The organism is Krasilnikovia cinnamomea (assembly GCF_004217545.1).
Taxonomy (GTDB): Bacteria; Actinomycetota; Actinomycetes; order Mycobacteriales; family Micromonosporaceae; genus Actinoplanes; species Actinoplanes cinnamomeus.
This window is the reverse complement of the sequence record NZ_SHKY01000002.1, coordinates 1-55555: the sequence shown is the minus strand read 5'-3', so window position 1 is coordinate 55555 and position 55555 is coordinate 1. Positions and strand designations below refer to the sequence as shown.

General features: G+C 70.6%; 58 protein-coding genes and 1 pseudogene (1 of these 59 cut by a window edge). 22 read left to right on the top strand and 37 right to left on the bottom strand.

Annotated elements, in window-relative coordinates:
- Positions 1-1037 carry the 3' portion of a DegT/DnrJ/EryC1/StrS family aminotransferase gene (locus EV385_RS33045; RefSeq protein WP_130513769.1) on the top strand. Its footprint begins 82 nt before the window's first position, so 1037 of the gene's 1119 nt are visible here — the last part of the coding sequence; the start codon falls outside the window, past its left edge; it ends in the stop codon at positions 1035-1037.
- On the top strand, positions 1034-1498 hold the full coding sequence (locus EV385_RS33040) for an NUDIX hydrolase (protein WP_130513768.1): 465 nt from the start codon (positions 1034-1036) through the stop codon (positions 1496-1498). The genes EV385_RS33045 and EV385_RS33040 overlap by 4 nt, the downstream gene beginning before the upstream one ends.
- A gap of 104 nt (positions 1499-1602) precedes the next feature.
- Here EV385_RS33040 and EV385_RS33035 read toward each other — a convergent pair whose 3' ends face one another.
- The 5 genes from EV385_RS33035 to EV385_RS33015 all read right to left on the bottom strand — a co-directional run bounded on the left by EV385_RS33035 (position 1603) and on the right by EV385_RS33015 (position 7799).
- Positions 1603-2538 carry a hypothetical protein gene (locus EV385_RS33035; RefSeq protein ID WP_130513767.1) on the bottom strand — a complete coding sequence of 312 codons (936 nt, stop codon included), beginning with the start codon at positions 2536-2538 and terminating at the stop codon, positions 1603-1605.
- 126 nt (positions 2539-2664) lie between these two features.
- Complete coding sequence (locus EV385_RS33030; protein ID WP_207230182.1) at positions 2665-3165, bottom strand: restriction endonuclease; 501 nt, start codon at positions 3163-3165, stop codon at positions 2665-2667.
- Positions 3166-3396: 231 nt separating this feature from the next.
- The gene (gene lexA / locus EV385_RS33025) at positions 3397-4017 is read right to left on the bottom strand and encodes a transcriptional repressor LexA (RefSeq protein ID WP_130513766.1); all 621 of its coding nucleotides are present in this window, start codon (positions 4015-4017) and stop codon (positions 3397-3399) included.
- Between the two features lie 123 nt (positions 4018-4140).
- Positions 4141-7056 carry a DUF6884 domain-containing protein gene (locus tag EV385_RS33020; RefSeq protein WP_130513765.1) on the bottom strand — a complete coding sequence of 972 codons (2916 nt, stop codon included), beginning with the start codon at positions 7054-7056 and terminating at the stop codon, positions 4141-4143.
- Positions 7053-7799, bottom strand: coding sequence for a hypothetical protein (locus EV385_RS33015; protein ID WP_130513764.1), 747 nt, complete (start codon positions 7797-7799; stop codon positions 7053-7055). The genes EV385_RS33020 and EV385_RS33015 overlap by 4 nt, the downstream gene beginning before the upstream one ends.
- A 200-nt stretch (positions 7800-7999) precedes the next feature.
- Here EV385_RS33015 and EV385_RS33010 point away from each other — a divergent pair, with 200 nt between their 5' ends.
- Entirely contained in the window at positions 8000-8353 is a 354-nt protein-coding gene (locus EV385_RS33010) for a hypothetical protein (protein WP_130513763.1), read from the top strand.
- A gap of 724 nt (positions 8354-9077) precedes the next feature.
- Here the strand turns inward: EV385_RS33010 and EV385_RS33000 are convergent.
- On the bottom strand, positions 9078-10199 hold the full coding sequence (locus tag EV385_RS33000; RefSeq protein ID WP_130513762.1) for a hypothetical protein: 1122 nt from the start codon (positions 10197-10199) through the stop codon (positions 9078-9080).
- 117 nt (positions 10200-10316) lie between these two features.
- Positions 10317-11240: a hypothetical protein gene (locus EV385_RS32995; RefSeq protein ID WP_130513761.1), complete on the bottom strand. Its 924-nt coding sequence runs from the start codon at positions 11238-11240 to the stop codon at positions 10317-10319.
- A 381-nt stretch (positions 11241-11621) separates the two neighbouring features.
- Here EV385_RS32995 and EV385_RS34170 point away from each other — a divergent pair, with 381 nt between their 5' ends.
- The 4 genes from EV385_RS34170 (at position 11622) to EV385_RS32980 (ending at position 14489) form a co-directional block, all read left to right on the top strand.
- Positions 11622-12332 carry a hypothetical protein gene (locus tag EV385_RS34170; RefSeq protein ID WP_165449736.1) on the top strand — a complete coding sequence of 237 codons (711 nt, stop codon included), beginning with the start codon at positions 11622-11624 and terminating at the stop codon, positions 12330-12332.
- Positions 12316-12876 carry a bifunctional DNA primase/polymerase gene (locus EV385_RS32990; protein ID WP_165449735.1) on the top strand — a complete coding sequence of 187 codons (561 nt, stop codon included), beginning with the start codon at positions 12316-12318 and terminating at the stop codon, positions 12874-12876. The genes EV385_RS34170 and EV385_RS32990 overlap by 17 nt, the downstream gene beginning before the upstream one ends.
- A 205-nt stretch (positions 12877-13081) precedes the next feature.
- A complete protein-coding gene (locus EV385_RS32985) occupies positions 13082-14026 on the top strand; it encodes a DUF6301 family protein (protein ID WP_130513759.1) in 945 nt (314 codons plus the stop codon).
- Positions 14027-14102: 76 nt separating this feature from the next.
- Complete coding sequence (locus EV385_RS32980; RefSeq protein WP_130513758.1) at positions 14103-14489, top strand: hypothetical protein; 387 nt, start codon at positions 14103-14105, stop codon at positions 14487-14489.
- A gap of 14 nt (positions 14490-14503) precedes the next feature.
- Here EV385_RS32980 and EV385_RS34720 read toward each other — a convergent pair whose 3' ends face one another.
- Positions 14504-15070, bottom strand: coding sequence for a helix-turn-helix domain-containing protein (locus EV385_RS34720; RefSeq protein WP_207230181.1), 567 nt, complete (start codon positions 15068-15070; stop codon positions 14504-14506).
- A gap of 149 nt (positions 15071-15219) precedes the next feature.
- On the opposite strand from EV385_RS34720, the gene EV385_RS32970 reads away from it, so the two are divergent.
- Positions 15220-16131 (top strand): hypothetical protein, encoded by a 912-nt coding sequence (locus tag EV385_RS32970; protein ID WP_130513757.1) that lies wholly within the window; start codon positions 15220-15222, stop codon positions 16129-16131.
- Between the two features lie 68 nt (positions 16132-16199).
- Here EV385_RS32970 and EV385_RS32965 read toward each other — a convergent pair whose 3' ends face one another.
- From EV385_RS32965 to EV385_RS32955, 3 genes are all read right to left on the bottom strand, one after another.
- Positions 16200-16709 (bottom strand): hypothetical protein, encoded by a 510-nt coding sequence (locus EV385_RS32965; RefSeq protein ID WP_130513756.1) that lies wholly within the window; start codon positions 16707-16709, stop codon positions 16200-16202.
- A gap of 89 nt (positions 16710-16798) precedes the next feature.
- The gene (locus EV385_RS32960) at positions 16799-18778 is read right to left on the bottom strand and encodes an NACHT domain-containing protein (protein WP_130513755.1); all 1980 of its coding nucleotides are present in this window, start codon (positions 18776-18778) and stop codon (positions 16799-16801) included.
- 119 nt (positions 18779-18897) lie between these two features.
- Positions 18898-19296 carry a hypothetical protein gene (locus EV385_RS32955; protein ID WP_130513754.1) on the bottom strand — a complete coding sequence of 133 codons (399 nt, stop codon included), beginning with the start codon at positions 19294-19296 and terminating at the stop codon, positions 18898-18900.
- A gap of 237 nt (positions 19297-19533) precedes the next feature.
- Here EV385_RS32955 and EV385_RS32950 point away from each other — a divergent pair, with 237 nt between their 5' ends.
- The gene (locus EV385_RS32950; protein ID WP_130513753.1) at positions 19534-20325 is read left to right on the top strand and encodes a hypothetical protein; all 792 of its coding nucleotides are present in this window, start codon (positions 19534-19536) and stop codon (positions 20323-20325) included.
- 244 nt (positions 20326-20569) lie between these two features.
- On the opposite strand, the gene EV385_RS35560 is transcribed toward EV385_RS32950, so the two are convergent.
- From EV385_RS35560 to EV385_RS32880, 17 genes and pseudogenes are all read right to left on the bottom strand, one after another.
- Positions 20570-21025 (bottom strand): sigma factor-like helix-turn-helix DNA-binding protein, encoded by a 456-nt coding sequence (locus EV385_RS35560; protein WP_278045042.1) that lies wholly within the window; start codon positions 21023-21025, stop codon positions 20570-20572.
- A gap of 153 nt (positions 21026-21178) precedes the next feature.
- Positions 21179-21952, bottom strand: a pseudogene (locus EV385_RS35555) (sigma-70 family RNA polymerase sigma factor); the annotation flags it as partial.
- A 117-nt stretch (positions 21953-22069) separates the two neighbouring features.
- A complete protein-coding gene (locus EV385_RS34165) occupies positions 22070-22213 on the bottom strand; it encodes a hypothetical protein (protein WP_165449734.1) in 144 nt (47 codons plus the stop codon).
- 659 nt (positions 22214-22872) lie between these two features.
- A complete protein-coding gene (locus EV385_RS32940; protein WP_130513751.1) occupies positions 22873-23109 on the bottom strand; it encodes a hypothetical protein in 237 nt (78 codons plus the stop codon).
- Between the two features lie 3 nt (positions 23110-23112).
- Complete coding sequence (locus EV385_RS32935) at positions 23113-23415, bottom strand: hypothetical protein (RefSeq protein WP_242625395.1); 303 nt, start codon at positions 23413-23415, stop codon at positions 23113-23115.
- Positions 23416-23420: 5 nt separating this feature from the next.
- Positions 23421-23984: a Pycsar system effector family protein gene (locus EV385_RS32930; protein WP_242625394.1), complete on the bottom strand. Its 564-nt coding sequence runs from the start codon at positions 23982-23984 to the stop codon at positions 23421-23423.
- Between the two features lie 75 nt (positions 23985-24059).
- The gene (locus EV385_RS32925; protein WP_130513750.1) at positions 24060-26405 is read right to left on the bottom strand and encodes a DNA translocase FtsK; all 2346 of its coding nucleotides are present in this window, start codon (positions 26403-26405) and stop codon (positions 24060-24062) included.
- Positions 26406-26494: 89 nt separating this feature from the next.
- Positions 26495-28447 (bottom strand): ATP-binding protein, encoded by a 1953-nt coding sequence (locus tag EV385_RS32920; protein ID WP_130513749.1) that lies wholly within the window; start codon positions 28445-28447, stop codon positions 26495-26497.
- A gap of 79 nt (positions 28448-28526) precedes the next feature.
- Positions 28527-29759, bottom strand: coding sequence for a hypothetical protein (locus EV385_RS32915; RefSeq protein ID WP_130513748.1), 1233 nt, complete (start codon positions 29757-29759; stop codon positions 28527-28529).
- On the bottom strand, positions 29759-30178 hold the full coding sequence (locus EV385_RS32910; RefSeq protein ID WP_130513747.1) for a hypothetical protein: 420 nt from the start codon (positions 30176-30178) through the stop codon (positions 29759-29761). The genes EV385_RS32915 and EV385_RS32910 overlap by 1 nt, the downstream gene beginning before the upstream one ends.
- Positions 30179-30208: 30 nt before the next feature.
- Positions 30209-30592: a hypothetical protein gene (locus tag EV385_RS32905; RefSeq protein WP_242625393.1), complete on the bottom strand. Its 384-nt coding sequence runs from the start codon at positions 30590-30592 to the stop codon at positions 30209-30211.
- Between the two features lie 142 nt (positions 30593-30734).
- A complete protein-coding gene (locus tag EV385_RS34160) occupies positions 30735-30896 on the bottom strand; it encodes a hypothetical protein (protein WP_165449733.1) in 162 nt (53 codons plus the stop codon).
- Positions 30883-32070 carry a hypothetical protein gene (locus tag EV385_RS34715; protein ID WP_207230180.1) on the bottom strand — a complete coding sequence of 396 codons (1188 nt, stop codon included), beginning with the start codon at positions 32068-32070 and terminating at the stop codon, positions 30883-30885. The genes EV385_RS34160 and EV385_RS34715 overlap by 14 nt, the downstream gene beginning before the upstream one ends.
- A complete protein-coding gene (locus EV385_RS32895) occupies positions 32067-32327 on the bottom strand; it encodes a hypothetical protein (protein WP_130513746.1) in 261 nt (86 codons plus the stop codon). Before EV385_RS32895 ends, EV385_RS34715 begins: the two co-directional genes overlap by 4 nt.
- Positions 32324-32785: a hypothetical protein gene (locus tag EV385_RS32890; RefSeq protein WP_130513745.1), complete on the bottom strand. Its 462-nt coding sequence runs from the start codon at positions 32783-32785 to the stop codon at positions 32324-32326. The genes EV385_RS32895 and EV385_RS32890 overlap by 4 nt, the downstream gene beginning before the upstream one ends.
- On the bottom strand, positions 32782-33501 hold the full coding sequence (locus EV385_RS32885; RefSeq protein ID WP_242625392.1) for a GGDEF domain-containing protein: 720 nt from the start codon (positions 33499-33501) through the stop codon (positions 32782-32784). The genes EV385_RS32890 and EV385_RS32885 overlap by 4 nt, the downstream gene beginning before the upstream one ends.
- Positions 33498-33908, bottom strand: coding sequence for a WhiB family transcriptional regulator (locus EV385_RS32880; RefSeq protein WP_242625400.1), 411 nt, complete (start codon positions 33906-33908; stop codon positions 33498-33500). Before EV385_RS32880 ends, EV385_RS32885 begins: the two co-directional genes overlap by 4 nt.
- A gap of 365 nt (positions 33909-34273) precedes the next feature.
- On the opposite strand from EV385_RS32880, the gene EV385_RS32875 reads away from it, so the two are divergent.
- The 4 genes from EV385_RS32875 to EV385_RS32860 all read left to right on the top strand — a co-directional run bounded on the left by EV385_RS32875 (position 34274) and on the right by EV385_RS32860 (position 37655).
- Positions 34274-34501 (top strand): hypothetical protein, encoded by a 228-nt coding sequence (locus tag EV385_RS32875; protein WP_130513743.1) that lies wholly within the window; start codon positions 34274-34276, stop codon positions 34499-34501.
- A gap of 122 nt (positions 34502-34623) precedes the next feature.
- Positions 34624-35472, top strand: a complete 849-nt coding sequence (locus EV385_RS32870) for a Scr1 family TA system antitoxin-like transcriptional regulator (protein WP_130513742.1) — start codon at positions 34624-34626, stop codon at positions 35470-35472.
- Between the two features lie 13 nt (positions 35473-35485).
- Positions 35486-36058, top strand: a complete 573-nt coding sequence (locus EV385_RS32865; protein WP_130513741.1) for a DUF6879 family protein — start codon at positions 35486-35488, stop codon at positions 36056-36058.
- Between the two features lie 244 nt (positions 36059-36302).
- Positions 36303-37655, top strand: a complete 1353-nt coding sequence (locus EV385_RS32860; RefSeq protein WP_130513740.1) for an NsdA family TPR-like regulatory protein — start codon at positions 36303-36305, stop codon at positions 37653-37655.
- Positions 37656-37672: 17 nt separating this feature from the next.
- Here the strand turns inward: EV385_RS32860 and EV385_RS32855 are convergent, their stop codons facing one another.
- Positions 37673-38179, bottom strand: coding sequence for an NUDIX domain-containing protein (locus EV385_RS32855; RefSeq protein ID WP_130513739.1), 507 nt, complete (start codon positions 38177-38179; stop codon positions 37673-37675).
- A 159-nt stretch (positions 38180-38338) separates the two neighbouring features.
- Between EV385_RS32855 and EV385_RS32850 the strand changes: the two genes are divergently transcribed.
- The 9 genes from EV385_RS32850 (at position 38339) to EV385_RS32810 (ending at position 48806) form a co-directional block, all read left to right on the top strand.
- Positions 38339-38650: a hypothetical protein gene (locus EV385_RS32850; RefSeq protein WP_130513738.1), complete on the top strand. Its 312-nt coding sequence runs from the start codon at positions 38339-38341 to the stop codon at positions 38648-38650.
- Positions 38651-39458: 808 nt separating this feature from the next.
- Positions 39459-41876, top strand: a complete 2418-nt coding sequence (locus EV385_RS35550) for a hypothetical protein (protein ID WP_242625391.1) — start codon at positions 39459-39461, stop codon at positions 41874-41876.
- Positions 41877-42193: 317 nt separating this feature from the next.
- Positions 42194-44188, top strand: a complete 1995-nt coding sequence (locus EV385_RS32840) for a hypothetical protein (protein WP_130513737.1) — start codon at positions 42194-42196, stop codon at positions 44186-44188.
- A 328-nt stretch (positions 44189-44516) separates the two neighbouring features.
- Positions 44517-44948: a helix-turn-helix domain-containing protein gene (locus EV385_RS32835; RefSeq protein ID WP_165449732.1), complete on the top strand. Its 432-nt coding sequence runs from the start codon at positions 44517-44519 to the stop codon at positions 44946-44948.
- Between the two features lie 242 nt (positions 44949-45190).
- The gene (locus tag EV385_RS32830; RefSeq protein WP_207230179.1) at positions 45191-46543 is read left to right on the top strand and encodes a helix-turn-helix transcriptional regulator; all 1353 of its coding nucleotides are present in this window, start codon (positions 45191-45193) and stop codon (positions 46541-46543) included.
- Between the two features lie 149 nt (positions 46544-46692).
- A complete protein-coding gene (locus tag EV385_RS32825) occupies positions 46693-46962 on the top strand; it encodes a hypothetical protein (RefSeq protein ID WP_130513736.1) in 270 nt (89 codons plus the stop codon).
- A 24-nt stretch (positions 46963-46986) separates the two neighbouring features.
- On the top strand, positions 46987-47745 hold the full coding sequence (locus EV385_RS32820) for a hypothetical protein (protein WP_130513735.1): 759 nt from the start codon (positions 46987-46989) through the stop codon (positions 47743-47745).
- Positions 47742-47957, top strand: a complete 216-nt coding sequence (locus tag EV385_RS32815; RefSeq protein ID WP_130513734.1) for a hypothetical protein — start codon at positions 47742-47744, stop codon at positions 47955-47957. Before EV385_RS32820 ends, EV385_RS32815 begins: the two co-directional genes overlap by 4 nt.
- Before the next feature lie 213 nt (positions 47958-48170).
- Positions 48171-48806 carry a hypothetical protein gene (locus EV385_RS32810; RefSeq protein WP_130513733.1) on the top strand — a complete coding sequence of 212 codons (636 nt, stop codon included), beginning with the start codon at positions 48171-48173 and terminating at the stop codon, positions 48804-48806.
- 286 nt (positions 48807-49092) lie between these two features.
- On the opposite strand, the gene EV385_RS32805 is transcribed toward EV385_RS32810, so the two are convergent.
- The 8 genes from EV385_RS32805 to EV385_RS32770 all read right to left on the bottom strand — a co-directional run.
- Entirely contained in the window at positions 49093-50298 is a 1206-nt protein-coding gene (locus EV385_RS32805) for an IS256 family transposase (protein ID WP_242625399.1), read from the bottom strand.
- 13 nt (positions 50299-50311) lie between these two features.
- Positions 50312-51496 (bottom strand): tyrosine-type recombinase/integrase, encoded by a 1185-nt coding sequence (locus EV385_RS35885; protein ID WP_130513731.1) that lies wholly within the window; start codon positions 51494-51496, stop codon positions 50312-50314.
- Positions 51497-51734: 238 nt separating this feature from the next.
- Positions 51735-52031, bottom strand: coding sequence for a hypothetical protein (locus EV385_RS32795; protein WP_130513730.1), 297 nt, complete (start codon positions 52029-52031; stop codon positions 51735-51737).
- On the bottom strand, positions 52028-52600 hold the full coding sequence (locus EV385_RS32790) for a recombinase family protein (protein ID WP_130513729.1): 573 nt from the start codon (positions 52598-52600) through the stop codon (positions 52028-52030). Before EV385_RS32790 ends, EV385_RS32795 begins: the two co-directional genes overlap by 4 nt.
- Before the next feature lie 257 nt (positions 52601-52857).
- A complete protein-coding gene (locus tag EV385_RS32785) occupies positions 52858-53082 on the bottom strand; it encodes a hypothetical protein (protein ID WP_130513728.1) in 225 nt (74 codons plus the stop codon).
- Positions 53083-53173: 91 nt separating this feature from the next.
- A complete protein-coding gene (locus tag EV385_RS32780; protein WP_130513727.1) occupies positions 53174-54163 on the bottom strand; it encodes a sporulation protein in 990 nt (329 codons plus the stop codon).
- Between the two features lie 45 nt (positions 54164-54208).
- On the bottom strand, positions 54209-55288 hold the full coding sequence (locus tag EV385_RS32775) for a hemolysin family protein (RefSeq protein ID WP_130513726.1): 1080 nt from the start codon (positions 55286-55288) through the stop codon (positions 54209-54211).
- A partial coding sequence (locus EV385_RS32770) for a transporter associated domain-containing protein (RefSeq protein WP_278045041.1) occupies positions 55285-55555 on the bottom strand: 271 nt, incomplete at its 5' end. The genes EV385_RS32770 and EV385_RS32775, both read right to left, overlap by 4 nt.

Here is a 55555-nt window from a genome sequence, read left to right as displayed (position 1 = left end):
TCGCCGCGGTCCTGGCCGACGGGCGCCTGTCCGGCGGTAACCCGGTGCTCGGCGCCTACGAACGCGCGCTGGCGGACTGGTTCACCGCCCGGCGCGCCATCGCCGTCAACTCCGGCACCTCCGCCCTGCACGCCACCCTCATCGCGCTCGGTGTCCGTGCCGGCGACGAGGTGATCGTTCCCGCGACCGCGCCCCTGCCCACCGCGATGCCGATCCTGACCTGCGGCGCCATCCCGGTCATCGTCGACACCCGCCCGGGCGAGCTCGGCATGGACCCCGGCCAGGTTGCCGCCCGCCTCACCGCTCGGACCAAGGCCGCGATCAGCCTGCCCCTGTGGGGCTACCCGGCCGACGACGACCCGGCCGCCGCGGTACTGGCCGCCGCGGACGTCCCGCTGATCGAGGACGCCGCCCAGGCCCACGGCGCCGTGTTGCGCGGCCGCGCGGTGGGCACCCGCTACCGTGCCGGTTGCTTCTCCACCCACGACCGGAAACTGCTGTCCACCGGCGAAGGCGGGTTCGTCCTCGCCAGCGACGATGAGCTGGCCGACCGCATCGACTTCTACACTCACCTCGGGCACCTGCGCGGCGGGCACGGCGTCAACTACAAACTCGCCGCGCCGCTGGCCGCGATCGGCCTGCGCCGCCTGCCCGGCCTCGCCGCGCAGCTCACCGCCCGCCGGGCCATCGCCGCCGGGCTGCTCGCCGAACTTCCCGCCCAGGGCAGTGCACTGGCCGAACTGGTCCATGCCGGCCAGCCGAACTACTACAGCCTCGTGCTGACCGCCGCCGCCGACCCAGGCGCGGCGGCCGCCGCGCTCACCGCCGCCGGCCTGGCCCCGGACTCGGCCCGCTACGGCTACCGGCCGCTCTACCGGCAGCCGCTGTTCGCCGCGTACGCCAGCGACTGCCCGAACGCTGAAGCGTTGTGCCAAACAGCGCTGCAGTTCCCCGTCCACCCCGCCCTGCCCGAGACCGCCATACACTGGGCCGCCGGCCTTATCCGCGCCCTGGCCCGCGAGGAGACCCCCGCATGAGCAGTCCCGTCCGGCACTTCACCGCCACCGCGATCGTCATCGACGACACCGACCGGGTCCTTTTGGTTCACCACCGCAAGGCCGGCAAGTGGCTTCCGCCCGGCGGTCACGTCGACCCCAACGAGGCTCCGGCCGAGGCAGCTGTCCGTGAGGTCGCCGAGGAGACCGGCATCCACGCCCGGGTGCTGCATCCGCCGCTGTTCACTCACCCGGCCGTGACCAGCCATCCGACCCCGTGGGCCATCATTGAGATGGACGTGGAAGACCGGCGGCACGGCCCGCATCGGCACATCGACCTCGTCTACGTCTGCCGGGCCACCGGCGGGCAGCTCACCGCGCAGCTCGCTGAGGTCGGCGACGCCCGGTGGGTCGCCCTCGGCGACGTGCCTGCGCTGCCTATCCCCGGTGAACTGCCGGAGCTGATCGATGCGGCCCTGCGCTGGGCCAAGGAATACGCCTGACGTTGTGCACCTCGCCGCGCCTGCCTCGCCTGCCGGGGTGGGTGCGGCGCCGTCTGTAGAGGGTCATGGTGGTGCGGCCTGACGGGGGGCTGCACGGTCCGGTGTCACCGGTCGCGGCCCAGGCCGGGCAGTCCACCGCGCACGACCTGGGCGCGGGGCAGTCGCGCCGGAGCAGGTGGGCGGGCCGGCGGTTTTCGCTGTGGGGCTGGCTGGGCGCGGAGCGCGGACAGTGCCGCGTTGCGTACGGCCGCGCAATCCGGGCAGGCCGGATCCGCATTGGTCCGCCGCCGGTAGACCGGCGCCCCGTGTGGCAGGAGGTCACACATCACCCGGTCCGGCCGCTCCGGATGGCGCCGGTGCCACACGCCGCCGGGCTTGAGCTGCACCCACCCGTCGGGCACCTGCCAGGTGCCGGCCGTTCCGGTCGGCCCCGGGCCAAGCACCGGCAGCGCGATCAGGAGCCGCCGGATCCGGGCGGACACCGTCGGCGCGGCCGGCGGCTGGGGGCTCCGCCGGGCCGTGGCGCGCGCCGACCGGGTCGGCTGGCGGACCGGTGTTGGTGCGGGGGAGGGCCTGGTGGCCACGCTGGACTGGATTTCCTGCCGGTGCAGCTGGATCTCCTGCTGGCAGAACGGGCACGGTGGCCACGGCGCCGGTGGCCGGCGGTGGATGACCACGGTGACCGGCAGTTCCAGTGCGCACAGCACCCGGTCGGGCTGGCGGGGGTCGGGGCGGTGCAGCACGCGCTGGCCGCGCAGCTGTACCCAGCCGAGCCGGCGCCCGTCCACCCGCTGCGGCTGCCGTGGGGGCGCGGCCTCGGGGGTGGGGCTGCGCCGGGGGAGTGTGGGCGCTCGGTTCTGGCAGGTCGGGCATGTCGTGAAGTCGCGGTGCCGGGTCGGGTGGACCGGGGCGTGCGGGTCCAGTCGGCGCCCGCACAGCGCCCGGCCGTGCCGTTGCGGGTCCGTGTGGTGTGCCCGGGGACCTTTGACGTCTGGCAGCAGCGTCCAGCCCGCCACGTAGCCGTCCACCATCTCGTTCACCCCTGTCCGCTCACGGTCATGCCGGGCTGAAAGCCCGAGCCGGGTGTACGCGGTCAAGCTAGCGCCCAGATCGGACACTTTCGACGCCCGGCGCCGCACCGGTCGGCGTACGCGGTCAAGGACCGGTCAGCATTCGAAGACCTGCGTGCTGACCCACCGGGCCAGCTCCGGTCGGTCGACCAGCGTGATCCGGCACCGCCGCGCCACCTCGCGGGCCTGCGCCGTGGGCCGCCCGGTGGTGACCAGCAGCGCCACGTCAGCGCGGTGGATGTCGCGGGCCGTGCCCGCGAACCGCTGCACGTGCGGGCTGCCCAGATTCCCGGCGAACCGTTTGCACTGAACGACCAGCCGGCGCCCGTCCGGCGTCCGGGCGATCACGTCGGCACCCATATCCCCAGCACCACCAGACACGCTCACCCCGCGGTACCCGCTGACGCGCAGCAGCCGGGCCACGAACTGTTCGAACTCCGCACCGGACATGTGGTCGGTCACCGCCACGTCGCGCTCGTGCTCGGCCATCCGCCGCGCGGCTGCCCACCGCAGCCAGCCCCACACGCCCGCCCCGGCGAGCGCTGTCAGCGCAATCGATGCGGCGATGATCGGGTGGTGGCGGATTGCCTGTACCACGACGGAGATTGCGAGCAGGCCGCCACCGGCCGCGGCAAGGACTGCTCCATCATTGGCCTTGCGTCTGCGCCGTTTCCGGGCCACTCCACCCTCCCCAAGGTCAACGATGTGTGAGACACCGTGCACACAATGTAGGGGTCGGGTACGACACTCTCCGGTCGTCCATACCGGACGGATCTGCTGGGCGCCTGCTGTCCCTGGTGCAGACCACCCGGGGTGTGCCACGCAGGTTCAGAGACGCCGCAGGACGCAGACGACCTTCCCCAGAATCACGGCCTCATCACCCGCGATGACCTCGTACGCCGCGTTCTGCGGCACCAGCTCCACATGCCCGCCGCGGGCCCGGTAGGTCTTGACCGTGGCCTCGTCGTCGATCAACGCGGCAACGATGTCGCCGGTCTCCGCGGTGGGCTGCTGCCGGACGATCACGACATCGCCGTCGCAGATCGCCGCCCCGGTCATCGAATCCCCCCGCACGCGTACCGCGAAATGCGGGCCGGACCCGACGATCGCCGACGACAGGACGAGGTGATCCTCGACGTCCTCGTAGGCGAGGATCGGCGCTCCGGCGGCGATCGTGCCCAGCAGCGGCACGGCCGTACTCTGCGAAGCCGCTCGGCCGGCGCGGACGTCGACGGCGCGGGGCGCGCGGGCGTCGCGGCGCAGCAGGCCGAGCCGCTCGAGGGTGTCCAGGTGATGGGCCACGGAGGAGGGCGAGCCCAGCCCGACCGCGGCGGCGATCTCGCGGAAGGTCGGCGGGTATCCGCGTTCCTCGACGGACTGGCGGATCACCGTCAGGATGCTGCGCTGCCGTGCCGTCAGGACCGGTTCGGACTCCGCCGGGCTCGCCATGGCCCGACCCTACCGCGCTTTAGCTCATATGTTCGAAAGTGCTGGTGGCCTGGCGGCGACCCTGGCGGTGAACCAGGCCCGGTGAACGGTCCGCCAGCACGCTGCGCGCCGTGTTGCGGGTGATCAGACGTCAATCGAGGCCGGAGCAGGCAGCTCAAGCGGGCCCAGCCGGTCGGCCTCGGCGGCGATTTGGCGGATGCTGGTGGCGTTTTGGAAGGTCGCCTCGACATCGTCCTCGACGACGGCGTACTCGTCGACCAGGTCGCGGTTCGCGCGGGCCGCGGTCACCAGGTCTTGCCGGCTGCCGAGCACGCACAGCGCACAGCTGAGCCTCGACATTCCGATTTGGTAGGCGCCGTGCACGCGCAGCCCGGACGCCCGGATGGTCGCCCAGACCTGTGTCTCGGACCAGTCGAAGATCGGCAGCCATCGCGTCACGGTGCGGCGGGTGTTGGTCGCGCTGTCGGGGCCGAAGGGCTTCTTGAGCGCGCGGGCCGCGCTCTCGTCGGCTCGGATGCCCAGGGTGTTGAGGATGCGGACCGGCCGGTCGGTGTTGCCTGCCTCGCGCCAGAGCTTCGCCAGTGCGGTCATCAGCTTCTCGACCTCGCCGGTCTTCTGGCTTTTCGTGCAGTACCTGGCGGCGCTGGAAAACCACGCTGGCGCCGCGGCCTTCTTGTCGCTCTGGGCCTCCAGGTCGCGGGCTACGTCAAGATTGCCCGCGGCCAGGGCCGCCTCGGCTGCCTTGCGCAGCTCGCCGGCCTTGCGCACGAGGTTGCGCTTGCGCTGGCGAACTTGTTCGAGCAGGTCGACCTTGTTGGCGAGGCGCAGGAAACTCACGCCCATCGCGTGGGCGTGTTCCTCAGCCAGTTCGGCCGTGCCCGCCCACTCCACGCGGCCCAGGTCGCAGTGCACGGCGATGATGCGGCCCAGGTCGTAGTCCTGCGTGCGGGCCAGCTCGACGACCGCGACGAGCTGCGCCATGGAGTCCTTACCGGCGCTGATGTTGATGAGCACCACGTCGTAGTCGTGCAGGTTGACCGGGTCGACCAGGCCGGCGGCGCCGGTGAGCGTGTCGCCGTGCCGGACAAGACACAGGATGCGCGAGCGGAAGTCGCCGCCAGCGCTCTTGGCGCCGCAGTCGGCGGCCGCGGGCACCAGTTCGCGCTGCGGCACCGGCTGGTCCTCGGCCTCGCCCATCGGGGTTAGCGGCTGGGTGGTCGCGGCGGCGGCCAGCTCGGCGGCCGGGCCGGGCGCCTCGATGGCGGTCGGCCGCTCGAGTACCGCGATGTAGGAGTCGGCGCGCAGTGCGCCGTGCCGGACGGGGCCGGGGCCGCTAGGCCGGTTGACCCTGGTGCCGATGTCGTAGCTGCGCACCCCGGCGACCGTGTCGCAGTAGGTCGGGTCGGTGACCACGGTGATCGTGTCGGTGCGGTTCCACGGGCCGAACGCGCCCGGGGCGCAGACGTCGCCGGCGCGCAGCTCGGTGGCAGTCAGCAGCCGCGGCCAGCTCAGGGCGGGCCCGTGCAGGATCTCGGCGTCCTCGGCCGGCGGGTGAATCCAGTCGTTGCCGGAGCCGCTGTCGCGGCCGACGACCTCGACGCCGGCGTCGGCCCACACGATCACGTGTCGGCTGCGTCCGGCGAACGGCAGGGGCCGCACGATCAGGGAGACGCGCCGGCGGCCGTCGGGCTGGTCGACCGGGCGGGCCGATGCGATAACCAGTACCGGGTCGGCGTGCTGGGCATCGAACGTGCCCGGGGCCAAGACGTCGCCGCGCTCCAGGTCACCGGCTGCGGCGAGGGTGACATCGGCGGGGGCGACCAGCTCGGCGCCGAACAAGGCCGGCGCGGCGGTCGCGCCGACCGGGGCCGGCGGTGACCAGTCGCCGCGGGCGATGTGACCCATTCGGGCGCGCTGGTTGCCGTAGCTGGTGCAGCCGTCGAGCGCGCGGACCGCGTGTGGCCAGACGGCCGACACGACGTCGGCATACGCCTTGCCCGCGATCACGGTGACCAGGCTGTCGGTGATGCCCAGGCGAGCGGCCTGCTCGGCGATGCGGCCTGCGGTGACGCTGCCGACGTCGCCCATCGTGAGGTCGTAGTCGTCGACCAGGTCGTCGTCGTCGAGCAGCCCGTAGCGGGCCGACAGCGTGATGATTCGTGCGCCGGTGCGCTCGGCGACGGCCTCGCCGGCGAGGCGGGCCGACCGGGCGTACGGTCCGATGTACTTCTCCGCGGCGCGGACCCGGCCGGGGCGCTTGCGGGAACCACACGGGACGATCACGACCGGGGACGGTGCCGCGGTGGGCAGCTCGCCGGCCGGGGCGGCCGGGGCCGGGGCGTACCACTGCGGGCAGTCGCTGCCGTAGTGGGCGACTTGCTGGCCGGTCCGGGCGTCGTACAGCCGGTTCCCGTACTCGTTGACAGTGACCAGCAGCGGCTTGCCCGGGTCGATGTCACGGCCGAACCAGACCAGCGTCTCCGGGCGGCCCGCGGCCGCCCAAGTGGTGCGGGCCGGGACGGCCGGCACCGGCGCCGCGGCGAGCAGGTCGGCGGCCTGCCGGTATGACTCGGCAAGCTCGGCGGCGGCCGTGCGCTGGTCGGCGTCAAAGGCGGCCAGACGGGCCCGCAGGCGTTTGGCGAGCCGGGCCGCCTCCGCGCGTTCGGCGTCGATCCGGTCGTTATCGGCCAGGGCGACGGTGTGCTGCACGACGAGCGGGAACTCGCGTACGGGCAGGCACCGCAGGATCGAGCGGCACCGGCGACAGGTCGCCTGGGTCGCCGCCGCCACTTGGGCGTGCCCAGCGCGGAACGCCGGTCCCTGCGCGTCGACCGTCGTGGTGAACCACTGCGTGTCGTCGCCGCGCCCGGTGGGCGCGACGTCCACGACTTCGACGTCGCACAGCGCCGCCGCCGGCCGGTGCCAGCTCACCACGTGGAGGCTTCCGCGGGCGGTGCCCCGCAGGGGCTTGGCCAGGACGAACATCCAGTCGGTCAGCGCCACCCGCGTGTCCGGGCACTTCTTGCCGGTGGTGCTCATACGACGTCCAGGGGCAGCCCCTGCGCGCCGAGCCACGCCTGCACGCACTCGGCGACGTCGACGGCGGACAGCCGCCGGTGCTGTCGGCGCAGCTGCTCGAGCTCGGCGTGCAGCGCGAGGATGGCCTGCCCCTCGCGGGTCTGCGGGTCCGGGAACTGCGCCAGCGCCGCCGGCGCCTCGCCGCGGATGGCCAACTGCTGGTCACGTCGGTGGTGCTCGGCCGCCAGCTCGCTCAGCCGCGGCGCGATCACCCGCTGGAGCCGCTGGATGCTGTGTCGGGCGTTGGCGATCCGCGACGGGGCCAGGTGCCAGGCGTGGAAGCCGCGCAGCTCGTCGTGGTCGTCGCGGGCCAGCCAGTCGGTGACCAGGGCGCGCACGATGTCCGCGGTCCGGCGGCGGGTGCCGTCCGGGGCGGACCCGCCACCGGCCCGGCACATCGACAGCCACCGCCAGCTCGGCTCGTCCAGGTGCTGGACGCTGAACGTGGCGGCGCCGCCGAGCACGACGGTGCAGACGACCGGCGCGTCGGGAAGGTCCCGGTCGCGGTAGGGATCGGGGCCGTCGACCCGGCCGTAGCGCAGATGTACTCGCTGCCGGGTGTCGCCGGGGTCGTGGGCGTACACCTCGGGGTCAAGGGTGAACGCGCCCACCTTGGCCACCTCGTAGACGACCCGGCCGTACTCGTTCGCCGTTGCGGTGACCGTCAGCCGGCGCCCTGCTGCGGTCGTGATCAGCTGCTGCATCGAACGTGTTCCTCTTCCTGGTCGAGCCGAGATCATGCGGCCTCGGTCCTGAGCCGCGGACCGGGAACCGCAGCGCGGCACCCTGCCGCTCTATCGGACAGCATAATATGAGATGCGATAGCGGAAAGGGGTGTTGTCGGCTGTGGATGGGCCTGCGGTCGTGATGCACCGGTTGTCACTGCTCCGCTACGGTCTCCGTCATGGGCGGTACGGCTGACCAGCAGCGGCGAGACGCTGAGCGAGAAGCGGAACGAATCCGCAGCCTGCTGCGGCAACACGGCGGCCGCGACTACGACCCCAGCCGCGAAGAGGACCACTACGAAGGCGGCTTCGAGGTCTCAGTCGGGAAGAGTGGAGGCCCCCATTCCGTCGGCGGTTTCCACATCGACCCGCTCCGGGTGTGGCCGCCGAAGATGCGTCAGCACGCGGAAACGCTGACGGCACACGGGTACCAGGTTGAGGTCCGTGACTACTTCGACGGCGAGATCCTCGCGGTCACACCCCCGGCCCCGCGGCCGCGTGGGGCGTGGTTGCGGAAACTCTTCCGGGGATGAGATAACCCCCGATCGGCCCGGCGGGTAGGGGCTGCTGTCGTGGCCAGGCCCGGCTGAGCGTCCACATCGGCGCGTTATGAGGCGCGGGCAGTGTTGAGGCCGGCGCCACGGGGGAAGCGCCGGCCTCAACATCAAGTGTGCCGCCGCTGGTCAACGGCCGCTATCGACAATCGCTTTCGGGGGACACGGCTGCGCGCGGTGCAGCCAGAACCCGGGGCCGTGCTCGCACGGTGAGGGCGGCCGACCCGCCAGCCCGCGACACGCGCAAGCTGATGCCAGCTCCACGGCTCGCCGGCGGCCTGCCAGCCCTGTCCGGCGTCGGCCATCACAACCGGCTGCTCCGGGGTGACCTGCGCACCGAGGCCCGACCCGTACAGGCGCCCGGGTCGCAGGCGGACCAGGACCCGATCGCCGGGTGCGTCGAGCCGGCGGGGTGCCGCGGTCGGGACCGGGCAGGCCCGGCAATCGCCGGTGGCGACGCATGGGCCGTACCCGCCCCACCGCGCCCGGCGGGTGTCCTGCGACTCCACCAGCGTCGGATAGGAGAGCGGCCTCAGCGCGCACTGGCCACGGTCGGCGCCGATGTGGGCGTTGAGAGACAAGCGGTTCCAGCCGCGCCCGTCAGGGCCGCCGGGCCGGTGTGCGGGAGCGGGCAGATGGATGGGCACACGACCTCCAGGTGTGAAAAAGGGGGAGGCCCGGGCCGCGCGCCGTGACGGGCGGGTCAGCGGTTCCAGACGCGAACCTTTTCGATCTTGCGCAGCGGTTTGTCGCTGGGTCCGGCGAAGTACGGGTCGATCCAGCGGTGCTCGATCCGGGTCCGGCCGGGGCCGACGTGGTAGCGGCGCCAGTGCCCGGTGACCTCGGTCTGGTGGGACCACCGGTAGCTGTCGGGGGCGCGGCCGGGGCCGGTGCCGGTGCGCTGGCGCGGTCGCATCCGGATGATCTGCACCCCGTCAGTGCTGACCCGTGCGCGCCGCAGCTTGGGCTTGAGGGTGGGCGGCGCCGCCGCGGTGGTGGTCTGCGTGAACGGCTGCTGCATCAGCAGCCATGCCGCGCGTACCGTCAGCGCCCACGCGGCCGTCGTGTCGGGCGGGAACTCGATGCGGGGCAGCTCCCCGAACGGCCAGCCCGCCTCGTTGTCGGGCAGCAGCGGGTCCATGGCGGTCAGTCCCAGCTCGACGGCGGTCTGCCGGCACTCGCCGAGGTATCGCGCGTGCGGCTGCGCCGCCCAGAAGGTGAACCACACTCCGCCCGGGTGCCACGCGGCTGGCCGCGGGGTCGGGCCGTCCCACGGACCCCAGCTGACCGCGGCGATCTCGATCGACGTTCCCCACTGCGACGGAAAACGGGCCAGGGGCTCGGCGAAGACCACGAAGCCGCGCTCGGACGGAGCGTCGTACGGGTACAGCTCGTGGCGCGGCAGCTGCCGTCCCGCGTGGATGGCCAGCTGCGTCATCTCCGGGCTCACCCAGTACAGCGAGCCGTCGGCGACGCGGGCGTGCTCCTGGCTGGCCAGTGCGGCGACGTTGTCGGCCAGTGAGGCGCCGGGATTGACCCCTTGCGACTGACAGCCGGACTCGATCATCGCCCGGTAGAAGTTGCGGCCCTGGACCTTGAGCCAGTAGCTGATCATGCCCCGGATCGCCGGCACCCGCCGCGGATCGGGCGCCCGCCACGGCCCGGCCGCCAGCGGTGACGGCGGGCCGACCACGACGGCCGGGCCCGCGGACCCGACCGGATGCGTCAGGCCGAAAAGCCCAACGCCGTCCACCGGGACGTTGCCCAGGACCTCGTGCAGCAGCCTCGACAGCTCACGCCGCCCCACGCCCGGAATGTGGTCCATGGTCCTCGTCGCCTCCCCGATCAGTTCCTATCGTAAAGCATAATATGAACTACGATAGGAGGGAAGGGGATTGATCCGGCTCTTTCGCGGCGGCGGTGGTGGCGGTGCGAGAGCCCGTCAGACGCGGGCCTGTTGCGGCAGCCCTGGCGGGCCGTCCGCGTCTTCGCCCGGGCCTGCAGGTGGCGTGGTGGTCGCGAGCCCGCGTCGCGGTGGCTGCTCGAGCGCCGGCTGTCGTGGGTGGCCGGTCACCGGGCGGCGACGGTGGGCGGCGATCGCGGCCTGCGTGGCCATGACGACGGCGTGCGCGGCCCGTCGCGGCGCCTGGTCCAGCAGCCGGACGTCTTGGCCGGCGATCTCGTACGCGTTGTGGTGGCCCATCGTGGCCGGTGCGCTCTGCTGCGGCCCTGCGGTCAGCTCGCGGGGCCGGCCGAGCTGGCGTAGCTCCGCGGCGTACGCCGCGCCGGCGCTGGCGAGGTAGTCGCGCCGCCACCAGCGGCACATGCTGGCGTGCCAGGCCGGTTCGCTGTCGTCGCCCTCGCGCAGCCACGCCCGGTATCGGCGCGTCGCCGCCAGCGCGGCCGCGTCCAGTCGCTGCAGCACCCCGGGCAGGCTGGCCGTGAGGTGCTCGACCACGGGTCGCAGTCCGTAGAACGCCAGCCGGGTATCGCCGTCGCGGTGCCGCCAGTCCACCCGCGTCGTGTCGACGTCGTGCGCCCTGATGACGGCGATCGCGATCTCGGTGCGGATACGGCCCAGCCCTGCCGATCCCGGGATGTCCACGTGCCCCCAGCTGCGGGCGTCCTCGCTGCACGGATCGATGCGCGCCGGCTCGGGGGCCTCGGCGATGTCGGGATAGCGGCTCTCGAGGTCCTCCATCCGCTGGCGTGCCACGGCCTGCTCGGCCGGGTCGCCGAGGTGGGCGTCGGCGAAGGCCCGCAGCCTGGCGTACCGGGCGCGCAGCGCCGTCGGGGCGACGGGCTCCTGCGCGACCTGCTCGGCGCCGTGAGCGGCGGCGGTGTGGTGGTGCGCGTCGGCGGTCATCAACGTCCTCCTGGGAGTATGGCGCACCCTCTATCGAATAGCATATTATTTTCCACGATAGAGTGTGGTGGAGGTGGACCGCCCTCACGGAGCAGGGGCCGGCGGACGAAGATCCGCGCGGCAGGCGCGATGTCCAATGCGGGCTTTGCTGGCGACCTGGCCGGCTGAGCAGCGCGAACACCGCCTGCGTGGAAAAGTGTCGGACCCGGCCGTTAGCCTTCGTGATGGCGGTTGCGCCCGCCGCACTCCGAGCCTTCGGCACCTACGCTGCCGGGCGGCGATGAGGACAAGGTCCCCCGGATCGCGCCCTGATCTGTCATGCCTGACGTGACCTTCGCCGGGCGAGAGCGTGGGTCTTGCTCGTGCTGAGAGGACACCGTCATGGTCAGCGACAGCCCCCGCAAGAAGGCCATCAGAGCGCGGATGACCGAGACCGGGGAGAACTACACCACCGCGGCCCGGGCTCTGGACGCCGTGGCGGCCCGCCCGGCGGTCGCGGTGCTGGAGATCGATCCGCAGCTGCTCGTGCCGTATCCGGACGAGCTGATCCGACCGGAGGGCGCCAGCTCCCGCTGGACCCCGGTGGTCGCCGAGGAGTTGGGCTGGCGGGTCCTGCCCGCCGACGCCACCCCACAGCAGCGCGCCCAAGTTGAGGCCCACTGGCGGCCGGTCAGCCCGGCCCGCCCGTGCCGCTGCAGCGGCAAGTGCCTGCATGCTCTCCAGTGCGGCGAAGACGACGACGGCCCGGACCGGTGCCCCGGCCTGTACATCCACGTCGACCGGTACCCCGGCGGCATGTTCGCTGTCGCCGACTGGCAGGACGAGTACGAGTGCAACGTCTGCGGCGAGGCCCTGACCACGAGCGTGGAACTGCCCGCGATCCCGTGGGGCGAGGCCGGCCCCAACGGCACCATCGTCTACGACAACGTCCGGCACCCCAACTTCTCCGAGGGCGGGTATGACGACGGGTACGACCCGGGCTGTTTCGAGTGCGGCGCCAAGGCTGGCTACCGCTGCACCTGCGGCGACGAACCGGAACCGGAAGGCTGCGAGGAGTGCGGCGCGGGTGGGCCTTATGGCTGCAACTGCTGACCCGGATCCCGCGATCGCCCTGGCGGCCGGTCTGGCGGTGTTCGGCCTGCCGCCCGGCGAGAAGCGCCCCGAGCCGGGTTGGCAGCGTCGGTGCTCGAGCGACCCGGCCGTGGTGGCGGCCACGTGGCGCCCGGGCGACAACGTCGGCATCGGCTGCCGCGCCTCCCGACTGCTCGGCATCGACCTGGACCGGCACCCCGGCAAGCCGGACGGCATCGCCCAGTTCCAGGCGGTATGCGACCGCTACGGCCAGCCCTGGCCGGACACGTACACCGTGCGGACCCCGCGCGGCGGCCTGCACCTGTACCTGCGGGTGCCGGACGGGCGGATCATCGGCAGCACCTCCGGCGGCCGGTCCCCGCTGGGCCCGAGCATCGACACCCGCGGGCCCGGCCGGCACACCGGCGGGCACCTCGTCGGCCCCGGCTCGCGCATCGGCGGCGTGCCGTACGTCGTCATCCGCGACGTGTCGATCGCGCCGGTACCCGAGTGGATCGCCGACCTGCTCGCCCTGCCCACCGCGGCTCCGGCGGCGACCGCGTGATCCGGCTGCGCCTGGAAGCCGGCGACGTCGACGAGCTGCACGCCGCGGCGGCTGCGCTCGCCGAGGCGTTCACCATCACCCGCACCAGCCGCCCCTATCGGCGACGGTCGGGGGACGGCGTCTCGTTGTACCTCGACGCGGAACTACCGGCCGCCGCTTCGGGTGTCGACCGCGGCCATGGGCCGGGCCTAACGAACGGGTATCGGTGCCGCTGCCCGTCCTGGCTATCATCGCCGCCATGATCCAAGACGTTGCCGGGACGCTGGTCGGGCAAGATTTCGGGGCGTGGTCGCGTGCCGACATCGAGCGGATCGCCGGTGCCGCCGGCTGGTCCATCCGCGAGAATCAGCACAGCCTCATCATCGAGACCGGCGGCCCGGCCCGTGCACGATCCACGAAGGTCAGCTACGGCCAGGAGGATTACGGCTACGGCGAGCAGACCGATCTCCAGATCACCGAGACCTGCGCCGCCGACGAACTGGCGCCGCTGCACGCCGCCACGCTAGCGGCTGTGGTCGCCGTGCTCGGGCCACCGGCGATGGTCGGTGGCCCGCACGCATGGGCGTTCTGGCGCAACCCGCGCGTGCGGCTGGAACGCGACATCCGACGCCCGTCGGTGACCCTGCGGGTGGAGCCCGCCGAGCCGGCCGAGGCGCAGGAGTACAGCGACGCCGAGTGGAGTCCGGACTGGCAGCCCACCGACCTCTGGAACGCCGAGCCCGACGTGAACAGCGACGCCTGCAAGTCGCTGCTGGGCATGATGAGCTACGACGCCCGGATGGCCGACACCTGGGATGAGTTCGAGACGAGCCTGCGCGAGCTGTTCGCTTCGCTCTCCGCGGACCTGCCGCTTCTGCTCGACTACGTGCCGCACGTGGGCTGGGAGATCTCCGAGGCGGACGGCGATCACATGGTGGCGGGCTCGTTCAACTCCGACGGCGTCCACGTCCATTCGGTCGTCTACAACACGACCCAGTCGACCGATTACCCGAGCCTGCCGCTGGAACCCGACAGCGGCGCGCGTGTCGCCGAGATCGCTATCGACACCATCCGCGGCTGGGGCCACGCCTCACCGGTGCGACTGCGCCACCAATGCTTCGTCACAGGCCCGGTCCGACTGAGCGCGAAGTCAGGGTTCCGCCTCGCATAGCGTCGTGGGCCGCCGGTGGGCGCCCCACGAGGCGCTTCGGCGTGAATGTCTGACCGCCGGGCTATCGTGGCCGCCCATGAACACCGACGACATGCTGGCACTGGCCGAGGACCTGCTCACCCGTCCCTACCCGCCAGAGGGCTACCACGCCGTCGACCTGGAGATCAGCGACGACTTCTCCGACGACCCGACCGGCGATCGCGCCGCCCAGGCGTGGCAGGAGTTCGACGCCGAATGCGCGCGTCTGGCCGCTGCGCTCACCATCCGCTGGGGCACACCGCAACTGGTCACGCTCGACCAGCGTGTGCACCGGGGCACGCCGCTCGGCGCGTACCTCGCCGACTTCGTGGCCATCGTGCATATGTGGCACCGCGCCGGACGCACCGTCTGCCTGGGCGTTGGTCAAGGCGACAAGGAACTCCCGATCCAGTTCGTGCTCACGGTCGGTAACCTCACCGCCTGACCGGCCACGCCGGGCTACGCGTCGGCGCGGTCGGCCGGGGGACTCGGCTCGGATGGGGTCGGCAGTGCCAAGGCCAGCCGCTGCGGGGTCACCCTCAGCAGCTGCGCCAGCATGGGCGCGTGGCTGTCCGCCAGGCCGCTGCGGCCCTGCTCCACAAAGGCGTACGCGGCGCGGGTGATGCCCAGCGCCTGGGCGACCTCGGCCTGCGTCAGACCCCGCCGGGTCCGGAGCTCCTGCAGCGTGGGCGGGCCGGTCCTCGTCTCGGACTCGCCGGGCGGCTCAGCCTCGGCGTCGCCCTTCGCGGCCTTGCGGGCGACCTGCAGACCGGCGAGCTCGGCGACGTCGACCTCGAAGATGTCGGCGAGCATCCGCAGCACCCGCGCTGACGGCCGCCGGCCGGCCTCGTACTGACTCACCGAGACCGTCAGGGTGGCGATGCGCCGGGCCGCCTCGGTCAACGACGGCGTCTGCTCCCGATCCGCGGTCTCGGCCTCGAACAGCTTCTCGGCGATCCCGCGCTGCGTGAGGTCGCGTGCCACGCGGTACCGACGGAGCCGCCCGCCGAGGGTCTCGTCCGTCACGGCCCGCTCCTGTCGTCGATCGGGGCGACCCAGGGCGGTATCCCGCAGGTCGGTAAACGGGCCGATGCTATCACGGGACATAATATGCTTGGATGGCTGAAGGAGTTCGCCAACCGAAACTGTCGGATGAGCCCCTTATGGTGCCGGTCATGGATGCGTTGTCGCAGACGCGCGAGGACGATGCCCGGGAAGTCTGGGCCTACGGGATGAACGTCCACATCGACCGGGACCACGACGACCTGCCTGGGCCGCGCAGCCCGGAGCAGCGAGCCGCCCGGCAACGACGGGTGAACCTGTACGCCAAACTCGTCCTGGTCAAGCTCGACGCGGACGTAGCCCGGCTCACCGAAGCAGCCCGACTGTGCCGAGAAGCCGCCGCCCAAGCCGTCGAACAGGGCGATGACCCGCACGGTGACTACGCGGGGGGCTACAGGTGCGGCGCCGAGCTGGCCGACACGGCTATCGCCATGATCCGCCAGGCCCATGCCGACGTGCGCCCGGCGGCCCGGCAGCGGCTGCTACGCCGAATGCAGCGCGACACCGCCGGGGTCTCCGAGCCGGGCATGGCCACGCGGGCCCGGCGCTGGCTGCGCCTGTCCCTTCACAACATCCGCTGGCTGCGCAAGCGGCGCCGGCTGCGCTCGTCGTGGCGAAGCCGCCGCGGCGAGCTGGCCGGGGTGCAGATCCGGTACCGGGAGCCTGCCACGGTGGCCGACTACGGGCAGGTGGAGGCGTACCTGGGCGACACGATGATCGGTCGCGCCGGGTATCAAGCCTGCGCGCAGTGTCGGCGAGGTCTTCTGTGCAAGGTGAACGCATACGCCCCGTACGAGGGCGTCGGCCTGGGCACGCTGCTGGTGACCGCATGCCTGACCGCCGGCGGCCTGCCCGCCGACGGTTACACCTGGCACACGACCGCCCAGTACCACGAGGCCCGCGGCTTCTGGCGGGCGATGAGCCGTACCCACCGCACCCCGTTCACCGCCCCGCTGCAGCCGCAGTGCCCGCACATGCAACGACCGATGTCTACTCCACCCGGCCTCGACCTGGACCTCGTGTGAGTTCAGCGAGCGGAAGACCACCGGTCCGGCTCCCACGCTAAGGGGCCCGCACCGACTGACTGGCTACCTCAACGCGTGGGAAGCGTCAGCAGCGCCGACCGGATGAACTCGACGTCCTCGTCCGCGTCTTCCCCGACCTCCATGAGCGCCTCGTGCGCACCCAGCCGGTTGTCGTCCGCGAACGTCCAGTTGTTCTCCGAGTCGCCCGCCGCCCAGAACAGGACAGCCGCGTTGTACTTCACCATCGCCAGCCCAGCGAAGGTCAGCGGCTGGGGGTGCGGGTTGCCCTGCTGGAGCATGTCGATCAGTCTCGACTCCGCCTCCTGACAGGCCGCCAATGCTGCCTCGAGATCACCGGTGCAGATGTGGACCGCCGCCAAGTTGTTCGCGGTGCGCGCGGTGCCGTACTGCTCCTGCCAGTCGTCCATGTTGCGGCGGGCGTTCAGCATGGTCTCGATAGACGCAGCATCAGGGAACGGCTCAGACCTCGACTCGACGTACAGCGGCCGGTCCTGGCCAGTCAGAAGGAACTCGCGGTGGCCGTTGATGCCTTCGATGATGGGAGCAGCGCCAGTCATGACTCAAGCCTATGGACGGCGCGTGCCCACGACGTCACCGGCGGTCACGGATGGCTGACCGGCATGCTCCCGCTCACCCGACTGGGCCTTCAACGGCCGAACCGATCAGCGAACCAGCGACAATGCCACGCAGCACCTCGGTCAGCCGGTCCGTCGGCTGACTCTGCCGGTGATCGATGCGCGCCAGCCGGTGCCGGACCGCGGGCCGCCACCACCTCGGAACCGGCGAGATGGTCTTGCAGACGCGCGTGCCGGAATTGGTACACGCCGCCAGCCTGACGCAGCAGCCCACGGTCGTGGGCTTCGTGCAAGAAGGCCACCAGGTTCCACGGGATACTGCCGCGCATGGCCAGCAGCACACGGGCCAGGAGGAACCATCCCCACGCCCCTGTGAGCACGCCCATGCAGCCGCTGATGAGCCCGATCCTGAGCCCGACCGTCAGTCCCATCGTCGGGCTGTTCGCGAACATGCCAGTGAACACGCCCATGAACGCACCGGCCAGTCCACCGAAGAGCCCGCCCGCAAGCGATGCGGCGCGGTCATCGGACAGAAGGGTCGTGGGACTGGACGCGCGTTGATCATCATCGACGTTACGTAGGAGCCCGCCCCAGAGCCCGCCCATAAGTCCGCCCAGGATCCCTACCACGAGCCCGAGCGCGAACCCGGCCCCGAACCAGGCCGCGAATCCGCCGCCAGACAACACGTTCAGGAGCCCGAACAGTAGGCCGAACCCGAGGCCATACCGGAGCCCGTCCCCGAGGCCACCCCAGGTCCTGGCCAAGAGTCTGCGGGCACGGATGTCCACCCGCCGTGGAACCGGCGGCGCCAGGTACCCGACCAGACCGACCACGGGCCCGCCCACCAGACAGCCCATCAGCCCGTCCTCGAGACCGCCGGTGAGACCGAACGCCATCCCACCCGCGAGCCCTCCGGCGAGACCGCCCGCGAGGCTGCGCCCCCAGCGGGGCAGCGCGCGATGGAGCTGCCACCAGGCCAGGTCGTAGGTCCCGCACCGGCGGAGATAGCCGGCCAGGAAGATCAGGTGCCGATGCGCGGCGGCGGTCTCTTCGGCGGTGCGGGCACGACGGCGGCGGGTGGCGGCGGCGAAGGCCACCGGAGTCAGCCGCTCGATCAAAGAATTTTCGATGCCCGCGCGGGTGCCTGCCCAGTCGGCGTCCAGCAGTTCGTCCGGGCGGGTTCCGCGTGCCCGGTACACCACCCGCGCCAACGAGGCGTACAACGGCGTGGTCAGCACTTGGGCCAACGGCGAGTCCGGCTGGGTGTGCAGCTGCTCGGTGACCCGGTCCCAGCGGTTAGGGCCTTGGTCAGTGCCCTCCACAAGGTAGCGGCCCACCTCCCCGGTGGTCAGCGCCTGGATCTGCACTACCGGGGTACTCGCCAGCGCCCCGTGTCCGGTGACCGCGGCCTCGTAGGGCCCGGTGCGGCAGGTCAGCACGAAATGCCGTAGCTGCCCGGCCGCCGTCTCGATACCCGCCAACGCCGCTTGATGCTGTCCGAGGGCGATCTCATCCAAGCCGTCCAGAACCGGCAGAATCCGACCCGTGACGACCAGCTCCTTCGCCAGGCTGCGCCGCGTACCGTCCGGGCCGGTCACCATAGGGGCCAGCAATGGGTTACCGGCGACCAACTGCTCGGCGATCCACTCTGACAGCGGCTGTTGCGGATCCCAGCCGCCGATCGACAACAGCACCGGAACCGGATCGGCCGTCCCCCCGCTGCGCCTGATCTCGGCCAAGGCCGCGTCGAGCAGAGCAACGGTCAGGTACAACGCCAAGACAGACTTGCCCGCCCCCGACTTACCCAGCACCACCAACCGCCGCGGCGACTCGGAACGGGTGAACATCACCGAGATCTCGTCGACGTTCCCTTCCAGGAACAGCGGCCCGCCACCGGGCCGACCATGGACCGCAGCCCAACTGGCCATCACGGTGGGTTCGACCTTCCAGCGCACCGGCAGCGGGTAGGGACCGCCTTGTAGCCGGGCGGCCAGCTCGCGGGCCCACTGCTCGAGCTGGTCCCGCACGAGGCTTTCCACTGCGGCGGCCACCGGATCAGCTGGCGTCCGGCTGCCTACGTGGACCGGGCCGTAGAAGACACCCGCCGCGCCGGAGTTGGCATCGATGCGGACAGCGGCCGGGTCGGTGCAGTCACCGGCGACGGGCGACCCTAGGCCGTCGCCGGCGCCGCTGGGGGGCCCGGAGGGTGGTGGATCGTCACAGGGGCGCTGATCACGCCGGCGACCACGCCGTTGTTGCTGGACACCGTGATGTTGAATGTGCGCGCGGTGGTCGGATCTGCCAACACCAGCAGCCGCTCGGCCGCGGCCACGACCTCGCCGTCCTGGGTAGCGCCCGACGCGTCCAGTTCGCCGCCGATGAGGGCCTGCCACACTCCGGGCTCGGTCTCGTCGGCCTCCAGCGCCTCCCGCGCCTGCCCGCGCAGCCACGGCCGCAACAGCTTCTTCAACCCCGCGTAGGCGTCCTGCACCGCGGAGGTCGCTGTGCTCGTGATGCCCGCACTCGCACCTGCGGCCAACGCCGCCACGATGACATCGCTGCCCGACACGCTGCGGCTCCTTCTCTCGGATCGATGGCCACAGTGTGACCGACCCGCCCGACCGCCGAGCCGTGCGTGTCGGTGTTCTGATTGAGATCAGCCGGTGACTCGCCAGACGGGCAGGCAGCCGTCGTTCGTTTCCGCCGATCGCGAAGGAGACCCGACGGAGGAGGCTGTTCCCGACGCCAAGACCACCGACTGAGGGCCTGCAGTCCTCTCCCTGCCACCTCGCCGAGGGGCAGGTGCGTGCACGCGAAGTTGTCGTGGGGTCTACCTACAGTGGCGATTGTGAATATCGACGAGCAGGAGCGTTGGCCCTCGCGGCACGGCGAGCCGTGGACCGAGGAGGATTACGCACGATTGATGCGGTGCATCGCCGCGGGCGCCTCGCTGGTAGAGGTCGCGGGCGAGTTGGGCCGCTCGTCCAGCGGAGTGCAGGGCCAGCTGCGGCGCCTGGTGCCCGCCGAGGTACCGGCCCGGACTCGCGTCGAGTGGTTGCGCGCCAAGCTGGCCGAGGACGGTTTCGATTGGCGTGCGGCGCTGCGCGCGAGCGCCACGACGGACGCCAGCGTGGTGTGGCTCGACGATGACGACAATCGGGTCCGCGCCGGCTGGAGTGACCGGGTGGCCCTGCCGACGCTGGCCGCGCGGCTGCAACGCTCGGAGTCGGCCGTGGTCGCTCGGCTGATCGGGCTCGGCCTGGCCGCGAACGTGGTGGAGGTCGTCGACCGGATCGGCGCGTCTGCCGATGGCGCGGTCGAGGCCCGCGCCAGGCTCGCACGAGCCGAGAGGGTCGAGGCCGTGTACGTGGTGGTCGTGGAGACCGGCGACCGGCCGCAGGTGAGCGTGCACCACAGCCGCGAGCACGCCGAACAGCACCGGCAAGAGGTCGCCGGTCCGGCCGCGCGGGCATGGGTGCTGCGCCGGCTTCTCGACGGACGCGACACGTGGTCACCCGATTCGCCGCAGATGTCGCCTATGCCCGTCGCAAGCGACGAGAGCACCACCGTTCGATGCCAAGGACTCCTCACCGACTGATCCTGGGTCGTGGCCGCGATCAGATAGGCGGCGGCCCTGCGGGACCTGAACCGCGGATCTCGGCGCGCTGACCCAGGGACCGGCCACGGTCGGAATGCCGGACCAGCGGGCGGCTTGCCGGGCCACCGCCGTGAACACCGCCACCGCCGCGGGCTGCCGCACGACTAGAACGGCGAGGTCCACCACCACCGTGTCGAGATGGTCGGCCGGCGCTTGCACATTGGTGCCATCGTCTTCCCGATGGTCAGGGCTCATCGCTACGCAGGGTCTGCATCGCCTTGCAGAGCTGTGATCGGACGGTCGTCTCGCTGATCCCAAGATCGGCCGCGATCTGCTTTCGGCTGGCGCCGTCGAGGAAGCGTCGTACGACGTCGCGCTGTCCCTTGGGCAGTCGCATGAGGCTCATCGGGCTGACGTCCGTCCCGGAGAAGTCCGTCGCGATGTAGCGCCGCCGCGACGTGGGCTCTGGTGGTGGTTGCGGTTGCCGCGGGAGGGGGGCAGCGAGCGCACGGTTGGCCCGTGAAAGGTGGACGCGGACTGTGGACGGCGCGAGTCCAGTTGACCGCGCGACCTCGGCGGCGGTCTTGCCCTCCTCGACAATCTGCATGTAGATGGCCCGCTGCTGTTCGGGTAAGGCACGCACTCGCGCGGAGATGCTGTCGGGAACGGGACTTGGGGCGGCGGTGACCTGGATGGGCATCGGGGGTTCAGGTGCCGGCGGTTTCGGAACTGTAGCTGCGGGGCTGGGATGCGCTGCGGGGTCGGTGCGCGTTGAGTTCTCCTCCGCCGGGACGCCCGTGCCGTTGAGGCCCACGTCGATGGTCTGCTGTGACGGAGCCGACCGGCCCCAGTCAAAGCCCTCGGGGAGGAGCCGGGCGAGTGCGCGGACCGATCTGTACTGCAGCGCCTTGACCGCGCTCTCGTTCATGTCCATCGTCCGAGCTGTCTCGGCCACCGTGAGACCTTGCAGGAACCTCAGGGTGATGCACTGCTGTTGCTCTGGATTGAGCTGTTTTACCGCGGTGAATAGGGCCATGTGGGTGATGTGGTCGACGACGGCGGTTTCCGGGTTGCCCTCCGGAGTGCGGTCTTCGCCGTCAACGGCGATTGCCTCATCGGTGGTGACCTCGAGCCGGTAGCGCCCGGACTTGAAGTGGTCCGCCGCGAGGTTGCGGGCGATAGTGACCAGCCATGCGCCGAGGTCGCGGCCCTGCCAGGTGTAGCTGCCGATGCGCTTGAAGGCCCGCATGAACGTGTCGGACGTGAGGTCCTCGGCCAGCTCGCGGTTACCGACGCGGAAGTAGACGAAGCGGAAAACCGTATCGACGTACTGGTGGTAGAGCTGGCCGAACGCGTCTTGGTCGCCTGCCTGGGCACGCACGACCAGCTGCCACACCTTGGCGGCCGGGTCGGTGGGGTCCGGTCCAGCCGGATACGCGGCCGGCTCGGCGGCACCTTCCTCCCGGTTCGGACGATCGTGGTCGGACGCTCGCGGAGCTTCGCGAACCGGCGGCGCGGGCGGCGTAGGCCGCGCGGCGTGGTCACTGGCACGTTGACTTGGGCGGGGCACGAGCCGGGAACTGCTTTCCTGGCCTTCCTCAGCCGGAACAGCAGCGGCATCACCGATGTGTTGGCGCGGACGCCGCCGTGGACCCGGACGTCGTGGTGCGCCGGTTAGCGCACCACGACAGAATCGGGCAGAGTCGTCCGTCGCCGAGCTAGAAACTGTCACGGCGGTATGCGGTCATGCTTCGGCGCGCACGGGCACCAGAATCACGACCAAGATGAATACCGGTGCCAAGGTCAGAATCTGCTCGGGGGTCCAACCGAGCACGATCGGGACCAGAACGCACGAGGCGTACCAGGGCAACCTGCGGGTGATCGACATACTCGTCTCCTCTGCGCAATCCGTTGGACGACCGGCTCCGCACTCCGCCAAGAACACCGAGAACGGTCAGGCGGAACGATAAACCGGATACGGCCACGGCCGAAAGGTGTAGAACGAGATAGCGGTGCGGGTCTGTAAACAATGGAATCTCGGTAAGCGCTGACTCCGGATGCACTTGATCTATAAAACGCTTCACTCTAATGGGTGAAGACGGCGGCCTAGCTCAGTCCACGTGAGAACACAGCTTGATCGCTTCTCGGACGGTTGCGCAGATGGTGGGGCTGTGGTTGACGTAAACAGTGCAAATCTCGGTAAGCGCACGCCGGCTCGCACGTTGGCACTACTGACGGGTTCGTCCCGTCGGAAAGCATGGAGGGGAGCCCCTCCGCGCATCCGTTGGCGCCCGCCACCTTGCACTCCGCCAAGAGAACCCAGGTGGCGGGCATCACCACTCCCGGCGCAAGACGACCAGGGGCCGACGTGAACCGGCCGGCCGAAGGGCCTCGACAAGGTGCGGTCCCGCTCGTAGTCGTGAAGATCGGCCTCAGCCCCGCCCAAGGGTACGGACGGGGCTGATACAACCGCGGCTCTCGACTCCCCTTCCGGCTGCCAGGCCCCGGAGGCTCGGGGAACTTAACGGCAGTCGGTGGCGGCCCTGATCATCTTGCGGAACAGGATGTCGGTGAGGCGGGTGTCTCACCGTTGCGGTTGACGTACCGCTGGTCGCTGGCGGGTTGACGCCGGTACGCCTGGGTCATCAGGACGTCGGTGTGGTCGCGTCGCCCGTCGACGGTCCAGGTCCGGACTCCATCGCGGAACAACGTGTACCGCACCGCGGTGTACTCAGTGCGGGTGTCGTCGTGGTGGACGACGGTCAGGGTATCGACGTACGGCATCGCTCACGCTCCCTGGTGGAGGGTGGTCAGGTAGTCGGCCAGCTCGCCGTTGCGCTGGTACAGCTCGCCGTACTGGTCGTCGGGGCCGTCGTGGGCGGCCAGTAGCCGCCGGGCCTGGCTGAGCGCCGCGGCGATTCCGCTGGCCCGGTACCAGACGATGGCGGCCGGGTAGTCCGGGTCAGGATCGGTGACGATCTCGAGCCGGTACTCCTGCTGCCCAGCCGGTACGGGCCCGGCGGGCACGGTCGGGGTGACCTTCGCGGTGAGAGGGCTGGCGATAGGCCGGTGCGCGGTGACGGTGGACATGGCGGTCACCGCGCCCAGGTCGATACGAGCGCGGCGGTCGCCGCAGCGGTCAGGCCGACGACGAGCAGGGTCTGCGCGCGACGGATCCGGACGAACTTGGTGTGTAGCGACTGGGAGAGCCAGCGTAGTTGGCGGGCCTGTTCGGTGAGCGCGGCGCTGCCGGTCCCGTCTGGTTCCTGTGCGAGGTCGTCGAGCAGATCCTGGCCGCCGGTCGTGGCCGCCCAGCGGACGAAGCCGAAGTCCCCGCCCAGGTTCGGGCGCAGCGCGGCGGTCAGCAGCAGCACGGCGACGCCGACAGCTGCGGCGGCGGCCCAGCCGACGGCCGCGGCCGGCCCGGGTAGTTTGCCGCCGCCGAGCAGAGCCAGTCCCGCGATGAGCAGCCCGGACGCCAGGTTAAGGAAGTTGCCGGCCTTGGTGTCGACGCGGGTCTCGATGGCGCGCACGGTGCTGGTCTCGGTGTGGAGCCGGCCGCCGATCAGGATGGTGTCGCGTTCGTCGAGCAGTTCGTCGACGGCGGGTGACGCGACGAGTGGTTGCTGCTCGGTGGTGGTGTCGTCGAACAGGGGCATGATCGGTGGTGCCTCCTTCGGTGAGGTGGTGGGCGGCCCGGGCTTGTCGAGGCGTACGGGCCGCCCGCGCGGGGGTCAGCGGCGTTGCTGCCGCTGCGGGAACGGCACAACGTTGGAGTCCGCATTGGCCTGGTCGTCGGCGTCGAGTTCGACGCGTATGCGGGCCAACTCGTCGGGCTTGACCAGCACGTCGCGGGCCTTGGAGCCCTCGGACGGGCCGACGATCCCGGCGTCCTGCATCAGGTCCATCAGCCGGCCGGCCTTGGCGTAACCGATGCGCAGCTTGCGTTGCAGCATCGATGTGGAGCCGAACTGGCTGGCCACCACGAGCTCGATGGCCTGCAGGAACAGGGCCCGGTCGGCGTCGGCGTCGACGTTGCTCCGCGGCACGGCGGTGGGCCCGGGCGCGGGTGCAGCCTCGGCCTCGGCTGGCTGCACAGCCGCCCTCGCCGGGGCAGCGGGGGCGGGTTGCTGGCGCCGCCAGTGCCCGACGACCGCGGCGATCTCCTTCTCGGTCACCCATGCGCCCTGCAGCCGGATCGGGGTGGACGCGCCGACCGGGATGAACAGGCCATCACCGCGACCGAGCAGCTTCTCCGCGCCAGGGGCGTCGATGATCACCCGGGAGTCGGGCAGTGAGGCGACTGCGAACGCGAGCCGCGACGGCAGGTTCGCCTTGATCAGGCCGGTGACCACGTCCACGCTGGGCCGCTGGGTGGCCAGGACAAGGTGGATGCCGGCGGCCCGGGCCAACTGCAGGATCCGCACGATTGGGCCTTCGACGTCGAGCTCGTCATCGTCCTTGGCGGCCTTGCCGGCAACCATCATCAGGTCGGCCAGCTCGTCCACGACCGCGAGCAGGTAGGGCAGCGGTGTTGCGCCGGCCGCGCGGGCCTTGCGGTTGAAGTCCTCGATGTTGCGGACCCCGGCCTCGGCGAGGGCGTCGTAGCGCTGCTCCATCTCGCGGACCAGCCAATGCAGTGCCTCGACGGCCTTGACCGGGTTGGTGACGATCGGCGTCACCAGGTGCGGCAGGCCGGTGTACGCGGCCAGCTCAACGCGCTTGGGGTCGATCAGCAGCAGCCGCACCTCGTCCGGGGTGGCCCGGGTCAGCACGCTGGTCAGCAGGCTATTGAGGAATCCGGACTTGCCGGAGCCGGTGGCGCCCCCCACCAGCAGGTGCGGCATGTCGGCCAGCACCGCGGTGACCGGGCGGCCGTCGATGTCCTTACCGAGGCCGATCAGTAGCCGGTGGCTGCTGCGGTGCGACCAGGCGGCGTAGGCGTGGATGACGTCGCCGAGGCTGACGGTCTCCCGGTCGCTGTTGGGGATCTCCACCCCGACGGCGCTCTTACCGGGGATCGGGCTGAGGATCCGCACGTTCGGGGTGCCCAGCACGAGGGCGAAGTTCTGCTCCAACCCGGTGATCTTGGAAACCTTCACGCCAGGTCCGACAGTGATCTCGTAGCGGGTCACGGCCGGGCCGCGCCGGTAGCCGCCGACGCTGGCGTTCACTTTGAACTCGGCCAGGACACCCTGCAGCTTCGCCTTGATCTCGTCGCCCGCGGCGGTGCGCTTCTTCGGCGGGTCGCCGGCGGTGAGCAGGCTCAGCGGCGGCAAATGCCAGCCGCCCACCACCGCCGCCGTCTGCTCACCCGCGGCAGTCGCCGCCGGGCGGGCCTGGGTGGCGCCGGCCGGGGCCGGGTGGACGGGAGCCGCCGGCGTCGGGGGTGCCGGTGTTGCGGCGGGTGCCGCCGGTGAGACCGGCGCCGCTGCAGCGGGTGGCAGGGCGGAGCCGTCGTCGAAGTCGTCGTCGAGGTCGTCGAGTTCGGCTACCGGGCGGGGCTGCGGCCGGGGCAGGGTGAAGCCGGTGACGGTGATGAGTCCGGCGGTGGCAGAAAGGACCAGGACGGGCAGCATCACCCAGGCGGTGACCAGCGCCGCCGGCGCGGCGCCAGTGATGCGGCCGAGCAGCCCGCCCGCCCCGGCGGCCAGGTCGGCGACGCCGGCGATCGCCGCGGCGGTCAGGGCGGCGCCGCCGGTCTGCCGGATCAGCGCCGGGCTTCCCAGTCCGGCGGGCATCCGCAGCACCTGCACGGCTAGGTAGAGCAGCCCGGCTGGGGCGGCGTACGCGAGGACTCCGATCAGGGTGCCGGCGAGGGCGGCGATCCCGGCGAGCGCGGCGCCAGCTGTCCCGGCCGGGTGGGTCCACATCGCGGCGCCGAGCACCATCCCGGTCAGCAGCAGCAGGGTGCCGAGACCGTCGTGGGGCTGCCCGGCGCCGCGGTCGGCGCCGTCCGCGAGGGGTGTGATGCCGCGGACGGCGCGGCCGGTGCCGATGGTCAGCCCCTGCCAGGCGGCGCGGGCGATCGGTCCGAGGGCGCCCGGCTCGGGTGCCGGTTGCTGCTTACGGCGTGCCATCTCGGTTCGTCTCCGTTCGGGGGCAGCACGAGATCCGGGCAGGTGGAAGACGGTGGGATAAGAAGAGGGGCGAGCTGGGCCCGCGGTGGTCAGCGTCCGGCGCCGACCTTGCCGGGCAGCGTGTAGGCGCCGGTGTTCTCGGCGGGCCGCACGATGACCGCACGCTCGGTGAGGGCCTTGAGCAGCGCGTACAGCTGGGACTTGCCGACCGGGCAGTCGGGCCGGTCCAGCAGGGCCTGCGCGGAGGTGGGCCCGGAGCGCAGGCACGCGAGGACCCACTCGGTGCTGGTCTGCGGGCCAGCCGGCGCTGCGGGGCTCTTGCCGTTGGTGCCGAGGCCGAACCAGGCGCGCATCTTGTCCAGTCCGCCGCTGCCGTCGGCTGTGCCGGCGGTGTGCGGTCGGGCGGCCTTGACCGGCGTGATCGACTCGATCGGGTCGACGTTCCAGACGACCGCGACGTGCGGGGAGGCGTCGGCGGCGGCCTTCTCGTCAAGTTTCGCGGTCCGCCCGATCATGCCGACCTTGCTGGCGGAGCGCAGGTAGCCCATGCCCGCGGTGACCTGGCCCTTCGCGTCCAGGTCTGGGATGGCGAACGGGTCGCCGACGAAGTCGTCTGGCAGGATCGTGGATCCGGAACCACGGTTGGACAGGCGCAGCACGAGGGTGTTGCCGGCGACCACCGCGTCACGGATGCGGATCGAGCCGCCCAGCGAGCCGTTCTGCGGGATCTGCGTGGCCAGGATCAGCCCCACGCCGGTCTTGCGCATCGTCTCGACGGCCTGCTCGACCAGTGGCACGATGGGGGTGTTGCGGATCAGTACCAGCTGGCACTCGTCGATGATCCCCATCATCTTGCGGAAGCCCAGGGCCTTGACCCGGGGGTCGTTCTCGTCGAACACCTCGATACCGGCCTCGGCCAGCCGCTTCGACCGGTACATGATCTCGGCGTGGAACCGGGCGACGACCAGGGTGACCGCGGCCGGGCCGGCGTGGTACTCGGTTTTGTCCCTCCACGCCGGCAGGCTCTGCCCGTGCTGGGAGTCGCCGACGACCACCATCCATCCGTCAGCGAGCAGGTTCGCGATAAGCACGCCCAACGCGCGGGACTTACCCGAGCCGGAACTCCCGACGACCAGGCCGCCCTTGACGCCGAAGCCAGGCGGCATGAACGTCCACCAGCCCGGCGACCCGTCGACGTAGGTGAGGATCTCGCAGCGGCCCTCGCGCATGGTCGGCCCGGTCCACGGCACCCCGCCGGCGATGTAGGAGCGTTGGGTCAGGCTGCACCGCACCTTGGCGGCTTTGCCGGTGGCGGCGAACCCGACGGTGCCGTCACCCAGGTCCAGGGCGACTTCCACCTCCGGACCCTTCTTGATGATCGCGGCGTTGGTGACTCCGCGGCCGGGCATCAGCTGCACGATCAGGTCGGTGACCCCGTCGCGGGGCTCGAACGCCCGGAGCACCCGAGTGCCCGCGCACACCCCGACCGCCACGACCTCAAGCTCCCACCGCCGCGCCCACCGCTCGGTGAGCGGGTCCACCTCCCGCGGCGCCGCGACCAGCGGTGCCGGCTCGGGTAGCGGCGCGGGCTGCAGTTGGCGCAGGTGGTGCCACCATGGCCAGCCCAGCAGCATCCCCGCCGCCAGCGGCGCGAACACAGTCCACACCGGATGGCTTGCGAGCATGGCCGGGCCACCGGCGGCGACCGTCGCGACCGCGACGCCGCCGAGCACGGCGACGATCGCGGCCCGCCAACCGCGGACCACCCGGCTGCGGGCTGGCCATACCGCCGCGGTGATGAGCGCGGCGAGCACGGCCAGGCCGATCGTGCCCGGCGGAACGCCGAGCGGCCCGGACAACCAGACCACCCCCAGTTCGGCGCCGACCCAGTACAGCGGGAACAACCGCCGCCACGACTTGCGGATCACCCAGCCCACGGCCAGGACGACGCAGACGACCGCGGCGGCCGCCACCATGCCCAGCTTGCGGGCCCGCTCGGCCCGAACCTCAGCGATCGTGGGCCTCTTCGCGTTCGCCGCCATGCCGTCCTCCTGATCCGCGCCGTGAGGTGAAAGAGAGAACGCGAGGGCCCCGGCCTCGCTGTCCGAGGCCCATCGCTGATCAGCCGCCGACCAGGACCTCTTCGGAGGCCAGATTGCCGCCGGTCTCGGCGACGGTGTCGCCCACGTGACCGTCCTTGGCGTTGAAATCGGCCAGCGCCGCCTCCAGCGACTCCTGCGCGTTGTCGATCAGCGCCTTGGCCGCCTGGAACGCCTCGGACGCCTCCCGTACGTGCTCCACGGTGGTCGTCGCCATCCGCAGGTTCTCGAACCGCTCCGCGGCCTCGGCCAGCACGCCGGCGAACTCGGCGATCTGCTCGGCCCGCGTGCTGGCGGTCTCCGCGGCCTGGTTGAACCCGGCGCGGATCTCCTCGGGCCCAGTGGCATCCAGATTCACGGTGGTACTCCTTTCGTTCGCGGTGCCGACCGGGGTGCCGGCACCGGAGGTCTGGGTGGCGTCGATCAGCGCCATCAGGTCGCGGTCGTCCGCCGGAGGGTTCGTGCCGTCGGCCGGGGCCGCGTCATCCGCCGCTTCGCGGGCCGGTAGTGACGCCGCCGTTGTGGCGTCGTTCCGTGCGGGTGCTCCGTCGGCGGAGCCGCCGGGGATCACCCGCAGCTGCGGGCGGTCTCCTGCGGACGCGCTCGCCGGCGCCACCCGCCGGCAGCTGTCGCACTGCCCGTCCCTCATCACGCCCCTCGGGCACTGGCCGCACGCCAGGACGACCGGCATGTCGATCACTTCGGGCTCGGGTTGCGTCTGACCTGCGCCGTCCTGCGACTGCTCGGCTGGCTCCGCCGGGGCAGGGTCGGCCGGGGCAGGGTCTGGGTGGTACCGCTCGGGGTGCTCGACACGGGTGTGGTCCCGACCAGCGCCGAGCGCGTTGGCCTCAAGCCGGTAACGCCGGCTGCACCAGCCGCAAATGTCGCAGTCGGCGTAGAACCCCTCGTCGTCGGCGTGATCGACGAAGACACCGTCGACGGCTCGCGCCCCCGCCCGGCGGGCAACCGCGCGGCGTTTACGCGCCCGGGCCGCGGCGGTGGCATCCTCCACCACCCCGGCCAGGTAACCGCCCACCGCGGCCCTGGTCCGTCCCCAGGCGCCGCCCGTCGGCGGCGGGGGCGGCTTGCCTTGCGCGGCCGCGGCCTGTTCGGCGGCCCGGTGCACCGCCCGTTCCCGCTGCCGCGGCGACTGCTTGCCGCGGACGACGCCGTACGCGGCGTCCTCCAGGATGTACACGGCGCTTTTCGCGACCGCCAGCCAGACCAAGATGGTGAAGATGGTGACGGGATCCATCAGGACACGCTCCTGATCACGCTGCCGAGCGAGGTCACCACGATCGGCAGCAGCACGGCGCAGGCCAGCGCGGCGTGTGCCAGGCCGCCCTTGCCGCCGCCGCCCTTGCCGCCTCCCCCGCCGCCTTTGCCGCCCTTGCCGCGCAGGAAGACGATCACAACCACGGCCAGGACGAACCCGGTCACGGTCGGCAAGGCCACCTCGACCGCGTGGGTGCTCTGCCCGATCGTCTGCGAGATCGGCCCGGAGACCGCGCCGACGCCCTGGGCGAACCAGTGGGTGATCCAGTGGGTGACGACCCCGGCGAGCATCGCGCCGACCACCAGGCCGACCACGACGCGCAGCCGGGGCATGAACTTGAAGAACAGCGACAGCGCGATGAACGCGACGCCGAGCAGAACGGTCAGCGCACCGGACATGAGAAGTGCCTCCTTCCAAAGAGGTGGGTGTCAGAGGGTGAGAGAGCCGACCAGAACGCCGAGCAGCAGCAAGGCCGCAGCGGTCCGGGCCGGGTCCTGCAAGGCCCAGGAGGCCAGATGCAGCACTGCCCGCGGGATCAGCACGAGCAGCGACCAGCAGGCCATCGCGACCTGTCGCGGGTCGTCGGCGTCGCGCGCCGCGCGGACCTGCTCAGTCAGTGCGCTCAGCGGCTCCGGTGTGCCCGTCCACACCGCATGGACGCTGCCCCAATCCCCCGGAATGTCACCAATGGTGATTCCGGGACCGGACTGTCGGCCAGAACGGCCTGAGAACTTTTGTACCGGTTCATAGCGAAACTCTTCCGGTAGGGGAGGGGCTTCCTGAGCCGCTGACCTGCGGTCGGCGAGGTCCACGACGTCCGCCTCCGGTCGGACTGGAAAAACCGGCGGCGATGACTGTGGGTAGTTGTTTGCGGGGAGTGCGCTCACCGCCCGGCCTGCCCTTCTGCGTATGGGTTTCGCCCCCGACGAGTGGAGACTGGAGAGTGATCGACGGTTACGTCGTCCGGGACGGGCTCGGCTGCCGCATGCCCGGCGCCCCGGCCTGGCGGCCGTCAGCGTCGCGACCGTGTGGCAGCGCGGCGGTCAGGGGATTGGCGTGCGTCTGCCGCGGGACGCTGCCGACCTGTGCGGTACCGGCGGGGTCAGGACGCGACATCGGCCTGCTCCTTGCTCGTCAGCGCGGCGGCCCAGTCCCGGGCGTACCGGCGGAACACTCCGGTCTCGTCGCTATCCCGCCCGGCCGCCCGGGCCAGCTCCGCGCCCGTCGGGGTCCGCCCGGCCGCGGTCTCGGCGTCCCAGAAAGCCCTGGCCGCAGCCTTGGGTGAGCCTGTACCGGTACCGGTGGGCGTACCGGTACGAGAGGTCAGCGGCCGCCGACCGGTACCTGCAGCCGGTACCGGTCGCGGCCGTCCCGGACCGGTTCCGGTGCGCGCCGGTACCGCGCGGCCGGTATCGGTACGCGGTACCGGCGCCCCGCCCGACACTGCCGGCGGTACTGCGGCCAGTACCGGTGCGTCGTGGTCCCGGAACAGGCCCAGTTCGTCCAGCCGCGGCGCGTTGTCCCACGGGCGGGCCGCCGCGGTGTAGGAGTCGAACAGGCCGATCAGGAACGCGGTACCGGCGCAGCCGAGCGGCCCGATCGCGTGCGGCAGCGCGGTCAGCAGACCGCTCCAGCCGCCGTGCCAGCCACCGAGGATGTTCAGCGCCAGCGACAGTCCCAGTGCGACCCACTCGGCGACAGTGGCCCGCCAGTCGGTGTCACCACCGGAGGAGCGCAGTACCGCCCGGCCGATGATGATCAGCGCGACGATCACGATCAGCGCGGGCTCCACCGCCCACGAGGCCGCCCACGCCGCTGACCCGCGAGCCAGATCGAGCAGCCGGACCACACCGGCCTGCACCCCGGTTGTCGACCAGACCGCGAACGCGGCCAGCACCGGCAGGCCCGCCCACAGCGCCACCGTGCGCACCTTCGCGATCCGCAACGCCCGCATCTCCGCTGAGCCCAGTATCAGCGCCCGGATCCGGGCCCGCGCCCCCGAGCTGGCCGCACGCCGATACAGCGCCGCCAACTCGTCGGCCTCTGCGGCGTCGCGGATCCGCTCCCTGCGGGCCCGCTTCGCGGTGGCCTCCTGCTCGTCGACCTCGGCCATCGCCAGCTCGTGCTGCACCGACGTTGCCCGGCGTGTCCAGACGTCCTCACGCTGTACTGACTGCAGCGCCCGCTCGGCGGCCAGCTGCTCGCGCAGCTCGGCCGCCTCTCCGGACAACTGCTCGAGCGTGTCGACCGGCACCAGCAGCGCACCGTGGCGGACGAACTCGGCCGTCACCGGGCCGCCTCCTTCGGCACCCGCCGGTAGCACTGCTGCGCGACGCCGAACCGCTCGTCTGCAATCAGCTTCTGGCCGCGCCCGTACAGTTCCCGGGCGATCTCGTCTTCGGCGCACTGCTGGTGACACGGGCGGCCGGAACCGTCGCGCATCTTGGTTGACCCGTCCCCGAAGCGGCAGGGCCGCGAGTGGTCGGGGTCGTAGTGGCCCGGTCCGGTCCAGTCGAGACGGACCCGAACGATCAGCGCCGCGGTCATCGGATCACCTCTCTGGCGATCACCCGCATCACCCGGTTGTGGCGGTAGCGCAGCCAGTCGCGGTACCGCCCGACGAGCGCGCCGAGCACGACCGCGACCGCGGCCGCGCCGATCATCGCGGCCAGCCAGCACACCAGGCGCTCATCGAGCACGACGGCAGCGGCGCCCAGCGCACAGGCGGCTACCCCGGCCGCCAGGGCCGGTGCCCACGTGCGCCAGCGCGCCGGCGTCTCGCCGGTGGCCACCGCGGCGGTGGCGGGCAGCCACCGACCGGACAAGCCGTGGAAGTCCCAGGCCGCCTCACAGACCGGGCAGCCGAAACCGTCGGCCCGCTCCTGCAGCTGGGTGTCGTCGAGCGGGCAGTACGGGCCCACCATGTACAGCGGCGCGTTGGGCGGGACCGGGTGGAGTTTGCGCCATGCCAGGGAACCGGGCAGGGGGACGGTGAACGTGGTCATCGCCGCACCGCCCACAGGTCGCGACCAGCGCCGGTCATCTCCCGCAGCCGTGCGACAGGCCGTTCGGGCTCCAAGGCAGCCAGCTCACCCGGCAAGCCGTACTCGACCAGCTGGTTGCCGCCGCGAACCTTGCCCCGATACACCGCCATATCAGCCGAGCGCAGTGCCCGCCGAAGCGACGCATCCGGCAGCACCTGGACCAGGCCGACGCTGGCTGTCACCGTCACTCGGTGGCCCGACTCCAGCTCCATCGGCTGACGCAGCGCCTTCAGTGCGTGCAGCGCGCGCATCCACGGCACCAAGCTCGACGCCTGGTGTTCCGGGCTGTCCGCCACGACGAGGAACTCGTCGCCGCCGAACCGACCGACCACATCGCCCGTCTCCGCGAATGCCATGGAGAGCCGGCGCGCCGCCTCGACCAGCACCTCATCGCCAGCTGCATGGCCGAACGTGTCGTTGACCTGCTTGAAATCGTCGAGATCGACCATGATCAGCGACCACGGGCGGCCGTTGTCGGCTCGCTCGTTGAGTGCGGTTTCCAAACCTGCCCGGTTCACCAGCCCGGTCAGCCGGTCGTGCGCCGCGTCATGCCGCGCCACCGCGCACGCCGTACGGGCCGCGTCGAGATCGGCGTGCATTCGACGCAGCAGCAGAGCTGCGGGGGCAGCAGCGGCGACGGCCCCGGCCGCTGCGGTCAGGATCTCGGCGACGATCATCGGGCACCGCCCTTGGGCGCCCGGAACTGGCGCAGGGCATCACGGCGTTCACCAGCGCACAGGCCGCCGCGTACGCCGTGGACGTCGCCGCTGGCTGCCTCCTCGCGGTAGGCGAGCACGCCGCACTCGTCTTTCACCGGGCAGCCCTTACAGGCCCGGCGGGCCTGTGCGACGGCCTTGACGCCGGTCTCCTCGAGGGGGAACCAGAGGTCGTGCGTTTTGTCCGCGCCGCCTACGTCGGACGGATGGGGAGCGGCGACGCTGGCATGGAACGTGACGACCGTCGTGGAGGCCGCGCCGGGGCGGCACAGGCCGGAGGCGGCCACCCGCTTTCGCAGGACCGCGGTGCTCTCCGCCGCGACTTCAGAGCGCGTGCCTTCCGGAAGCGGCGCAGATACGGTGGTCATGGGCACGTCGATCAGTTCCTTCCGTGAGATGAACGTTCGGATCGGTGCAGCCCGGGGCCTTGACGGATGCCGCTGTCAGGGCCCCTTGCGCTTCTGCGACACGGGCAACTGGGCCGTGGCCAGAAAGGCGATCTTCGATGGATGCCGCCACCGCAGCTCCCTTGCTCAGCGAAGCCTTGTCGGCATCAGCAACGTAACGCTGCGTCGAGCAAGTTACAAGCAAATTCTTAGACTTGCTAGTATTGGCTGGCCAAGACGTGGCCACCTACGCGCATGCACTAGATTTTCCGAGAAATTCCTAGGCAGATGCTCGCCATGAATGCGACTATCAAGCGGCTTGCTCCCCCCACGAGAAGGGCGCTGAGATGCAAGAGCTTCAGTTGATCTTTCTGTTCAAGGACGTCAACTCCGGCACGGGCGGGTGCCCCGCCGTCTACGCCACCGACCGAGGCAGCTACGTAATTCAGGGCTGGAACCTGCCAGCCGGGACACAGCTGCGTGACCAGGCAGCGAACGAGAGCGGAGTCGAGGTCCCGGCCAACATCATCGAGCAGCTCGGCCGACGCTGGGCCACGGAGAACGGCCTGATTTGATCTCTTCGGGGGTCGCCTCGGCGGCCCCCGAAGAGCATCGCCCGCTGTGCCCGGTAAGACACCGCCTCCCTCGGGCCACCTGCTTGGCACGCCGTCCGACCCGGAGGAGTACGAGAAACAGCATGAAGACCCCACCCGTACAGGAGCTCCTGACTCGCGACGAAGGTCTCGCGACCAGGCTGCGGCGTGCGCGCGAACCGATGCTCGCCAAGGAGCTCGCAAGCCGCGCGGGCTGGCAACAATCCAAGGTGAGCAAGATCGAGGCCGGCCGTCAGCTACCGACACACGACGACCTCGACCTCTGGGCCTCGCTCACCGACACTCCACCTGACGTACTTGAGCTGTGGCACGCCATGCTCACCGAAGCGCAGCAGGCACGCCGCGACTGGGCACGTCTGGTCCGTGACGGTCAAGCGGGAGTGCAGAACGAGTACAACCGCGTCATCGCCGAGTGCACCGACTACCGGTTCCTGGAGACCACGTTCATCCCGCGCTTCTTCCAGGTCCCGGGCTATACCCGGGCGGTCTTGACCGAGAGCTACCAGCGGCTCGGAGGGGCACAAGACATCGACGAGGCCGTGGCCGCCCGGCAGGCCAGCACCGGACTGCTCTACGACACCAACCGCACCTTCCAGGTGCTGATCACTGAGCCAGTACTGCGGTGGCAGCCGAAGGCGTTGACTCCCGATGTCATGCGCCAACAGCTCGATCGCTTGCTGAACATCGACGGCCTGCAGAACGTCCGGTTCGGAATCATCCCGCTGGATCAGCCAGTGCGGTACTTCCCGCAGAACGCCGTAGAGCTGTACGGCGACGTCGGTTTCGTGGAGGAGTGGTTCACCGAGCGGCGCCTGCTGGCCGACGAAGTCGAGCAATACCGCGGTCTGATCGAGGAGCTGTGGCAGGACGCTCTAACCGGGGAGCAAGCCCGACAGTTGATCCTCAACGTTCTCAACCGCCACCCGCACTAGGAAGGAGCCTGCGATGCGACGCACGCTGACAGACGGCGACTTCGGCACCGAGTTCTGGCAGCAGCTGGCGACCTACCAGCACACCGCCTGGCGCTGGGAGAACCAGGCGGTGTACGAGATCACCGCCGAACAAGCCAGCGTCGATGCGTTCCTGGCAGGGCACCCATCGGATCCGATGGAGGATCCCTACCTCGCTCCATGGATGCGCCAAGTGGCCGAGCAAACCGCGGCTGGCAAGGTCATCGGTCGAGTGCGCGTGCTCGAAGAGCCGCCAACCGACTATCAGCGCTGGGAGCGATGGCTCGACACATGGAACACGGCTGCCGGAGAGCATATCGAGTACTTGACGCGAACCCAGGCCCGGCAGCTTGCGGAGCACTCGCCGTTCGGAAAAGCCGACTGGTGGCTGTTCGACAACGCCCGCGTAATGATCATGAATTTCGACGCGAATGGTCGACGCATCCAGGTTGAGCTGACCGACGAGCCCGAGGATGTTGCCGCCGCTATTGAGTTCCAACGGTGCGCCGCCACTGCGACGACGGGCAGCAAGGCCGCCGGTGAAGACTCAGCTCACGCCGCCCGTTGACCTCCACTGAACTGGTGGACCTTCGTCGGTGAGATCCCTCTTGAGTTGTCAAACAACGACGCAGTCCCTTTAGGAAACGGTCGAGATGAGCAAGATCGGCAGGTGTATGCCTGGGTGGGAGGTTGTGCCGGGTTGTGCTCTGCGTATCGGACTAACCGCAGACCGATACAGGCCGCTAGCGTGACGGACACCATGTCGACCATGGGACTTCGCTGCGCTGCGTCTGTCGGGGAGGGAGTTGATCGTGGGTAGTCGTCCGATCAGCAACACGTACCTCGCGGCGCTGATCAGCGAGGCGGGTCTGTCTAATGCGGCACTGGCCCGCCACGTCAACCAGCTCGGTGCACACCGCAGGTACGGCGAACTGCGCCTGCGGTACGACTCCAGCTCCGTCAACCGCTGGCTTCGGGGCGCAGTCCCCGATGCGCCGACCCCGGCATTGATCGCCGAGGTACTGAGCCGCCGAGTCAACCGGCGGGTCACCGCCGCTGAGGTGTTCGCGGCCGGGGATGCCTTCCTGGAGTTCCCGACCAGCGCATCCGGTGCAGCTGACTCGGCTACCGCCCTATGGAGGCAGACCGTGCACCGCCGTGACTTCCTGACCTATGCGTTCATGGCCGGCGCGGGCCTCGAGGCCGGCTGGCGGTGGGCCTTCGCACCCGCAGCCGCGCAGGTCACCGCCACCGGTCGCCGCCGGGTCGGGATGGCCGACGTCGAGCGGCTGCTGGCCGCCAGGCAGGACTTCGCCGACCTCGACCGCCGGCACGGCGGCGGCCACGCGCGGGCCTGGCTGACCGACTACCTCGATCGCGAGGTGGCACCGCTTCTGCACGGTTCCTACCGCGACAGCGTCGGGCGGGCGCTGTTCGCGGCCGCCGCGGTGCTCACCGAGACGGTCAGCTACATGGCCTTCGATGATGGTGACCACGGCCTCGCACAGCGCTTTTCCATCCAGGCCCTTGCGCTGGCCAAGCAGGCGGGCGATGCCGCGTTTGGCTCCTACGTGATGAGCAACATGGCCGCCCAGCTGGTCTACCTCGGCGAGGGGCCGAAGGCGGCGCAGGTAGCCCGGGCGGGATGGATGACCTCGCAGAATGCCCCGGCAGCGTTGTTGGCCCGGCTGCATACCACCGAGGCTCGTGGCCACGCCCTTGCTGGCGAGACCGGCGAGGTGCGCGCTGCCCTCGATCGCGCGGCGCAGGCTCTCGATCGCGCCGCTACCCAGCAAGCGCCCGAGTGGTTGGGGGCGTCGAGCCCGGCTCACCACGCCGGGTCCACCATGCACTGCTTATTCGACCTCGGCCGGTTCGCTGAGGCCGCTCGCCACGGCCCCGCCGCGCTCGACCTGCCCACCGACAACGTTCGAGCCCGTGCGTTGCACCAGATCCTGTTGGCCCGGGTCCAGGCGGGTCTCGGCGACGTCGAGCACTCTTGCGATACGGCCCGGACGGCACTGCACGCTGCTGCCCGGCTTCGCTCCCGTCGGCTGCGCGAGCGAATCCGTGAGTACCACGGCGGCTTGGCGGCTCACCGAACCGCGCCGGTCGTGCAGGCGTGGCAGGACGAAGCGCGAGAGCTGCTGGCGGCGGCCGCGTGAACGATCGAAGCGGGTGTCTACCCTCGGCCCGACACGGAGCTGACGGGGTCGACTCGGACGCCGTTGTGCAGGTACACCACTCCGCCGAGGGCCCTGGCCTGGAGCGCGGCCTCAATCCGATCGGCCGTGTTGGCCGTCAGGTGCTCGCGCAACTGGCCTGCCTGGAAGAACGTGAACGCATCCAGTTCGTCAGATTGCAGCGTGATCGCAGACGCGTCGTCGAGTACACCGCCGTCGAAGACGTAGCCGAACCATGCCCGGCGCTGGGCGTTCGGAGGAACCCAATCAAGGACGAGCAGCCGGCCCACCTCCCGCTGGATGCCGAGCTCTTCGGCGACCTCGCGAGCGCAGCACTCGTGCGGCGGCTCGTCGGCCTCCAGGATTCCCCCAGGGACGTTCCACCACGGCCGGTAGTTTGGTTTGACGGCGAGCACCGCCCCGCGTGGATCGGTGATGAGCATGCAGGCGGATGCCAGGAAGCTCGGCAAACTGGCGTACCACTGCGCAGGTTCCAACCGCTCCATGCTCGTCACCGTACGCGGCTGATGCCGAGTCGGAGTCATTCACACCTTGCTTGGGGCGGGGTGGGCGTTGCGGCGTGCAACCGTCCAGGTGGGACCTGGTGGGCGACACGCCGACAAACTCGTCATGAGATAAGACCAACCTCTGCCATGATGATCCCCATGGACGGCGGACATGTTCGGAAGCGAGGGCCGAAGCCCGGCACGCGCTTTCAAGGCAACACGGCGGCCTATGACCCGACGTCGGGTAGGCCCTACACCGCGGGGACCAAGATCGACAATCCCGACGAGGCGATGAAGCTCATTCGTGCTGCTGAGGTGGCGGGTCTGAGCGTGGCTGAGGTCATTCGTCGAGCCATCCGGTACATGCCTGTCGACGAGGACGGCCGCCCGCTGTGGCCGAACGAGGACCAAGCTGCGAACGAGCAGCTGCCCCTGGAACTGAACGCCGGCCGCCGACCGAAGGCTGCGTAGGAGACGCGATGACCCGGTAATGAGAAACGCCCCGGCTAGAAGCCGAGGCGTTGCCCGAATAACTGCATACCGTTCGTTACCGGTGTTCAACCGAGACCCCCTACAGGCTGCCAACCCAAGGGTCTTTGGTTGTGCCCCGGCTTGCACACCGGAGGCTTGCCATCAGGCTAGCACTTGCCCGGTGGGCGGGCCGAGTGCTGCCTACAAAACGCGTCTCGTGGCGCTCCGTGGGCGTGCGGCCCGCGTGCTTGGCCGCCCTTGCGCGGTTGGTCGAGACCGCCTCTTTCTCGACTCAGGTTTCCGAGCGTCGCTGCGCGCGACGTGCGGTCCCTGTCTCCCCGCTCTGCGGATGCCCACTCGGACCTTGTCGTAATCCTGCCTGGTTTGCCCGTCTTAGCTATGACCGAATTTCGCCCAGTCGGGCGATCGCCCGTATGTCGGGTGTAGCTGCGGCCTGGTGGGCAACGAGCTCGCCGCCTTACCTACGCCAGACCCTGGCGCCGTTCACCTGCACCGCCCTTGACCTGCAGTTTGTACGCCAGACAGGGTCAATTGCGCTTGGTGAATATGTGGGGGAAGAAATCTTGGCGGCCGGGCGCGACGCGCGCATGGCTGTTGAGTCGTCGGTGTCGTGTCCGCGGCTGCGCGTGGCGTGGTGGGGCGGTTGGTCGTGACCGCGGCGGTGTCGACTTCCTCGTTCAGGCCCGCGGCGGGCGGGCGCCCGGCCGCCGCGCGGGCGGTACCTGCGTCGCTGCAGGGGATCGGCTGGTGTGTGCCGTGTTACGCGGCGGGTCTGCAGGTGCCGGCGGTGGATCCAGTGGCGGGCTCGGCCTGCCGTACGCACGTGCGGCTGCTGGCGCCGCGGCCGGTGCTGCCCGGGCAGCTGTCGATGCTGGACGTCGACCCGGTGCCGCCGTCGCTGCGCGCCCCGTACGACACAGGACAGCAGGAGCCGTGCGGTCCGTGCGCGGCCGCGGGCCTGGACCGGCGCGGTGTGTCGCGCGACGGGCCAGGGTCGCCGCCGTTGTGCCTGTCGTGCTGGGGGCGCCGGCAGCGTAGTGCGCCGCGCCGCAGCTCGCTGACGCCGGAGGAAGCCAGCTGGGTGGCGCAGCTGGCCGAGCAGCTGGCCTGTGAGGCGTGCCGGCCGCAGACGCCCACCACGGTGGATTTGCCGCCGACGGCGGTGCAGGAGCGCCGACATTGGCGGCGCCTGCAGCAGGCCCGGGGCCGGGACCGGTCGCGGCGGCCGTCGCCGCCGCGGCGTACGGGATGTTGGCGGTGCGCGGACGCGGCCTGGATCGCCGCGGCCCGGGCGGTCCATCACGACGACCAGGCGCAGGCTGGCGCCGAGGCAGCGCGCGTCGACGAGCTGCGCGTGGTGCACCGGGCCGCGTTGCGCCGTGTTGCGCGGGCGCAGCGACGGCTGGGTTACGTGCAGACCTGGCGGGACCGGGTCGCCGGGGTGGTCGAGGCGATGCCGCGGCTGACGAAGACCGGCCCGCGGGGCCGGCTCCAGATGCGGCAGGGCCCGGGCGGACAGGGGCGTGCGGTGTGGCTGGTCGCCGACTTCCTGGCCCGGATGGCCGACGACCGGGCCAGGCGCGGGCTGAGCAGCCGGGGCCGACCGCCGCAGCACCCCCTCGTCGTGGCGGTGATGGCGATCGCCGCCGACCCCGCCGCCGGGCAGCGGTCGATGGCCGGGCTCGGCCCGACGGCACTGTTCGCCGCCTGTACGCCCAAGACGGTGACCACGTCCTGGGCGTACAGCGTGCAGGTCGGCGCGACGGTGCGCGACGAGGTGGGCCGCACGTGCGGCCTGGCCGAGCGCGAGGAGACCGGCTTGAGGCGCAGGCGCAGCGTGTACCACTTCACGCCGCTGCAGGAGTCGCCGTTCGACCCGACACCGTTCCTGCCGGCGGCGGCCACCGTCGTGGCCAGACTGCTGCAGCGAGCGGTGGAACTCGTCGACGAGCGCCAGGCCGTGCTCGATGCGGCACTGCGGGAGGCGACGGCCGCGGAGGCGGCGGTGCTCGAGGCTGAGGCGGTCGTGGCGGAACGGACCGCCGAGGATCTGCAGCTCCAGGCCGCGGTGAGCGACCACTTCGCCGACGACGCCTACAAGGCGTTCAAGGCGGCGCTGGCCGTACGGGAGAGAGCGACCCGGCTGGTGAGGGACGCGGGTATGGTGCGGTCTGCCCAGGACACCGACCGGATGGCAGTCCTGCGGGCGGGGCTGTCCAGCGTGGAGACCGCGTTTGAGGTCGCTTCCCGCATGACGAATTTTTACGACCCTCCCCGAACGGGGTCTAGGAGGGGATCTTCTTCCGGTCTTAGGGGTTTGACCTTTTCTACTCGCACAACGTCACCCATAGCCGGTACACGGCGGCCTCACGGCCGGGGTGAAGAGCACAACGGCGGCGCTTCGCGCCCAGCACCGACCAAGACAGCGGCGCAGCCCACAGGGTCTACCCGTCCTAGGACGGCATACAGGGTGTCCGCCACGTCACCGGCCAATCTACGCCGCTCAGCGGTCATGGCATGGGCGAAACCCCTGGCCCGGGCCTTGTCGGGACGGTGGGAGTTCCTGCAGCGGTTCATCAGCGACGCGGCCGCCGACTGTCGTGACGAGCGCCGGGCCACCCGAGCGCGTGGCCTGGCACTGCGGCAGATCGCGGACACCCTCGGCACCCGGCTAGGACCAGGCTGGACAGCTGCGGACGTGGTCCGCCTGGTCGAGCGTCACGGGCTCACCGGCCGCTACGCCGAGGTCCGCACGGTGATCGCCGCCGGCGACGTGCACTCCCCGCTGAGCTATCTCGCCCGAACCTTGGACCGCGCCCTGACCAGCCCGGCCGCGGTCGTACCCCACCACTCCCCCGTCCGTGAGCGCTACGAACGCCAGGTCCTGGACGCCGAGCTGGTGGCCGCGGCCGCCAGCACCGCGGCGCTGCGCGACGAGCTCGACCAGCGCGATGCCGCCGCGGCCGCCGCCCGCACCAGCGACCAGTCCGGCCGGCACGCCGCCCGTGCGGTAGCCGGGGCCGCCAGCAGATCTACCGCGCCCCGCCCGAACCGGTGCAGCGACCCCGTCGACGCCGAGCGCATGGCCCAGGCCCGGGCCGAACTCGCGTCGCGTGTGCCGGTCGCGGTGGACGAGTGCGAATGGCCGCCCACGCGCCAGCCCGGCGAGGGCTTTCCCTCGGATCTGCGTCGAGAGGACCGCTAAGCATGCTCGCCCTGCCGAGCCGTTGTTTGGCTGGTCGGGCTGTGTCACCCCCGGTGGTACCGTCCTTTCAGCGACATCAGCAGGTAGCTGACCAGGCTCCCTTCGTCACATGACGAAGAGCGGCAACGCCGGTGGCACTTTCCGCCGGTACGTCTTGGAGATGGACAGTACGGCCGGTGCCGCCTCGGACACACCGGGTTCCGCCCGGGCGAGCCGAGGGGGAGAGCGGAGTTCATTGGGGCCGATCTCCCCGGACGACAACAGAGTCGTCCGGGTCTGTTCCCGGGCGACCGGATCCAGAGATCGGAGAGATCCTGATGAATGGCGATCCCACGGTAGAGACCGTGCTTCCCCGCCCGGTGACACCGCTGCCCCAGCCAGCGCTCGCAGTGGCAACCCGGAAGCTGACCGACAAACTGGTCGAGCAGTTCAACATGAGCGAGGCGGGCGCACAGGCGTTCGCGCTGGCCGTGGTCGACCCTTCTAACGCACGAAAGGCAGCGGAGAACCCCGAGCGGCTCTCAGTCCCCGGCGGGGTGATCGTCGCTATCCGCACCGACGTGTGGTCGCGATACGTCATGCCCGACCCGCGGAACCCCCGGATCGGGCCGGCTCGTCGCCACCCGGTGTCCGACCTCGTCGGGCGGGGCGGAGAGAGTACCCGGCTGCGTCCGCTGGGCGAGCCGAAGGCCGCGGCGGGTGGCCGTCCGGAGCTGGTCCAGCGGATTCAGAGCCAGGAACATCTGGCCTGGGCCGCGCAGCAGGCCCGCGAGTACATCGTCAGCAACAACGACTGGCGGTCCTCGATCCGGCACCAGGGTGTGATGACCGAGGTTTGGCTGGCAGCGACGACGTTCGATCACTTGGACGACAACCCGAGCGTCACGATCCCGGTGACGGCCGAGGGGTCCAGCCGGATGACGTGTGTTCACGACCTGCTCGGCCTACGGTCCGCAGACATTCCCTACGACCGTGACGAGCGGCGGATGCGCGCCCACATCCGCAAGCTGAACGAGGAGATCGCCGCAGCGGGCTCACCTGACCAGGTGGACAAGGACCTGGCGGTCAGGGCGCGGTGCGAGACGGTCCCCGCTCTGCTGCTCGTCGGCTTCGAATCGCACGGCGACATCGCGGCCGACTTCGGCGTGGCGGTCAAGTCGTTGGTCGCGTTGCGGCACGTGGACTACCCCAAGCCGTGGGGAGCGGCCACCGAGAACGAAGCGCTCGCCGACGCCGTTATCGACGAGCTGCAGCGGCGTGATCTCGTCACGGCCGGCAAGGCCGATTGGCTGTCGGGGGTCCTCACCCCCGAGGAGGCCCAGGCGGCCGGGTTCAGCGCTGACCCCACAGTACGGACAGCGGCGATCGTCCGGCTCTTCACCGACCATGACCCGCGCACACACCAGGCCGTCCGGGTCGCCATCACCAGCCAGAGCACCCGCAAGAACACCAGTCCCAAGCTGCTGTTCGAGCTGGCGACGTCGCTGGTGCTGCGGTCGGTACCCGAAGAGGACGCCCGGCTGCGTGAACGAATCCGCAAGTACCTCGCGGAAGCGTTCAGCAACGAGTTGGCCAAGGAGGACTGGGAAGCCACCTTCCGGGACTCCGAAGAACTCGCCGAGGCCGCCCTAACCGAGGTAGGGGCCGGACGTCCCGGACCTGCAACGCGTGAACTCGCCGCTCGCGGCGCGTATGCGCTCGTCGTCCGCAGGCAGCTGCAGGACCGAGGACCACGAGACGTCGAACCCGAGGACCGGCGCAAGCCGGGCGAGGTGATCAACCGTATGAGGTCGGCGGCGCAGGGGGTGTATCAGCTGCGGCAGGCTCTTGTCGACCTCCGCAACGGTCGCCCGGTCCGGCTGGTGGACGATGCCGGGCAGGTCGAGCGCAACGCCGAAGGCCGCGAGGTGGTAGCTAGGAACGCCGACCTGCGCAACCGCTTCCGCGCGCCGGGAGAGGGCCCCGGACTGGTACCCGCTCCCGAGACCCCGGCCGAGGTTCTCGGAAACGCGCTGACCGCGCTCGGTGGTTCGATCCGCGAGGTCGAGATGGCGGTCAAGAAGGTCGAAGCGGTGCAGGCCGAGGACGGCACGTCAGCGATCGATTCGTTGGGCGCCAGCAAGGCCGACTGTGATGAGTGGCAGAAGATCCTTTTCGAGGTTTTCCAGAAGCTACCTATCTGGAGTAACCGGAGCATTCAGCGGCATGGTGCGCCTGCCCCCGACGAGTTTGCTGTCGACGACCTCGATGCTGACGACGACGACCTCGACGATGATGTCGACGGGGACGACCCGGACCCCGACGTGGAGTAGGACCGGCCGCGTCACCCTCGCAACTGAACTGTGATCATCTCCGGCTCCCGGGATCCCCGGGAGCCGGGGCCCCGGCATCGCCGGGGACACGCGACGCGGGATGTTCGCGACACTCACCTCCGCCTTAGCGCGGAGGGCGGCAACGCCGGTGCCAAGCAGCAAGACGCACCGGTACGCCTTGGAGCCAGCCTTCAGCTCCCGCTGCCGCTTCGTGCCACACCGGGCCAACGGTCCGGAAGGCACACAAGCGGGTGCGCCGGAACCTACCCAGCTCACCCGATGCCGAGCCGAATCCGGCCGGTACGGCGCCACGAGCTGGAGACAGAAAGTGCACAACCCAAACTTCGTCATCGGGCGCGAGCGTCAACTCCGCAACCTGATCAACCATCTCGGGAAGAACGACATCGCGATCGCGGCGTGCGTCGGAGTCGACCCCGACATCTACCACCCGGAACAAGGGCTGCCCAACGAGCTGGCCCTCGCTCGCTGCGCCGGCTGCCCTGCCCGTCTCGCCTGCCTTGCCCTGGCGCTCCGCACCGAAGATCCCGAGGCGCGCGCTGGATGGTACGGCGGACTCGGCCCGGCCGACCGCGACAACGTCGCCGCCCACCTTCGCCTCGACACCCCTGAACCGCCCCCACCGGACCGGGCCCTCGAAGCCGCCCGGCTGCGCACCGCAGGCTGGACGGTCAACACCATTGCCACCCATCTTGGCTGCAGCCGTCGCACCGTTCAGCGGTACCTCCGGGCAGCCGCATGATCAGTTGGCTTCCGAAACCGCAGCCCGGTCGCGGTCCTAGCCGCCGCGGACGTAGTCGCTAGAGATGGACCGGCCCGTCCCCAGCGGCTCCAGCGCCTCGGCAACGTCGTCGGCCTCCAGATCCCACCTCGCTGGCCGCCGTCAGGCTGCCCGCTTTGTCGATTCTTCAGCGCCGTTGCTGCAAACGGATCGGCGCGTATGCTGTAGCGACCTACAGCATTCCTGTTTGGAGGGCTGCAACCTTGGGGCTGTTGTACAACAAGATGGCGGTGGGGAACGGGCTGTACACCGATCACCCGATTCCGGACCTGCCGTTCGTCGACGACTCCCACCTCCCGCTCGACGACCCGGCCGCAGTCGAGGCGATCGGCCGCAAGGAAGGCGGGCAGAGCTGGGGCCGCACGGATCGGTGCAAGGACGGTGGCTGGGTCGCCTTCACGACCGACGCGCTGCGATCGGACCTGGGCTGGGTGGTGCGCTGGCACCCCGAGCACGGCCGGTCGGTAGTGCTCTACCGCGACGAGGACGTCGCCGACGCGTACATGTCCTACGTGGGCGAGGCGCTGCTGTACCGCGCCGGCGGCTACTGGTGGGACGGCACGACCTGGTACCGGCCGGCGCTGTCGTACGACCGGGCCCGGGAGACCTACGTCAACCGGCCGGTCCCGGCCGCGTTGACGATCAGTGCGGCAGACCAGCCGCCCGGCGACCCGGGCAACGGCACACTGTGGAAGATCACCGATCTCGACATCGACATGGTGAAACCGACCGCGTCGCGCCGCTGGCGCGATGACCTGGCACTGTGGGCGGTGCGCCACGACACTGGGCGGCACCTGGCCGGCTGCGTCATCCACCTGACCGCCCCGGAACTCGCCGCGGATCAGCTGGTCGACGTGGCCGAGCTGGCCGAGATCGCCGGGATCGGCGCCAGCACCTTGCGCGCCTACCGCGCCCGCGGCGAGAGCGGCGTGCCGCTGCCCCAGGCCACGGTCGGTGGTCGCGCCATGTGGTCCCGCCCGGTCGCCGAGGACTGGGCCGAAGACCGCCGCCGCTCCTACGACGGCGCCGCCCGGGCCATGGCCGACCGCGATCACGACAACCTCTCGGTCGGGGTGGCCCGGATCTGGGACTACCTCACCAACGCCTTCACCATCGACCTGTGGGACCGCGGCCACCGCAAGCGGTTCACGCTGCGCTGGCGCACCCAGGCCGCCGTGCGCGAGGTCGCCCACGACCTCGCCTGGACCGCCACCGCCAGCCTCGACCGGATCATCCCCCTCGGCGACCTCGGCACGACGATCCACGCCGCGGTGCTGTTCGAGTTCGCCGACTGGCAGCGCACCACACCCAACGAGCAGGTCAGCTACCCGATCAACCACGCGATCACCCGGATGCTCGACTGGCTCATCCAGCACAAGCCCGACCAGGCCCAGGCCGTCGTCGCCCAGATCGTCGGCGAGGCCGAGCGCACTCTGGGCATCTCCCCCGAGATCACCGGTTTCTCCCTGCGCCAGGCCCTCGTTCTGGACGGCAAGCTGCCCGGCGAGAACGCCTACGCCGAATTCCTGAACCTCGCCCTACCCCCGGACAACTGACCGACCAGCCTTGGCCGGGGCGGCGCCCCGGCCAAGGCCCGCCGCTCGTCCCGGTGATGACCGCACAACCGGGCCCGTGAGGTCGACGAAGACGTCGTACCTGCCCCGTAGCGTCAGCGCCCGAGAACCCACATGACGGAGAAGCGTCCATGACCCATCAGGCCCAGCCCAACCCGTTCGGAATGGGCCCCATCGCCGGCGACGATCGCGAGCAGCGACTCACCCATCTGCAGGGCGTGGCCGACGAACACAGCCGCGCCGAGCGCCTGGCCGTACTCGGCGAGCAGGAGCTGCTGGTCGTCGCCGAGCTGCTCGACGAGCTGAACGCGCTCACCAACCCGGACGGCGTCGCCCGTGACGGCTGGGGACGGCTGGCCAGGATGATGGCGATGCGCATCTACGACCGGCTCGGCATCTGACTACCCGATCAAGAGGAGACCGTCATGGACCACGCCCTCCCCGCCGAGAGCGAGCAGGACACCCTGGTCGGGCAGGCGATCCAGGTGCTGACCGCGCTCGCCCGGCAGACCCGAGTACGCGGCGCCGGCACCCCGGACGCGACCACCGAGCCCGTCGACTTCGCCGACCTCGCCGCCCACGTCCTGACCGCGACGGCGGCGAACGTCGGCAGCGTGTCGACGCTGCTCGCCGGACGGTCGGGCAGCTGGGAGGCCGACCTGGTCCGCCGGCTCGTCGACGGCACAGCCGGCGAGGACGGCGACCTGCTGCTGTGGCGCACCGAACCGGTGCTGCTGCAGGAGGTCGACGCCTGGGACATGTTCGGCGACTTCGGCATCAGGGACCTGTACGACCAGGAGTCCCAGCCGGCTGTCGACCGCGCGAACGATCCGAACCTGACCGACGCGCAGGTCGACGCCGCCAATGATCTGGTGGACGCGCTCGAGGCGCTGTGGGTACAGGACCAGGCCGCGTACGTCGAGGGGTACCGAGCCACCGCGGCCCGGTACCTCACCGAGCGCGGCGCCACCTGCGGCGTGGAGGTCGTCGACGCCCTGCCCTCCGCCAAGTGGGACGGCCTGACCGAGTTGGTCCACGAGTACGCCCGCGAGCACACCCCCCTGCCGATGACCGGCGCGGCCCCGGACTGGAGCGACGGCACTCCGGCCGACGCGGTGCGCCGGGCCGGGCTCACCTACACCGCCCGCGTCCAGGGCGGACAGCCGACCGAAGGAGAACAGTGATCATGCCGCTGCCCACCCGTGACCAGATGATCGGCAACGCCCTGCAGGAGATCAATCGGGCGTATGCCGCGCTCGGCGACGCCGCGGACTGGCTGCGCTCGGACTGGCAGCCGGCCGGCTCGTCGCTGACCGATGCCCAGGCCGAGACCCGCGACCGCCTGCAGACAGCGATCACCGAGGCCAAAGCCGCCATCAACCGCGCCAAGCGCTGACCCAGGAGAAGGGACAACACCGGTCCCAACGATCAAGGATGTCGCCGCACTGCCCCCAACTAGCTTGTCGACGCGGCACACCCGTACGGCACGTGGACCGGTGAGCACACGCGGCCGCGGCTGCGCGTTGAGCCACCTGTCCGACGACCCTGACCTGGCCACCAGCAGCGACACCGAGCAGGCACACGTCCTGGCGCACTACGCGGTCCGCGCATGGCCACGGCCGGGCCGGGGCTCGCCGACCTGGCCACCGCCCTGCAGCAGGCCCACGATGCGGCCGACCGGTTGTACCTCGACATTGACGACGAGACCGGGACTGACCAGGATGACCGACCAGCTCACCGCACCGCAGCAAGCTGCCCGCCGACCGCGGCGGCCGTCAGCTGGTCGCCGAGCCCATCCTCGCTACCTCGACGAGAGACAGACGAAGCCCTGGTGCGCCTGCAGGGCCCGCACCTCCCGATCGACGAATATGCCGGGATGAAGACCTTTGAGGTGCCGGCGAGCATCATGGAGCAGCTTCTACTGGGCGTCTTGTCGCACGAGGTCCCGCTCACGTTGAAGCACACGAAGCCAGGTGAACTGGCAATCGTGAGCGACCAGTTGGGCGATGTCCTGACGTGGCTGTGGCAGGCAGACGCGGACTGGGCAGTCACGTTCGTTGCGGACTACCTCGCGCAATCGCGATACTGGGACGCCAACGCGAGCAGATCAATCACCCTTGATCAGCTCGTTGACGGTTTGGCGAGCGTTGTCAGCCTGCCGAATGAGCAACGAGACGCAATGACGGAGCGCCTCCGTCGAGAGGTGCCCCGCCGGTTCGACGATGACGTGACCCAATCCCGCTGAAGTCGGCGCAGGGGCGGTGACCGTCTCACGCTGCCCGCCAGGTGACGGGCACAGCCCGGGCGAGTGGTCGAACGTCCCCGCACCTGCGGCGGTTCGCAAACCTGCCTATAGGGCTCCATCGGGATCGGGCGCGGCCGCCTTTCCGACCATGTCGTGCAAGCGAGTCGGCGGGCAGCAGCGTGCCAACCCGGGGTGCCGGTAAGAAACGTGTCACCAGCCGCAAACGGCGGCGATCACATTCTGCTGGGACTGTCCAGTTAACGGCTGATCTTGGTTGTTGAACGGGTCAGTTGGTGGCCGGGGTGAGCCGGTCTTCGAAGGCGACGTGGAAGGCGTTCAAGGGTGCTTTCCAGCGCATGGTCCACCGGCGGCGGCCGGCGCCGGTGGGGTCCAGGCTCATCAGCGCGAGGTAGACGCACTTGAGCGCGGCCTGCTCGTTGGGGAAGTGACCGCGTGCGCGGACGGCCTTGCGGATGCGGGCGTTCACCGACTCGATCGCGTTGGTACTGCAGATGACCTTGCGGATCTCCACGTCGAAGGCGAGGAACGGCACGAACTCGGCCCAGGCGTCGGACCAGAGTTTGACGATCGCCGGGTACTTCTTGCCCCAGGCGTCGGCGAACTCCATGAACCGCTCGGTCGCGGCGTCCTCTGTGGGTGCGGTGTAGACCGGCTTGAGCGCTCGGGCGATCTTGTCCCAGTCCTGCCGGGCCGCGTACCGGAACGAGTTGCGCAGCAGGTGCCCCACACACGTCTGGACCAGCGTGCGGGGCCAGACCGCCTCGACCGCCTGGGGCAGGCCCTTCAAGCCGTCGCAGACCAGCATGAGCACGTCGGCCACGCCACGGTTCTTCAGCTCGGTCAGCACATGCAGCCAGTGTTTGGCGCCCTCACCACCATCACCGGCCCACATGCCGAGGATGTCGCGGTGGCCGTCGACGGTGACCGCCAGGGCCAGGTAGATCGGCCGGTTCGCGACCTGACCGTCCCTGATCTTCACGTTCACCGCGTCGATGAACACGACCGGATAGACCGGGTCGAGGGGCCGGTTCTGCCACTCGGCCATCCCGTCGATCACCTTGTCAGTGATCGTGGAGATGGTCTGCTTCGACACCTCCGAGCCATACACCTCGGCCAGATGAGCGGCGATCTCGCCGTGCGTGAGCCCCCGCGCTGACAGCGACAGGACCAGGTCGTCGACGCCGGTCAGCCGTCGTTGCCGCTTCCGCACGATCTGCGGCTCGAACGTGCCCGCCACGTCGCGGGGCACCCGAACCTCGACCGGGCCGACATCGGTCAGCACGGTCTTGGCCCGATGCCCGTTGCGGGAGTTACCGCTGCCCCGGCCTTCGGCGTCATGTTTGTCGTAGCCGACATGGTCGGTGATCTCGCCCTCCAGCGCGGATTCCAGGACCCGCTTGGTCAGCTTCTGCAGCAGCCCGCCCTCACCCGTCAACTTCAGCCCGTCACCACGGGCACGGTCGACCAGCATCGCGATCAGCTGCTCATCGGTGGCCGAGCTGCCCGGCCCCTCGGACGGGTCCTGCTCGACGATCGGTTCCGTCGTCATCCTGGCGCATCTCCTCAAGATCGAGATCCGCCGTTATTTGTACAGTCCCCATCTGCTCGACGTAGCCGGCCGCGATGTCCTCGGGCGGGTTGGTGTAGCGGTGAATGTAGCGCTGGGACTGGTGGCCGAGCCGGCGTTCGAGTTCGTAGGCGTCGCTGTCGGTGGCCTCGGCGAGCGCGAAGGCGAACGAGTGGCGCAGGTCGTGGGGCCTCAGCGGGCTGATGTGCCGGGCGGGGTCGGTGTGCTCGGCGTCGTGCCAGCGGCCGATCTGCTCGCAGATCAGGTTGATCGAGCGCGGGGAGAGCCGGCCGTCGGGGCGACGGGAGCCGATCGAGGCGGCGGACAGGAACAGCGCGGCCGCGGCCGGGCCGGCGTCGGCGGGGCGTTCGTGTTCGAGGTAGTCGGCCAGGGCGGTGCGGCCGTCGGAGCCGAGGAACACGGTGCGGCTAGTGCCGCCCTTGCCCCGGACGCCGCTGATCTTCGCCTTCCTCGCCGCGCGCAGCGCCTCCGGGGTGTTCGAGGCGACCTGGTCCAGGTCGAGGTTGACCAGCTCTTCGCGGCGCAGGCCGGTGCCGAGCAGGGTGTGCACGATCGCGCGGTCGCGCAGCGGCCGGGCATGGCCGTGCAACTCGCCGGCCGCGCTGCGGCGCCGGCCCTTGTGCTGGTGGAACCGGGGCAACCGGTCGAGCACGTTCTTGAGCGTGCGGACCTGCCCGGGCGTCAGCGCGCGGGGTTCGAGCGGCGGCAGGGGCAGGTCGCCGACCTTCGCGCACGGGTTACCGTGTGGCAGAGCGGCCGGGTCGTGGGTGCACACCCAGGTGGTGAACCCGGACAGCGAGGCGAGGTGGGTGTTGACCGTCGCCGGTGCCAGACCGAGCCCGCCGGCGTCTCGGTCGGCGGACAGGTGGGTGCGCCAGGCGATCACCTCGCGCTTGACGACGGCGGAGAGCCGGTCGTGGCCGTGGTCGGCGTGGAAGTGGTCGCGGAACCGGGCCAGGTGCAGGGCGATCTTGTCGGCAACCTCGGCCGAGCGGACGCCGCGGACGGCGGCGTCAAGATAGCGGCCGGCCCAGGCCTCGATCGCGTCCGGGGCGGCGAGACCGCCGATCGGCAGTGGCACAACCTTTCGTGAAGGCAATCTGCGCCGATCCGGCCGGGAGCTGATGTCGGCCCCTTGGGCCCCGCGCTTGGGTAGCTGTCACCAGCCCCAAGGTTACTGACCGGTAGATCGGGATAGGTGGCGCCCGTTCCGTTGTCGGCTCGTGGCCCTGAAGCCTGTGCGACAGAAAAGCCGGATGCCTCACGGGGAGAGGCGTCCGGCTTTTGGGCTGATGAGATCACAGGGCATCGATGCCTCGCTACCCGGCTGGGTCAGGGCTGCTGGTGCCGCCGAGTCCTTCCAGGAGTCGCACGATCTGGGCCACGCCGGCTTTGAGCTCGGCGGTGTCGGCCTTGTGTTCGGCGTAGTGCTCCAGCTGCGTTTCGCGCAGCGCGGAGAGAAGGCGGGTGTGCCCGCGCAGCTCGGCCCGGTACTCGGCGACGTCGCGATCGGCGCCGGCGGCGAGAGCGCGGGCCGCGGCGGCTTCCTGCCGCACGATGGCCAGCTCGGCCTCCACGGCCGCGACACGTTGTTCCAGGTCTTCCGGGCTGCTCATGCGACGGGGGCTCCTGCCGGGGCGGTGGGTCGGAGGTAGGTGTACACGGTTTCGCGGCTGACGCCGTACTCGCGGGCCAGGTCGGCCTTGCGTTCGCCGGCGGCGGCGCGCTCGCGCAGCTGGTCGGCCTGTGCGGTGGTCAGTGCGGGTTTGCGGCCGGTGTAGGCGCCGCGGGCCTTGGCGGCGGCGATGCCCTCGCGTTGGCGTTCCAGGATCAGCGCCCGCTCGAACTCGGCGAACGCGCCCATGACCGACAGGAGCAGGGTGGCCATCGGGGAGTCGTCGCCGGTGAAGGTCAGGTTCTCCTTGAGGAACTCCACCCGCACGCCCTTGCTGGTCAGGGTGCGGACCAGGCGGCGCAGGTCGTCGAGGTTGCGGGCGAGCCGGTCCATCGAGTGCACGAGCACGGTGTCGCCGGCGCGGACGAACGCGATCAGCTCGTCGAGCTGCGGCCGCGCGGTGTCCTTGCCGGATGCGGTGTCGGTGAACGTCCGTTCCACCTCGATGCCGTCGAGCTGGCGCACGGTGTTCTGCTCGACGGTGCTGACCCTGACGTAGCCGACCCGCACCGCGTCGCCTCCCTCACCCGATCGAAAGTGTAAGTCTGGACCTTATGGCCTTGCCGGACAGGCGTCAAGAAACCCCGCGTGCGACTCTATCCTGACGCCCGTGACCGGGAGTGGTCGGTGTCGGTCTGGGGTCTACCCCAACCAGACCGCCCGAAGGTCCCGCCGCCGGCGCGATCGATCGCGCCGGGCTCAGCCGTGGTGGCCGGGGTGGGGCGTCGCCGTGGGTGAGCGTGGCGGCGCCCCACCCGTTCGGGTGGTTACTTGCTGGCGTCGGCCAGGGCGGCGATCGCGGTGGCGGCGCGGATGTACTCGTTACGGCCCAGGTCGCCGATGGTCTTGATGGCGAAGGCCTTTTCGAGGGCCTGGGCGTCGGCGGTGGAGATGCCGGCGATGGCGTGGACGGGGGCGTTGACCAGGTCGTGCAGGTCCTGCTGCTCGTACTGCTTGTCGAGCAGCTTGTCGAGGTTGGCGCTGATGGTCATGGCGTTGTTCCCTTCCGTGGGTTACCTGACATGCCACCCGGCCCCGAGGTGTGGGGGCCGGGGACAACCGGGGGTGAGGGGTGTCGCGTGCTCAGTCTTCGTCGCCGCCTTCGTCGTCGAAGATCTCGTCGATTGCCTCGCTGGCGAGGTAGCCGCCGACCAGGCCGGCGCCCACGCCGGCGACGACGGCTCCGGCGCCCATGCCGTGACCGCCGTGGCTGTCGTGGTGGCCTTCGTGGTGGCCGTGGTGGCCGTGGTGGCCGTGCCCGTAGGCGGGCTGCGGCGGGGCGTAGCCGTGGCCGCCGGTGTGGGAGAGCACGGCCTGCTGGAACCAGGAGTCGATGTGCTGCGCCCAGTTGGTGTGCTCGAAGCCGGCGTGCGGCACGTGCAGGGTGTGGTAGACGTCGTGGCCGCCGGTGAACAGGCCGCCGCGCTTGTCGACTTCCAGGATCACCTGCACCTGGTGCGGGCTGGTGACGAAGGTGAGTTCGACCTGGGTGCAGGCGTGGGCGTACTGCGCGGCGGCGTAGAACTCGATCTCCTGGTAGAACGGCAGTGTCTGCTGGCTGCCGCGGATGTGGCCGTGTTCCAGGTCGGCGGACTTGAACCGGAATCCCAGCTGCGCGAAGGCGTCGAGGATGGCCTGCTGGGCGGGCAGTGGGTGGACCTGTACCGGGTCCAGGTCGCCCTTGTCGATGGCGTGGGCGATCGACACCTCGGTGCGTACGCCCATGGTCATGCCGTGCAGGTGCTGGCCGTAGACGGCGGTGATCGGCGTCTCCCAGGGCAGGGGCACCGAGAACGGGATCGACGTGTGCTGGCCTTCCGCGAGCCTGGTCGTGCCGGCGACCTGGACGCGGTGGAACTCGACGGCGGCGCCGAACTCGTGGTCGCCGCCTTCGACCTCCACCCGGGTGAGCAGGGACAGGGTGATCTGTTCGATGTCGACGTCGTGGCTGCCGCCGGTGAGGTTGACCTGCCCGGTCAGCGGATGACCGGGCAGGGTCGTCGGTGGGTTGAGCACGGTGTCGACGCTGGGGCCGCCGACGCCGAACGCGCCGAGCATCTTCTTGAACACCATCGGAACCTCTCCTTTGTGACGTGGTCGCTGCTGCCGGGACGGTTGCTAGCGGTCGGTTCTGCCGGTGCGACCGGCCCGGCGGGCCGCGTCGATGACCGGGTCGGTTTCGTCGTCGAACTGGCCGATGACCTGTTCCAGCAGGTCTTCCAGCGTCACCAGGCCGACCACCTGGGTGGTGGCGGTGACCAGCGCCAGCTGGATACGCCGCTGCCGCATGGTCGCGATCGCGTCCAGCACGCTGGTGTCGGCCGGCATCGACAGCGGCGCGGCCATCAGCTCCCGTGCCGTCACGCTCTTGCCGTGGCTGGTGGCCTTGGCCGCGTCGCGCACGTGGACAACCCCGACGATGCCGGCGTCGGTGTCGGTGACCGCGAGCCGGGACCGGCCGCTGGCGGTGCTGAGCAGCTCGACCTGGCGGGCGTCGGCGTCGGCGGCGACCGCGACGATGTCCTGGGCGGGGATCATGACCTGCCCGACCGTGGTCGACTGCACGCTCAGCATCGCGGTGAGCAGCTCGTGCTCGGCGGCGGCGATCGTGCCGTGTTCCTTGGAGGTCTCCAGCAGCAGTTGCAGCTGCCCAGGGCTGTGGACCTGCGCCAACTCGTCCTGCGGTGTCACCTTCACCGCCCGCAGGCAGGCGTTGGCCAACCCGTTGAGCGCGCTCAGGAACGGGCGCAACACGGTGGTGAACCCGACAAACGGGATCGCCAGCAGTTGCGCGGAGGACTCCGGGTGGCTGATCGCCCACGACTTCGGAGCCATCTCCCCGACGACGACGTGCAGGAAACCGACCACCGACACCGCCAGGACGAACGCCACCACGTAGGCCGCCGTGTCCGGCAGCCCGACGGCGGTGAACAGCGGCTCGAGCAGGTGCGCCACCGTCGGCTTGGCCAACGCGCCCAGGCCGAGGGTGCACAACGTGATGCCCAGCTGCGCACCGGCCAGCATCATCGACAGTTGCCGGGTACCGGCGATCGCCGCCCGGGCCCCGCGCGAACCGGCTGCCGCGGACCGTTCCAGCCGGTGCCGCTTCGCCGCTACCAGGGCGAACTCGGCCGCTACGAAGAACGCGTTAGCGACCAGCAGCAGCGCGGAGATCAGCAGGGACCACCCGGTGCTCACCGCGGCACCTGCCCCTCGTCGGCGGGCAGCACGGTCATGGCGACGCGGTCCGGCACGTGTCGGCGCACCGCGGTCACCGTCAGCCGGGCTGTGCCCTGCGGGCGCGGGTGCCCGTGCTCGTCCACCAGCATCGGCAAGGCAACCGCGACGTGCTCGCCGACGGCGGGGATGTGGCCGAGCCGGGCCAGCACCAGCCCCGAGACGGTGTCATACACCTCGTCGTCGGGCAGGAACACCCCGGTCACCTCGGCGATCTCATCGATGCGG

What these genes read in the sequence shown, in the direction of transcription:
- EV385_RS32865 (WP_130513741.1), top strand. Translation starts at nt 35,486, where the DNA reads ATGCGACGCACGCTGACAGACGGCGACTTCGGCACCGAGTTCTGGCAG.
- EV385_RS32995 (WP_130513761.1), bottom strand. Translation starts at nt 11,240, where the DNA reads ATGACCGCCGACGCGCACCACCACACCGCCGCCGCTCACGGCGCCGAG.
- EV385_RS32970 (WP_130513757.1), top strand. Translation starts at nt 15,220, where the DNA reads ATGGATGCGTTGTCGCAGACGCGCGAGGACGATGCCCGGGAAGTCTGG.
- EV385_RS32810 (WP_130513733.1), top strand. Translation starts at nt 48,171, where the DNA reads ATGGCCACGGCCGGGCCGGGGCTCGCCGACCTGGCCACCGCCCTGCAG.
- EV385_RS32935 (WP_242625395.1), bottom strand. Translation starts at nt 23,415, where the DNA reads ATGTCCACCGTCACCGCGCACCGGCCTATCGCCAGCCCTCTCACCGCG.
- EV385_RS32915 (WP_130513748.1), bottom strand. Translation starts at nt 29,759, where the DNA reads ATGGATCCCGTCACCATCTTCACCATCTTGGTCTGGCTGGCGGTCGCG.
- EV385_RS32780 (WP_130513727.1), bottom strand. Translation starts at nt 54,163, where the DNA reads ATGGTGTTCAAGAAGATGCTCGGCGCGTTCGGCGTCGGCGGCCCCAGC.
- EV385_RS32910 (WP_130513747.1), bottom strand. Translation starts at nt 30,178, where the DNA reads ATGTCCGGTGCGCTGACCGTTCTGCTCGGCGTCGCGTTCATCGCGCTG.
- EV385_RS32785 (WP_130513728.1), bottom strand. Translation starts at nt 53,082, where the DNA reads ATGACCATCAGCGCCAACCTCGACAAGCTGCTCGACAAGCAGTACGAG.
- EV385_RS32920 (WP_130513749.1), bottom strand. Translation starts at nt 28,447, where the DNA reads ATGGCGGCGAACGCGAAGAGGCCCACGATCGCTGAGGTTCGGGCCGAG.
- EV385_RS32850 (WP_130513738.1), top strand. Translation starts at nt 38,339, where the DNA reads ATGGACGGCGGACATGTTCGGAAGCGAGGGCCGAAGCCCGGCACGCGC.
- EV385_RS32840 (WP_130513737.1), top strand. Translation starts at nt 42,194, where the DNA reads ATGAATGGCGATCCCACGGTAGAGACCGTGCTTCCCCGCCCGGTGACA.
- EV385_RS33010 (WP_130513763.1), top strand. Translation starts at nt 8,000, where the DNA reads ATGGGCGGTACGGCTGACCAGCAGCGGCGAGACGCTGAGCGAGAAGCG.
- EV385_RS32925 (WP_130513750.1), bottom strand. Translation starts at nt 26,405, where the DNA reads ATGGCACGCCGTAAGCAGCAACCGGCACCCGAGCCGGGCGCCCTCGGA.
- EV385_RS32990 (WP_165449735.1), top strand. Translation starts at nt 12,316, where the DNA reads ATGGCTGCAACTGCTGACCCGGATCCCGCGATCGCCCTGGCGGCCGGT.
- EV385_RS32980 (WP_130513758.1), top strand. Translation starts at nt 14,103, where the DNA reads ATGAACACCGACGACATGCTGGCACTGGCCGAGGACCTGCTCACCCGT.
- EV385_RS33015 (WP_130513764.1), bottom strand. Translation starts at nt 7,799, where the DNA reads ATGCAGCAGCTGATCACGACCGCAGCAGGGCGCCGGCTGACGGTCACC.
- EV385_RS33000 (WP_130513762.1), bottom strand. Translation starts at nt 10,199, where the DNA reads ATGGACCACATTCCGGGCGTGGGGCGGCGTGAGCTGTCGAGGCTGCTG.
- EV385_RS32885 (WP_242625392.1), bottom strand. Translation starts at nt 33,501, where the DNA reads ATGATCGTCGCCGAGATCCTGACCGCAGCGGCCGGGGCCGTCGCCGCT.
- EV385_RS32965 (WP_130513756.1), bottom strand. Translation starts at nt 16,709, where the DNA reads ATGACTGGCGCTGCTCCCATCATCGAAGGCATCAACGGCCACCGCGAG.
- EV385_RS32895 (WP_130513746.1), bottom strand. Translation starts at nt 32,327, where the DNA reads ATGACCGCGGCGCTGATCGTTCGGGTCCGTCTCGACTGGACCGGACCG.
- EV385_RS34165 (WP_165449734.1), bottom strand. Translation starts at nt 22,213, where the DNA reads ATGTCGATCACCCGCAGGTTGCCCTGGTACGCCTCGTGCGTTCTGGTC.
- EV385_RS32930 (WP_242625394.1), bottom strand. Translation starts at nt 23,984, where the DNA reads ATGCCCCTGTTCGACGACACCACCACCGAGCAGCAACCACTCGTCGCG.
- EV385_RS34170 (WP_165449736.1), top strand. Translation starts at nt 11,622, where the DNA reads ATGGTCAGCGACAGCCCCCGCAAGAAGGCCATCAGAGCGCGGATGACC.
- EV385_RS34160 (WP_165449733.1), bottom strand. Translation starts at nt 30,896, where the DNA reads ATGTCGCGTCCTGACCCCGCCGGTACCGCACAGGTCGGCAGCGTCCCG.
- EV385_RS33020 (WP_130513765.1), bottom strand. Translation starts at nt 7,056, where the DNA reads ATGAGCACCACCGGCAAGAAGTGCCCGGACACGCGGGTGGCGCTGACC.
- EV385_RS35560 (WP_278045042.1), bottom strand. Translation starts at nt 21,025, where the DNA reads ATGCCCATCCAGGTCACCGCCGCCCCAAGTCCCGTTCCCGACAGCATC.
- EV385_RS32880 (WP_242625400.1), bottom strand. Translation starts at nt 33,908, where the DNA reads ATGACCACCGTATCTGCGCCGCTTCCGGAAGGCACGCGCTCTGAAGTC.
- EV385_RS32795 (WP_130513730.1), bottom strand. Translation starts at nt 52,031, where the DNA reads ATGAGCAGCCCGGAAGACCTGGAACAACGTGTCGCGGCCGTGGAGGCC.
- EV385_RS33040 (WP_130513768.1), top strand. Translation starts at nt 1,034, where the DNA reads ATGAGCAGTCCCGTCCGGCACTTCACCGCCACCGCGATCGTCATCGAC.
- EV385_RS32825 (WP_130513736.1), top strand. Translation starts at nt 46,693, where the DNA reads ATGACCCATCAGGCCCAGCCCAACCCGTTCGGAATGGGCCCCATCGCC.
- lexA (WP_130513766.1), bottom strand. Translation starts at nt 4,017, where the DNA reads ATGGCGAGCCCGGCGGAGTCCGAACCGGTCCTGACGGCACGGCAGCGC.
- EV385_RS32875 (WP_130513743.1), top strand. Translation starts at nt 34,274, where the DNA reads ATGCAAGAGCTTCAGTTGATCTTTCTGTTCAAGGACGTCAACTCCGGC.
- EV385_RS32805 (WP_242625399.1), bottom strand. Translation starts at nt 50,298, where the DNA reads ATGCTGGTCGACCGTGCCCGTGGTGACGGGCTGAAGTTGACGGGTGAG.
- EV385_RS32890 (WP_130513745.1), bottom strand. Translation starts at nt 32,785, where the DNA reads ATGACCACGTTCACCGTCCCCCTGCCCGGTTCCCTGGCATGGCGCAAA.
- EV385_RS32870 (WP_130513742.1), top strand. Translation starts at nt 34,624, where the DNA reads ATGAAGACCCCACCCGTACAGGAGCTCCTGACTCGCGACGAAGGTCTC.
- EV385_RS32855 (WP_130513739.1), bottom strand. Translation starts at nt 38,179, where the DNA reads ATGGAGCGGTTGGAACCTGCGCAGTGGTACGCCAGTTTGCCGAGCTTC.
- EV385_RS32820 (WP_130513735.1), top strand. Translation starts at nt 46,987, where the DNA reads ATGGACCACGCCCTCCCCGCCGAGAGCGAGCAGGACACCCTGGTCGGG.
- EV385_RS32940 (WP_130513751.1), bottom strand. Translation starts at nt 23,109, where the DNA reads ATGCCGTACGTCGATACCCTGACCGTCGTCCACCACGACGACACCCGC.